Origin of the sequence: Lacrimispora indolis DSM 755, from assembly GCF_000526995.1 — a bacterium.
In the GTDB taxonomy this organism is placed as follows: Bacteria; Bacillota; Clostridia; order Lachnospirales; family Lachnospiraceae; genus Lacrimispora; species Lacrimispora indolis.
The window spans coordinates 4,118,087-4,175,757 of sequence record NZ_AZUI01000001.1 but is presented as its reverse complement, the minus strand read 5'-3'; the positions used below and the strand labels follow the sequence as shown (position 1 = coordinate 4,175,757).

Here is a 57,671-nt window from a genome sequence, read left to right as displayed (position 1 = left end):
GTCTTTATGAGAACCCCGGCAATTTCCATAAATGTCTTTTTAAATTCATCGCTCAGCTCTTTTTCATAAACATTGAACATCCATTGCAGCTCATTTACCGGCACAATGGAACGGACATAATTTCCCGTATGATCATAAAAAAAGGCCGCAGAATCGGTATCCACATTTTCCTCCAGCCATTTGCAGTGCCGGTAAGCATTGTAATACTGGGTAAAGTTCTCCTGAAAGGAACCGATGTAAAATTTACAATTCTTCTCCTGTTCCCGAAGCCATTTTAAAGCTGTGCTTAAATATTCCGCAATAATGTATTTGTAATCTGCAAATACCTTACGTGTCTGCTCCGGCATGGTTTTAAATACAAGGATATGACTGCTGTCCAGGATAATGCTGATATCCTCCGTCCCGTGCCTTGGACTCTTTTTGATCATGTCAAGAAACGGCTCCGGCCTGATGTCATTAAGCCGGCACAGGATGGGGATCCTGATGATGTTTTCCGAATAATTGAGCTGCTTTGCAACGTTCCGAAGCTCTCCCGGATCCGGATATTCCACATGGATCAGAAGGTTTGTAAAATGCTCCTTCCGGTTTCTCCTTCGCCTCAGCTCTTCCTGCTGCTTCTCGTATTTCAGCATGGCTTCAATGGCCATTTTGGTGATCAGGGCAACGGGTTTTATCTCTCCCGGATCACCGGTGATCCCTACCACTCCCTCCCTTCTGCCGTCAATATTAATGACCATATTGATCCCAGGCTTTACACCGGGATAATCCTCCTCCGTAGAGGTGACCACCATGTCTTCGCTTCCGGTCACAATATAATAGGCTACTTCATGAAAGGAGCCCACCCGTTTCGGATCCCTGCTGGCAATAATGACCCCCTGCTCATTCATGATGTTGATATTGTATTCTGTATATTGTGTAACCTGTTCAATGAATTTTTTTGCCAGTTCTGTTTCTATCATCTGCAGCCTCCCAAAGCTTATACTTTATCTTATGTTTTTTCAGCATTTTAAGAAACAGCTTACCATATTTTGACTTTTGCTTCAATAGCAGCGGTTCTTACCCTGACGGCTGCAGCCCCTAAATAACTGTTTTACTTTTTTTAAGATTTATGGTAAATTATCTTTTAATAAAATGTATTCAGGTTTTTTATTACTATGGTTGAAAAAGGAGATTTTTATGCTGGAAGAAGATTATATCATGCGGGTGATTCATGAAATGGTAATGACTTTGCTAAAACTGGTTTTTCACATTGATTTAGGAAAAAACGATGAATTGAATTTTAGGAATCAGGAAACAGGATCAGCATACGGTGAACTTTTGGATCTCATTGAGGATGGGAAGATCAATGAAGCAGAAAATCAATTATTGGATGATCTGGATTCACAGGATATGGAGCATTACAAAATGGCACTCATGTTTTATGAGCACTTAAATCAAAAAAATTCCAAATTTCTTGAAGAATGCGGTTTTTCCAAGATTGAAATCGTTGATGGATTAAAATACGTATCATCAATTTATGGCTATGATGCCATGGCGGAGGCGCTTCTTGGAAGAGGTTCTGAATGAGAAATCATAATTGCATCAAAAAAGGGAAGGCATCTTCATCTGAAGACACCTTCCCTTTGACAATCGGATATTCCCAATCCGCTTTGCTGCCTGCTCACAGCGTGCCCCGCTTCACCGGGCATAACCTCATAGCTGCAGGCATTACTCTGACATATGGGCGTTTAACTTATCAAGCAGCGTCTCTACCGGAACGCCATGTACCATGCAGGCCTCTTCCAGGGTTTCTCCCGCAGATGCCGGGCAGCCCAGGCAATGCATTCCCATTTCAAAGAAGAAGGGAGCAGTGGTTTGATCCGCTTGTAAAACCTCACCAATTAAAGTATCCTTTGTTACTGAAAGTTTCATTTAAATTACCTCTTTTCTTTCCATATTTTTGTGTGGTGTGATGGATCCTTCGGAAAATAAGCCGTTCCCTCCCTTTTGGAGAAATACGTGTTCAATTCTTGGAAGGAAAATCCCCAAAGACTCTTTTAACACATCCTCTACAGTTTCTACCGGTATAATGGTAAGCTGATTCTTCACTTCTTCCGGTACATCCTTTAAATCACTTACATTATCTTTTGGAATCAAAACCCTGGTTATTCCCGCCCTTTGGGCACCCAGAAGCTTTTCTTTTAAACCTCCGATGGGAAGAACCGCTCCCCGCAGGGTGATTTCTCCTGTCATGGCAAGCCTGGAGTCCACCTTATTGCCCGTTACCAGAGAGGCCAGGGCAGTAAATAATGCTATACCGGCTGACGGGCCATCCTTTGGAACCGCTCCTGAGGGAACGTGAATATGAAGGTCTCTCTCTTTAAAATTAAAAGCATTTAAAGGCAGTCTGGACTTTAACAGACTTAAAGAAATCTTAGCTGATTCCTTCATCACATCTCCCAGCTTTCCGGTCAATGTCACCGCTCCGCTTCCCGGCATATCGGTTGCTTCTATGAAGAGGATCTCTCCTCCTACCGGAGTCCAGGCCAGCCCTGTGACAACTCCCGGAGGATTGTCCGGCTGAGCCTTGTCATGGCGGGAAACCTGCCTTCCAAGGAATTCCTCCAAATCTTCTGCCTTGATTTCAAAAGGCAGCTCCACTTTCTTTGATACGATCTTTTCTGTTGTGATTCTGGCCAGGCCGGACAACTGCTTTTTCAGCCCCCGGACTCCGGCTTCCAGCGTATAGTCGCTGATGATCTTCTGCAATACCTCATCTTCCATCACCAGCTGCTCCGGATTTAACCCGTGCTCTTTTAAAACTGCCGGAATCAGATGATTCTTTCCAATATGGAATTTTTCATCCATGGTATAGCTGGATATCTGGATGACCTCCATTCTGTCTAACAGCGGGCCTGGGATGCTTTCTAAGGAATTGGCTGTTGCCACAAAGAAGACATCAGATAAATCATAAGGAAGATCCAGATAATGATCCGTAAAGCTGTTGTTCTGTTCCGGATCCAGAACTTCCAAAAGAGCGCTGGCAGGATCTCCGCTGAAGCCGCCGGACATAATCTTATCCACTTCATCAAGCACCATAACAGGATTGGTCTTTCCCGCCTTCCGGATGTTTTGAATGATCCTTCCCGGCATGGCTCCCACATAGGTCCTCCTGTGGCCTCTGATCTCTGATTCATCCCGGATACCGCCCAGACTTAAACGGATATACTTTCTGCCAAGGGCTTCTGCAATGCTTTTTCCAAGGCTTGTTTTGCCGGTTCCAGGCGGGCCCACAAGGAGCAGAATGGAACCTTTTTTATCTTTGTTTAACTGCATGACCGCCAGATGCTGAATGATCCTGTCCTTTACCTTCTTAAGCCCGTAATGCTGTTCATCCAGAATCCTTCTTGCCTCATCAAGATCAATGTCCTTTTCTTCCTCCTTTTTCCAGGGGAGCTGAACCAGGAGATCCAGATAATTGCGGATCACATTGTAATCCAGTTTGTTAGGCCCCTGATCTTCCAGTTTTTCCAGTTCTTCAAGAGCAGCTTCTTTTATCTCAGGCGGCATTCCTGCCTCTTCGATCCTGCTTAAATAATCCGTTTCCTTTTTCCCGGTTTCCTCTTTGCCTTCATTCAGCTCTTCCTGAATGGCCTTTAACTGTTCCCTGAGCACGGACTCCCTGTAATACTTATTGGCTTTCTCAGAGAATTTCTCGGAAATCTGCATCTGCAATTCTATCATTTCCTTTTGCTTCAGCAAATAATCCAGAAAACGGAGGCTTCTGTCTTTTAAGGACTGCATTTCCAGCAATTCGTATTTTTCCTCATTTGGTATCTGAAGAAACTGAGACAAATATACAATAATGGAATTTAAGTCCGTAAACTCATTGACAACTCTCTGGTACTGCTCTCCCCCTGAAAATTTGGCGCTTATCTCGCTGGTAACGTTCTTGATGTAACCGAGCATTTCTTCCCGGCTCTTTTCATTTAGATCCTCATGATCAGGACTGAGCTCATATTGGGCATATATGATGCCGTTCTCTATCTGCAGCTCTTTTATATTGACCCGGTCTTTAAACTTGACGGAAAGCAGAATTCCCTTTTCCGACTGATCCAGCCCCGTGACCTCAAAGATCACACCTGTTCTGTAAAAATCCTCTTCCTTCTTCGGGTTTTTACCAAAATTCTGTTTCTGGGGCAAAGCTATTTTTACAGCATCTTCGTCTTCTAAATATTTCATCTGTGCTTCGCCAAGCGCTTCCAAACGAACCGTGGTCAGGACGTCCGGCAATAAAACCTTATTGGATATTGGGAAAACGATTCCTATGTGATCATTATAATTATTTATCATAGTTTTATCCTTTCTGTGCGTAGTCCTTAAGTGAATGTTCATTTAATATAGTATCTTTTTTTGCGAGATTCTTTTGTAGAATGGTTTCACAAAATAATCCCGCTTATAAATTTACCGCAGTATCGCATTCTGTATGATCTGGATCATCTCCTGCAGCAAATCCTCTTTTTGTGCTTCGTTCTTGCGATTATCAACGGCAATCGCTTTTACCGGCTGAAAAATAATAGCCAGCAGATTATCTTCTTTGTAATTCTTTATGAGGTTGCTCCTCTTCATCTCCGACATCAGGCTGTAAATATTACAAATGCCCTTTTTCCCGGAGCAGTTATTGGCTAATGAAGGGCAATTGGAAAATTGCTCCACAAAGCTGAAGATTTCCTGGTTCTCCAATATATAGTTATAGTAGCTTCGGATGAGCACCTCGATCTGCTGCCGTCCCTCCATATCCCGTCTTACGCTGTCTAATATATAATCATAGATTTCTTCCGAGTATTCCAGGTAAATATCGTGCAGCATATCTTCTTTGTTCTCAAAGTAGATATAAACCGTAGCCGGCGAAACCCCTGCCATCTTTGCGATTTTAGAGACAGAAGTGCCATGGAAGCCCTCCTGCAGGATCAGCTTGATTACTGCTTCTTTAATGCTTCTCACCTTTTCGTCGTCTTTTTTTCTCATGCCATCACCTCTATGTCTCTATAATAAATGATCATTCACTTATTGTCAACTATTTTTTGACCTGATCCGTTTTTCTTTTAAAATTCTTCTGGCTGAACCCATACATAAATTTATAATAGCTTTTCCTTGGGATCAGACCTAAAAAGCGGGTGAGCATCCTAGTATGTAATCCCGGAATGCTGATGACTCTCCCCTTCTCTAAATCCTTTAACGAAAGATTCACCACTTCTTCCGGTGACATCCATTTGACCGGACCTCTGTCCACCTGCCGCCCTTTTTCCATTCCCATCTTCTCATGAAAATCCGTATGCGTTAATCCTGGGCAGACAGCCATCACCTTTACCCCTGTTCCCATAAGATCCATATGCAGTCCTTCTGTGAAAGTCTTTAAAAAAGCCTTAACTCCGGAATAAATGGCATTACCAGGTACGATCATAAAAACACCTTCAGAGGATATATTGATGATGGTTCCGCTGCCTCGTTCCACCATTCCCGGCAATACTGTATGGATCAGTTTCATCGGAGCCGCCACATTTACGTTTGCAAGAGCCTCCATCACTGCCGGATCAGACCGCTGATAAAGTCCGGTTGCTCCAAATCCGGCATTATTGACAAGAATCTCTATCTTCTTTCCTTTTATGGATTCCATGACCTTGCTAACGCCTTCCGCCTCAGAAAGCTCCGACAGGATCACCTCTACTCTTACATAGTATTTTTCCCTGATCCCGGCCGCAACGCTCTCGATTGTTTCCTTCCGTCTCCCCGTTATGACAAGATCATATCCCAGTTCCCCGAACTTATGGGCATAAGCCGCTCCGATACCGCTGGTTGCACCTGTTATCACCGTTGTTTTATTCTCCATCCTTGTTGACCTCCCTTCCAGTCCTGTTTACATTCTTTGCTAAAATCTCCAGAAGGCGGACCAGATCCCTGCGCTCAGCAGAGGTTTCATAAGATCCCAATACTTTTTCCCATAAGACCTTCTCTCTCCCCCGGTGTTCCCGCTGGACCTCTCTGCCCTCTTCCGTCAGTTCCAGTCCAAATGACCGCCGGTCCCTTTTGCTGATTATCCGTATCAGCAGGCCCCGCTTTTCCAATCGGTCAACAGCGCTGGTGAGCGTACTTCCCGGTATGCCCAATATTTCTGCAATCTCCTTCAGGATGACATCAGGATTCCGTTCAATGATGCTGAGTATGCTGATCTCAATGGTTGACACGCCCTCCAGTTGATCCTTCCATAGCTCTTCATTTGTCTTTTGCATGGAAAAGATAAGCTCATGCCAAACCTTGTCTATGCCCTTTATTTCTTCCTCGGTTATCTGGTCCTTCATGCGGCCGCTCCTTTTATTACGATTTTCGTACTATACTATATCAATAATATATTTCTCTTCGTAATAAATGTCAATCAAAAGTCAGGAGAAATATAGAAAGCCGCTGTTCTCCTGAATAATGGTCAGGAAAACAGCGGCCTTGTTCAAATTTTTTCTCTGCTTCTATTATAACACTCCCCTTGTCATGGAAGCAGACCGGGAAACCAGCTTATGCAGCCACTTTCTTTAGCTCTTCCAGATAAGCATTTAAAGCCTTCATGCCTCCATGCTGGTATTGCCTTATAAATTCAGTGCCTATTATGGCGCCGTCAGCACCATGTTTCATCACTTCACTTACATCCCCGGCAGTTTTTATGCCAAAGCCTACGTAAGCCGGTATTTTTGAAACTGATTTCACTATCTTTACAACTTCCACATATTCCTCAGGAAGTTTCTGAAAGGAACCTGTCTTTCCTTCCCCTGAAACAACATAGGCAAACAGTTCATTATGCTTCAAAGCCCTTGCTATGCCCTCACGGTCAAGAGACTGACCTAAAACAGCGATCTGATTGTGGAAGGACCCTGGTTGATATTCCTCATCAACACATATGAAACCATCGTATAGATTCTTCGGTACATGGGAAAGGCAAAAATGCTCAACGCCTTCCTTATAAGTCATTAATACCACTTTAAAGGCAAAACGCCTGCGGATCTCCTCCAGGGTATGTATCATCTCCCCTTTTGTTAAGCCCTTCTCCAAAACCTCCTCGTGGGTCTGCCGGATCACCCCTCCATCTACGTAAGGATCGGAGACAGGGATACCGATTTCAACGTAACCGGCTTTTTCCTTATCCAATAACTCCAGAATCCGGAAAAAGGTTTCCTTATCCGGATAATGCAGCGTAAGGTAAAACACCAGATTCTTCATCAGACGCCTCCAAACAGCTTGAGGATCCAGCCTAAAATGGGACCGTAGAAGGAATAATCCGTCTCGCTTAAAATACGCATAATAGGCGCATAGGTCCCGATCATTGGAAGAAGCAGGGCCTGTCCGAAAATCAGGATGAGTCCGTTTACAAAGGAGCCGATGATGGCGCCCCTGCGCCCGCCGTGAGCATTTCCGAAAATAGCTGTTACTGCTCCGGTGAAAAAGGTGGGGATCAGGGCCGGAAATACTACAACCGGATAATTCACAAATCCCAGGATCATCATACCAATCAGTCCGGCAATCAAGCTGCTTAAAAAGCCCAGTATCACGGAATTGGGATAATTTGGGAAAAGCAGAGGGATATCCAGCCCAGGTACGGAGTTGGGTATGATCTTATTGGCAATGCCATGGAATGCGGAAATGATCTCAGAAAGCATCATTCTTACACCTGTTATAATAACCGTGATCCACATACCAAAGGACAATCCCCTTAAAAAGCTGAACACAACGATATCCTGTCCGCCTGTTATGTTTTCACGCACCCAGGCCGGTCCGGAAATAATGCTTAAGATCAAAAAGAGAATCGTCATTACAATGGTCAGAGAAATGGTCATCTCCCTTAAGAAATTAAGCTTCTTTGGAACATTTATATTTTCAAGATCATTTTCCTTATTTCCGAAGGTTTTCGCAAGCAAAGAGGAAACCAGTATTCCAAAGGAACTGGAATGGGCAAGGGTGAATCCCTCTCCTCCTTTTACTTCTTTCATAAACACCGCCACATAGGCGCAGGAAAAGGTCATATAAAAGCCTAATAAAAGAGAACCAGTTATCACCAATGGCATGAAAGCCAGGTTTGTTCCGAATTTTAACAATGCCGCAATTAATCCTGCATAAAAGAAGGATACGTGAGCCGACAAATGTACATATTTAAAACGCGTAAATCTTGCAAGCAAAAGATTTACAAGAAAGCCCAGTGCAAAGATCAGCGCCATTTCCGTGCCGATCCCGGAAAGACTTTCGCTTTGGGCTGCTCCGATATCCACAGATACAGCCGGCATACGGAATATTTTGGAGATCATTCCCTGCAAAGGCAGCAGGGACATACCAAGAGTCTGCCCTCCTACGTTGATCATGGTAAAGCCGATCATGGTCTTGATCACACTGGGAAGGATCTGGTCCCAGGTTTTCTTCTGAGCCACCATACCGGCGATCACAACGATTCCTATAATGAAAACAGCCTGGCTGAAAACATTATTAATCAAATACATTACTACTCCCATTTTTCTCTCCCTTCTGAGGCTGCCGTCAGCCTGCCCCTTATCTCTTGTTTATTGCTTCAAGAAGCTGCTCTTTTAAATACTGCTTATCCATCATATTGTCGATCCGGATTATGTGGGCCTTGGAATCTCTTAAAACATCGGCAAAATCCGAAGTCGTGATCAGAATATCATAAAAATCAGGGCTTACAGAACCGATATCCGAAGCATCTACTGTTGCTTCAATCTTTTCGGATTCAAGGATCTGCTGGGTAAATAAACGAAGCATCATGGAGCTTCCTACGCCTGCCCCGCATACTGTTACAATTTTTATCATAATGAATCCCCCTTTATAATTTGTAATATTTGCTCTGCAGATTCTGCATTTGTTATTTCTTCTACCTTTTTAGCATCCATTAAAATATCCGCAAGCTCGGTAAGTGCTTTCAAATGAGATTGATGATCAATGGCACAAAGGCCTACGACAATCTTAACCGGATCGTTTTTCGGATGTCCGAATACAACGGGCTCTTTTAAAGTCACAATGCTGAGGCCAATATCCAGGGCACCTTCCTCTGGTCTGGCGTGGGGCATGGCGATTCCGGGTGAAATCACGATATAGGTTCCGTTCACCTCAACATTTTTAAGCATTGCCTGGATGTAAGCCTCATCTGCAAGTCCCTTATCCACAAGGAGCCTTCCGCTTTCCTTAACAGCTTCATCCCGGTTTGCGGCTACAAATTTTGCTTTGATTAAATCCGCGGTCAGAATTTCTTTTAACATCGGTTGATAAATTCCTTTCTTTTGTTCCGAATTTTCTGTAATTCCTAAATATACACTCAATTCGTTTTTTAAAGGTTCCAGCTTATGATCTTCGATCTCCACGTATTTGCCGATGATGTTCATCACCTCAGGCAAATGGATCCGGGCAGTGAGAAACGACAACTGGCCCTGGATTTCCTTTATGTCATAATCCGATAAATACGGGCTGACCTTCAGCACCTTTGTATCCTGCCATTGAAAGGGCACTGTGGATATTATTAAGTCCGGAACATGCTCCATCAGCCACAGCGCAGCATTTCTCACGCTGAACGTCCCCAGTATATTTACATGAAAGATGGCCTGCAGCCTGCTTTTCAATATCTCAGAGGTGCTGATCCCCGCATTGCATACAATGATGACATTAGGGGTCCTGCGGATCTGTTTTTCATTTCTTTCTATAACAGAAGCAAAAAACAACGTGAAATATGATATCTCATGTTCATGAAAGTGCACCTTGAGCTTTTCCTCCAGCACCTTTACGCCTTTTGCCACCGCCTTATTAAGCTGGGCAAAATTTTCAAGAACATAGCTTAATAAAGGATTTTCTGCCCACTCTCCTGCTAATGCCCGTTTATAGGCAGGGCGCAGATGATTCAGCAGTCCTTCATAAAGCTTGGAATCCGTTCGAAAAGCTTCAAAGGGGTATTCCTTTGCCACGACGTCGATAAACTGGTTGGTCACCAGGTTAAAGGGCAGCCATTTTTCAGACAGCAGCTCTTCGGATTTGACAACGGAAGCTTCTGCCAGCTTATTGGCCAGATAAAAACAATCATCAAGAGACACTTCCCTGCCAAAAATTGCCTCGATCTCCCTGTGGTGCTCTACAAAAGCCTTTTCTTCTCTTGTCAAAATATCCTTGGAGCCCTGGGTAAAGGCTTTTCCTATGGATATCCTTGCATATGTGACGTAAAAGGCAATCAGCATGCGGTTAAAGGATACGTCGCTCAGCTCTATATTAAGCTGCCTGGCTACATCGTCGAGAAAATCTTCACAGGAATACAAAATCTGCAAGTTTCTTTTGCCCGTCCTGTCTTCAAAAAACAGGAGATCCTCGCTGATGGAAAGGATCAGAAGATTCCTGATGTTCCGTTCCTTTCCTGAAATCCGGTATCCCTTAAAGGGTGTTGCCTCTACTGCAATGGAATGAAAGCTGAGCATTTCCTTAACTTCTTTTAAATCACCGATAAGGGTATTTCTAGAAATATCAAGCTCCTTCAGTAAGTCATCCACCGTAAACTGATCGCCGGACAAAAGGATAGATTCAATGATCCGCAGACGCCGGATTCTCGGATTCCATAAAACATAGTCCGAATTGGAATGGATCAGGCTCTCAAATTCAATCATCAGCGGTGATTTATAAAACATCTTCCCCTTATCCGCATTGATTTCAGCATGGCCGGAAGCCTCCAGCAATTCATTTAATTTTTTAATATCACTGTAAACAGTCCTGGTGCTTACAGAAAACTGCTGCGCCAGCTCCCTGACAGTAAACTCATGTTTGCTCTGGCAGACAAGGCGGAAAATTTCCGAAAGTCGGTTATCCATGGTTCCCTCCTTTATGTGTTAAGTATAGCATTCCAATGAAACCGCCCACAAATCCAATTTACTTCACTTTTTTTGAATGGATGAGGATATGGCAGTTTACCGTGCATTGGAAACTTCATATTGCCCGTTAATAACTTTTTTGTTAATATGATAATACAATAAGAAATTTATTTTAACATTAAAAATAATTTACGGATATCATGGAGGGATGCTATGAGAATAGAAGAAATCACGTATGTATCTAAAAACGGCAAAAAAGTTGTTTTAAGAAGTTCTGAGATATCCGACTCCGATGCATTGCTTGAAAATCTGGTGAGATGCGCCGGTGAAACGGATTATTTGGGAAGATATCCGGAAGAAATCAACAGAACCATTGATGAGGAGAACTCTTATATTTGCAAGCTGCTGGAAGATGAAAAAGGCTTTGATATTTCAGCCTTTATAGATAATAAGCTGGTAGCTAACGGAACTATCGCCTGTATCAGAGGAAATATAAAAACAAGACACAGGGCCGGATATGGGATTTGCGTTTCAAAAGATTACTGGAATATGGGAATCGGTGATATGCTGACAAAATGCTGCCTTGAGCATGCAAAAAAATTGGGCTACGAACAGGTGGAGCTTGAGGTGGTTGCCGATAATAAAAGAGCTGTCCACGTATATGAACAAAATGGATTTAAGATATGCGGGACTATTGAAAATGGGGATAAATTAAAGGATGGTACATCTCGGGATTTGCTGCTGATGATTTGCAGATTATAGGTTGATATAGGGCAATGGAGGTTCCGGCCTTAGACAGAGGATTGCTGGCTTTGGTATTAAGTCAGCGTTTTTTTGTAGGGTAATTGAATCTCCCCGTTATTAAAGGAAGACGGGACGTCTGTGAGCAGACGCCCCGTCCCTATCAGACGTTTCATTAAAACAGCATTACCTTTTTGAAATGATACGATTGTAAGGGTCTCTTTAGCTCCTCTTAGGAAATACCAAGACCTGCACTGGCATAGCCTGCGATAGCGGCGGCCAGATCAAGACCAGCCGTAACATCGGCAGAGAATATCAAAAGCAATCTGGTTCCTGCAGTGACCGGAATGTTCAGCCCTGTGGTGATCCCACTGCTGATTTGACCGACAGAAATTATTCCATTAAGAGGAGGTGCTAGTGTGACTACTGCACCCGGTACTGCAACGAAGGTGTTATTAGGTGCGGTGGATTGAAACAGCTGGGCGGACACCGTTACGGTGGAGCCAATCAAGCTTAGACCGGTACTAATGCTCAGGTAGCCAGCCAGGGATGTGATAACCCCATCTCTGGGCATGGAAAACGCGAGGTTGGTCAAACCAAGCAAATTGACTGTTCCGCTGGCAGCGGCAATACCAGAAAGGTTAAGTCCGAATCCTACCGCACTTGAGGTGTTAAGTACTCCTCCGAGTACAGTGCTTAGGGCAACAGGTGTGCCGGATGCAAACGGAATTATTGCTCCATCACCCGCTGTTCCAGTTGGACCTGTGGGACCTGTGTCTCCTGTTAAACCGATTGGACCTGTGGGACCCGCGTCTCCTGCCAAACCGATGGGGCCGGTTGGACCTGTCGGGCCTGTGGGGCCTGTGTCTCCTGTCAAACCAATTGGGCCTGTCGGACCTGTGGGACCGGTGTCTCCTGCCAAGCCGATTGGGCCTGTCGGGCCCGTGTCTCCTGTCAAACCAATTGGACCGGTCGGACCCGTATCGCCTGTCAAGCCGATTGGGCCCGTCGGGCCTGTGTCTCCTGTCAATCCGATGGGACCTGTCGGGCCTGTGTCTCCTGTCAAACCAATTGGGCCTGTCGGACCCGTAGGACCTGTGGGGCCTGTCGGGCCCGTGTCTCCTGTTAAACCGATTGGACCTGTGGGACCCGTATCGCCTGCCAAGCCGATGGGGCCTGTCGGACCCGTAGGACCTGTGGGTCCTGTGTCTCCTGTCAAGCCGATGGGGCCTGTGGGGCCCGTATCACCCGTCAAGCCGATTGGACCTGTAGGACCAGCGGGGCCTGTGGGGCCCGTGTCTCCTGTCAAGCCGATTGGGCCTGTCGGACCTACGGGGCCGGTGGAGCCTGTCGGGCCCGTTGCTCCTGTCAGGCCAATAGGTCCTGTTGGGCCCGTTGCTCCAGTCGTTCCGATAGGTCCTGTGGGGCCAATTGGGCCTGTGGGGCCCGTTGCTCCGATTGGCCCTGTTGGACCAGTTGCGCCTGTTGAACCGATTGGGCCTGTTGCTCCGATTGGGCCTGTTGGCCCCGTTGCGCCGATTGGTCCGGTTGCTCCGGTTGCTCCAATTGGTCCGGTAGGTCCTGTTGCTCCGATTGGGCCTGTAGGCCCCGTTGCACCGATCGGACCGGTAGGTCCCGTTGCGCCGATTGCTCCAATTGGTCCGGTAGGGCCTGTTGTTCCGATTGGGCCTGTTGGGCCGGTTGGCCCTGTTTCGCCGATTGGTCCTGTTGGACCTGTTGGACCGAGACAGCCTCTAGGCCCTGTCGGGCCTGTCGCTCCGGGGCACCCTCTAGGTCCTTGACACCCCCTAGGTCCTGTTGGGCCGGTAGAGCTACAACGACGACAACGGCAACTAGAATAATAATTATCATCTGAATCAATACAATTATTCATATGGATTTCCCTCCATAATTAATTACTTATATATCGAAACATTATAAAGAATCTCAATTCTTTATAGTGTAGAATATGTCTTGTTGTACACGTCTGTTAATTATAGACTAAATCATACATCATAAGGAATTTACTAATAAAGAAAGAATCAAAGAAACTCATTATACCAAGTCAGTATTACGGATGGATAAGTTATTAGTAAGAAGTATAAAAACAGTCTCTAATTGATAGATGACGGAAATCAAATTTACCTCCTGTTCCCATAAATTAGAATTCGCCCACCCATCAGCACCAGATTTGAAAATGTTAACCAGCATTTTTCTTTTAGAACTCGCTGTAACACCATTCAGTTAATTGTTCGGAATTTACTTCGTCGGCCTCAAACACATATTGTTTACAATATAAACTGACTTCAATATCATGCTTAATTTGCTTTCATCAGCATCAAAACTAAATTGCTGTTTTCAAAATAAAAGAATTAGTTCTTTTAAAACAATATCAGTAACGGAACTGCTGGGAAATATAGAATTATGTTTTATATTCTTACATACAAAAGGCAGAATTTATAAATTGTAGGAGGAATATTATGAAATAAAGATACGTAAAAGCTGGGAAGAAAGATGCAGATTTATTAATTAATATTTATAACAATGCATTCCTTGGGGATTATGTAAGATACGGTGAGTGCCCTGCTTATGGCAAAACAATTGACGAAATGGAAGCTTCTATTGAAAAATTTCCGAAACTGATTATTTTTTGTGAAGACAATCCCGTTGGAGCGATTTCAGTTGATGACAGAGGAAATGGAATATATTATCTGGGCTGCCTATGTGTAATGCCTGAATACCAGGGCAGGGGAATTGGTACACAGGCATTTCATTATATATTGGACCTTTATAATAACTGGAAAGAATTATTGCTGGTAACCCCTGCGGATAAAGAGGAAAATATAAAATTCTATACGGAAAAATGTGGTTTTATCATTGACCGCATTGAGATGGATGGAAGTGTTCAGGTGGCGCACTTTTTACTAGAGCGGTGAATTTCAGCTTTTTCCATGAATTTTTAGTAAGAAAAACTTTGAAATTCACTTAAAACTCAGAAACTTTATATCGCATATATCTTCTATCACATATTCGTAAACCTTCATTCATACAAGATGATTGAATTTCGTATATACGAAACGATCTCAGAAGGTGCTACTTTACCAAATCATTATATTCTGGGTGTTTTTCGAACCACTTTATAGCATAGGAACACGTCAGAATGGCTTTTTTGCCTTGGGAACGCAACTGTTCTGCCACAGCCTCCATAAGCTGCCCTGCCACCCCCTGACCTCGGAGGGATTCATCTACAAAGGTATGGTTGATATCTACGGTATTTTGGTCAACCTCCGGAAAAGTAACTTCGGCAAGCAGGTTGTTGTCAGAATGAAAAAGCGCGATCTGGTTTGGATTGTAAGTGAAATTCATAAGTATTACCTCCTATTTCATAATAAAGAAATTATATCACTTACTAAATATGGTATCAAGGAGTGATCAAAGAATTGTTTTAGGAGCGGATGGATAAAAAATATACGCTTAAGCGGAAATTAGATTTTTCCAGAGTATTTGCCGTAAAAAAGATAGTAGCCGACAAGGCTGGAGAACCATGTCGGCTAAGTGAAAGGTTATAAAGACTTTGTCTCTACTGTCATAGTATACCATCACATCCTGAAATAAGTCTGAAATAAAAGTGATTTGCCATAAAAAGTGTGTAACCGGTAAAATCGCGGTGATCATGCCAAAAGCTTGAGGGATTCGTGATGAGTTTGTAAAAGATAATGATATATTGAGAACTAAATATTTGATGCGGGGAATATGCGTGCTTTGTACAGCTGGAAGCATATGTATATGACAATACCTGTTCTGGTACGGTAACACGTTATATGATTCACAACCGATTATGATTTAGGGTTACTTGAACACTAGTATTAATTGTAATAAGTTAGATGACAGCGTATTTATGAGAATTATTTATATCTGGTTATAAGGAGGAATCTGTAATGAAACTCGAAAAAATGGGAGCCTTTTTTGATAGCCGTTTGGACGACTATGAGAACCACCAGCTTAATTTTATTGATTCAGCAAAAATATTTTATCCCTTTACAGCATCGCAGCTACCTATGACCGCTGGATGTAAAGTACTTGATTTAGGCTGTGGAACAGGGCTGGAATTGAATGAATATTTCAAAGTCAATCCTCTTGCTATAATAACAGGGATTGATTTGGCAAGCGGCATGTTGAAAGCACTGCAGGCCAAATTTCCAGGCAAACAGCTTACGCTTATCAATGGTTCATATTTTGAGGTCCCCTTTGGAGAAAATATATACGATGCTGCCGTTTCTGTGGAATCGTTACATCATTTCAGTCTGGAACATAAAATTCTCCTTTATAAAAAATTACATGGTTCTTTAAAAAAAGGAGGATATTTTATTTTAACGGACTATATAGCAGAAAACGATGATGAAGAAAAAAAGAACTTTATAGCACTCTCCCGCCTGAAAAATGAATTGGGAATATGTGACGGTGAATTCTATCACTATGATACGCCGCTTACAAGAGCACATGAAACAGAAGCCCTGCTCTCCGGAGGATTTTCAAAAGTTGAACTTTTGAATAAATGGCAAGGTACCAACATACTGAAAGCATATAAATGAGTTTTTCCTTGGATTACGGATATTAAGAAAAGCTACTATAAAAAACCTGTGAAGAAAGTTATCGGGTATCAGCATATAGTTGGTAATAAAAAAAATATTGTATTAGTATAACTCATTATTAAAGGAGCAAAAGATATGAACATAGTGACCTCCCGTTTACAATTGCGTCCATTTACAGAACAGGATATTGACGATGTATTTGAATATTGCAGCCAGGAAGGAGTGGGGGAAATGGCAGGCTGGTCTATTCATAAATCAATAGTACAAACTAAGAAAATCCTTTCAGACTGGATACTACAAGGAAGGAAACTTGCAATAGTTTGGTATGAGAGCGGAAAAGTAATTGGACACATCTCCATTGATGAGGATTCAGAGGAGGGACGTAAAGATACCAGAGAACTTGGCTGTGCGTTAAATCGTACTTATCATCGGCAAGGTATTATGTCAGAAGCCATATTTGCAGTTTTGGATTATCTGTTTAATAATGATGTCTCATATGTTTGGGCATGTTGCTTTCAAGAAAACTCAGCTTCAAGGGGCATGATTGAAAAATGTGGTTTTGCGTTCCAACAGGAAGGAACTTATCATTCTAAAGAACTCGAAAGAACATTTTCTTCTTATGAATATCGCCTTTCAAAAATGGAATGGGAGGAACGAGGTACAAGATTTGAAAATTATAAATAAATACGCTCTTAAGCAAATTGAATACAAAAGAGCTGCAAACTATCAGAATTAAGCCAGCGGTTTTCTTATTGTAATAAAACCGGAAAACTGATATTGGCCGAAGCTCCCAGCTCCGGCCAAATAATTAAGATTCAATTCATCATATAAATTTTAAAATTCAGATAAGCAGCCACTATGCACCATAAAAGATATGGAATTTGCAAGTATGCTGCAATAGGATTAATTTTATAAAACAATTGGATCATTATAATTATTAATATGATTAATATAATTAACCATAAAAAGGCAAGTAAATATTGAGAAAATCCAAAGAAAATAATACTCCAACAAAAATTGAAGAATAGTTGAAGTCCATAAATTTTTAAGGCTTTGGTTGAATTCGCATCTCCGGACACAAAAATTATGTATGATGATATTCCCATTAAAATATACAGAAATGTCCATACAATAGGAAAAATATATGTTGGAGGGCTAAAGGCCGGTTTGTTTAGCGAAGCGTACATTGACATATTTCCACTAAAAAAAGCGGATAAAGACCCGACAGCTAAGGGAATAAGAATAGAAATTATTAGAGTACTTTTATTAAGAGGCTTCATATCATCCACCCCAAGAATATTTATAACAATATATGAATTCACATTTAAAGATATGCGGATTATAAATCGAATTACAATTTAGTTAACTTATTGTACTTTGAAAACTTTATATTGATAGTTAGCAGTCATTGTTTTATCTTTATTTTATTAAATCAGAACTTGTTTGGCAGTTTTGAACTGCCCATTATATAATAGTTAGGAGATATGCAAAAATGAAAAAGATCATTAATAAAAGAGCCTTTCAAATTATAGGCTCAATAATATTGTTTAGTATTTCATTTGTACTATGTCATTACACTCAGTTAGCTGCCTTACATGGAAAGTCAGATGCCCCGATAATTGTAGGAGCTCTCGGTATTGCAGCACTTTTGGTTTCTTATATCTTCAATCTAAAAGCACTGACAATCACAGCTACTTTCGGTTACGTAATTGCCTTTTTTATAGGCGTGCGTTTGGAGACAGATGGTATTGTACATGGAAATGGAGCAATACATGAATTATGGGTAGTTTGGCTTGTTAGTTATTGTGTTTTTATTGGTATTGGAATCATTTATGATTTTGTAAAAAGATTAAAAGATAATTATTTAATAGGTGCTGCCAAGTCAAAAAACGTAGTGCTGTATATAGGTTTGCTTGCAGGTATATTTATCGTTTTAGGATCCATTTTTGCTTATATGACAAAACCGCTCACAAGGAACGATGTAATTCAGCATAAGCCTAAGTTTAGTGGTACAGTAATTGAAATAAATGACGATACTTCCATTTTAGTTCATGTTAATGAGAACGATCCTATAATTAAAAGCAGCGATAAAATTTTTGTTTCACTTAATGTCAAAATGGCAAATATCAGTGTAAGCGGACGGGATCTTGATATAGGAGATGAAATAATTGTTTATTATGATGGGATTATCGCAGAGAGTTACCCCGCACAAATAAATGGAGTATATGCGATTTTTCATAAAAATTCTTCTGAATGAACTATCGAATCCATAATTTACTTTCAACCCGTGGTTACATCCATGCAGTCTGAAGGATTAATGCTTATAGTTAGAAAAAACACAGTATTCTATAAATAGAACAATAATTTGAAGGGGCGATTTTAATGAAGATTGAAAAATGCATAAAAGAATCGTTTATAGTGATTGGAAAAGAAGGCGCTACCACTGACGGAAAGGGATTTATTCAAAAGCTTTGGGAGGATGCCAATTCACATTTCAATGAAATAGCGCATTTAGCGAAAAAAGATGACAAAGGGAATCTTTTAGGAATTTGGGGTGCCATGTCGGACTTTTCTCGCTCGTTTAACCCATGGGATAACTTTTCGCAAGGATTATATCTTGCCGGAGTTGAGTGCTTAGATGGTGCCGAAGCACCGTATGGATGGACTAAATGGGTGGTTCCTGGATACGAATATATTTATGTTGAGAATGAAGATAACGATACTTTTTCTGGCGTTATTAAATATTTAGGAGAAAACAATCTCTTTCTTGCAGGTGCAGTAAATGATTTTAGCTGCCCTGAAACAGGTAAACTTTATATGTTTTTTCCTATTCGCAGATTGCAGGCAGAACATGCTTGATAAATCGGGATCTAAACGAATTGTTGTACACTGCAAACTTCATATTGATAGTTAGTAAATTTGATGGTATTCTACTCATGTGTTTATTTAATCTTGAGTTTTAAAGACGGGAGAATGGTGATGAGTATAAATAAAAGCAAAGCGGCAGCTCTGTTCGATGGTTGGGAAGAAGCGTTAATATGGTCCTGTTTGCAAGGTCATATGGGGAATATGTTTTTGGATAACGATGAAAATCCCTCCTCTGCTGTTATTGATATTGGGGATTTTTGCTTTTTTGCCGGCATTCCCAATAGTGCGTTATTGACTGCTGTCGGTGGTGAAAAGCTACTGATACCTAAAGACCAATCCTGGGAGATGTTGATAGAAGATTTTTATGGTAATAGGGTAAGTAAGATTTTTCGATATGCAATAAAAAAAGAGCCGGATATATTTGATGCTGAAAAACTGAATACTTATATAGAAACACTTGATTCTCGTTTTGAACTAAGATTATTTGATCAGGAAATTTTTGAAATGGCACAAAATGAAGCGTGGTCTGTTGATTTATGTTCGCAGTTTAAAGATTATGCGGATTATCATAACAGAGCAATCGGTGCGGCAATTTTACATAATGGGAAACTTGTGGCAGGCGCTTCTCCTTATGCAGTATACGATGGTGGTATTGAAATTGAAATAGATACAAAACCCGAATATAGGTGTAAGGGTCTTGCAACTGTATGTGGGGCAAAACTGATTTTAGAGTGTTTAAAGAGTAATATCTATCCAAGTTGGGATGCTCATGATTTACGCTCTGTCGCTTTAGCAGAAAAACTCGGATATCACCTTGACAGTCCATATGTAACATACGAGCTGGCAGACAGGTAAAATTACAAGTATCACTCATGATCAACAAAATGAATATACAAAGAAAACTACTGGCTGTTAATACTTAAGTTAGTAGTTTTTTTATGAAATAATTTATTGATAGAAGCTGAGCTTTTTATGACATTATTATCACTGCAAATTGATATAAAAAAGAAGAATGGAACCTTGATAAACCATGATAGACTGAGATATATGCCTACCGGAATAAAGTCAGTAAAAGAGTTATGGGAAAAATTATAGATTTCAGATTAATAATTTGAATATGTAAAGAAAATTTGCAGTCTAAAAACTTATGAGGAGATATGTTTATGAATGTATTCTTGAAAAAAGCCAATATTAATGAGTATAAAGAAATTCATGCTATGCAAATTGTATCATTTAGTGATCTTCTTGAGAAATATAAAGACTATGAAACAAGTCCTGGTACCGAATCTGTTGAGTCTATAGCGAAAAAAATCAAACAAGAGCATACTGATTATTATTTTATAGTACTTAAAGATAAAAACATAGGAGCCATTAGAGTTGTAAAGCTTTCAGCTAAAGAATGCCGAATTGCACCTATGTTTATTCTTCCGGAAAATCAGGGGAATGGCTATGCTAAGCAAATATTGAGACAAGTAGAATGCTTATATCCGGAAGTGAAAATTTGGAAGTTAGATACAATTAAACAAGAGAATAAACTATGCCATTTATATGAATCTATGGGTTATAAACTTACCGGAAATGAGGAAAAAATTACGGAATATATGACAATTGTCTATTACCAAAAAGAACTAAATAAATAAAAGTTTAAATCGAACCATATAAGAGCAGGGAAATAGTCCTCTGCTCTTATATGGTATGATCTTGTATTTAATTTAATTCATTTTTTCAGGTATAATAAAATATACTATACTCATAAAAGTCAGAAAAAATGTAGCCAGAGGAAACCATATAAAAAGAAAAGACTTTAACGTTCTTGAAGGTGTATTTATATTATTGACATCATAGTAAAGTTTGTCCTTATATAAGTAAACTTCGATTTTGGATTGTGTTTCCTTGAGAAATTTTAGTTTATAATGTTCAGAGTGTGGAATGGAATCAGTAATAAACCTTTTTTCACCATTATAATCGACAGAAACTTTTAATCCACTGTACCCTAATGAATTTCTGATTTTGATTGTCGTTATACCTGTATTTTCCATAAAAAAAAGGATAATGTAATGAGTTTCACTTTACATGTACGTAAAAATGAAATTGAGAAGAGAAAACCTAAATGTAGAAAGTGGCTATAGAAAATGTAAAAATCATATCATAGTGAAAATGACATAATTATAAAACCGAACAGGCTGGCCTAGTCCAATTTTTGTTTCCCTTGAGGATTATTGACAAAAGTCTGCTGCCGGTCCCAGTGGAAACGCAGCAGAAAAACTTTGCCGTTACTATAAATGCCTTATCATGAAGGATACCCCATCATATAACAGGTATCTGTAAATCCGACTTATATAATCTGAGTTAGATTTGAAAATATTGTTTTATCCCTGCTGAGTTTAGCAGTCGCAGCCATTTTCGCTAACAATGGCACTGAGTGTTACATTACTGATATATGATTCAAGTACAATGGGAACAGCAACAGTTACCACGACAAAATAAGTGCAGCAGCCCTCCATGCAGGAGTCACAGTCACAATCACATACAGTAAAATTAAAGGAATCAGTTTCCGTTGTGGCAACCAGCCTGGAATAACCATAAATTCCACTGACCGGAGTAGCAGCCGCCTGGTCTGAACACAGCCTGAAAATTTGAAAATTATAGCCACCTAATGCACCTATATAAATATTAGCAGTAACTGAAAGCTGGATACAGGGATTCTCAAATTCCGAAGTATTAATCTGTAATGCAGTAAGAGTCCGTGTTGTACCTGCTACGGTAGTATCATCAAATGCAACAAATCCGGGACTTCCACATTTTAACACGGTTCCGGTTAGTCTTTCATGTTTCTTCTCACTGCAGCAATCATCACAGCAGCATTCACATTCACATGTTTCACTCATATTAAAACCTCCTTTAGCCAGGAATTGAATGTTATAAGAAATCAGTAATATTTATAGAAATCTTTACCGGCATTATATACAATAATATACTGTAATCTTAATTAAAGTGTGAGTATTTATGAAAAAGATTTTTTACGTAATAGTCTCGTTAATTTATCAGTATTAAAAATACAGGAACACTAAAGAAATATGATGTATTGTATAATGAAATTTATTTATAGAACAGGAGGCAAAAAATGCGGGAATATTTTATGAAAACAAAAAGGACCGGCTTCTCAAAATGGAATGCCGCCGATCTGGATCTGGCTGTTCAATTATGGGGAGAAAAAGAAGTCACCCGGTTTATTTGTGCTGCCGGAACATTTACAAATCAGGATATAAGGAACCGTCTGGAAACAGAGATTCATAATGATGAGGAATTTCATATACAATACTGGCCTGTTTTTGAGCTTGCTGCAGATGAGCTGATCGGCTGCTGTGGTATCCGGCCTTTTAAATCTGAATCACATTCTTATGAGATCGGTTTCCATCTGAGAAAAAAATACTGGGGGATGGGATATGCTTCCGAGGCAGCAAAAGCCGTCATAGATTACAGTTTTGCTGTTTTAAGGGCAGATAAGCTCTATGCAGGGCATCACCCTCAGAACATGGCATCGGAAAAGCTCCTGAAGAAGCTGGGATTTCAATACATCGGAAAAAACTATTATACACCTACAGGACTGTATCATCCGTCCTATGAATTAATAAACCGTAGACCAAACCCATAAATGAAAACAGAACACATACATAAAAGCTGCTGACGGTCAAAATCAGGCTGATATCTTTTATACTCAAAGCAGAGATGATTGGTCTGCAAAACGGAATTTCACAAAGAGCTTTCAGAAAGGCCATTTATATCAAATGCAAACAAAAGTAGCAAAAAGGCAACTGGCAGGTGATACAAAAGAACTGTTCCCTATGTTAAGATAGTAAAAAACACGGAGGTGAATTTCCATGATTTTTCCGGAAAAGTTACAGGTCCTTAGAAAAAGCAAAGGTTTAACACAAGAAGAATTGGCTGAAAAAATATCCGTATCCCGTCAGGCGGTCGCAAAATGGGAAAGCGGTCAGGCATATCCTGATATCTCCAATCTCATAGGAATATCAGAATTTTTCAAAATTACAATCGACCATTTAGTAAAAGACAATGATTCCTGCATCACTTCCATCGTCGCTCAGGAACCCAGCAACAGCAAAGAACTCATTGATTTCCTAGTTATTGCAAAACGCAAAACTTATGCTGCAAAGGGTACAGAATGCCCGCCTTCCAGACCCAATTCCCATGATTTACAATACGAAGAAGGCAGCCTTTTGTATTTAGATACCTATATCGGCGGCGAATGTTTTTCCGGTGAAGAGGCTGTGTGGAAAAACAGCATTCCTATATATGCCATGAACTATTCCGGGCGTGTAACAAGCAGTAATTTTAACAGTGATTTCCTAAAGGCAGCATTATTGGCCGTACCCAGGGAAAAGCCCTTTCGTGGTCCGGCCTTATATCAGGAAAACGATTACGTTTATAACGGCAAGGTGTGTGGGGATTTGAAATGGTATCAGGGATACGAAGAAATATATTATAAAGATTTACAGGTTTACGAGTGTTATTTCCACGGTGGAATCGTAAAATAAGATAATGAACAGAATAAACCGCCCTCTCAATCCATAAATGATCGATTAAGAAAAAACAGTCCATGATCACACCAGGATTGACACAGTCTAATTTTCGCCCGATTCATGTCAACTACTTTCCGTATGACTCATATAATATTAATATCAACAAACGGAAAGGAAGTAACACTATGCCCCCATTCCCTCCTAACAATACATCCCGGGGCGGCCCGACGCCCATGGGACCTCCGCCGTCAGCCGTTCCCCAAAAACCTGCACAGATGCGCGCCGGAACCAGAATGGTAAGTCCCGGATCCATGAGAAACTGCATTGGACGATTTACTTATGTCTGGTTAAGCAATGGGCAGGAATTTTGGTTTTTCCCTGTCCAGATCTGGGCTAACACCGTCGCAGGGTTCCGATGGGATCGAAGATTTGGCTGGTCATATACCGGAATTTCACTGAACCGGATCGATATGTTTACCTGCACTTAGTGACTATCTTTCAATTCAAAAAGCGATCCTCAAGGGATCGTTTTTTTGTATGTAACTATTCTTTTCTCTTAGGGTTTTTAGGAAACCACCCCTTCTCTACCCTCTTTTTCTGTTCTGCAAGCTCCTTAATGCTCCATAAAAGCGAAACACCCAATACTGCAAGAAGAGCCGGCAAAACCCCTCCAGCGGAAACAAGAGATAGACCAATGCAAACAGCTCCTGCTATCAGAAAAACCGGCCAGATTCTGCTGGTAAAATAATATTCCGCTTTAATAACAACAGGGTGCAGGAATCCGATAATGAGAAACGTTCCGATACCAATAAGAATTCCTTCATAATTCATACTTATCACCAGCCACTTCTTTTTTTATTGTCTCCGGCCCATCCGGTTGCCGCGTTTTAATAATAAAAATAAAAACATAATTATGCAGAATAAAGGCACTGATAAGAAACAGGCGTATGATCAGATTTTCAGTCAATACAAAAGAAATCAGCATCATAAATCCTGCAGAAGCCTGAATAATAAGCTTCTGTTTTCTTGTAAGTGACCGGTCGCATTCATATTGCTTTACGTATTTTGCATACAGGTTTGTACCTCTGAACCAGCAATTAAGTCTTTCAGAGCCTTTTGTAAAACAGAGTAAGGCCAGCAGCAAAAACGGCGTAGTCGGCAATCCCGGCAGAACCGTCCCAGCAGTTCCCAGGGCCATAGCCATGATTCCAATACAAATATATATGACTTTTTTCAATAAATAAGACCTCCTGTTCAGCCCCTGCTGCTCAACACCATATGGTTGTATCAATAATCATTAATATAATTGTATTGGAATCACGGTATGATTATTCACATACCTTCCCTCAGGCCATTTCTATCATTATGATTGTAAAAGACCCTCATCTGTAAGAAATGTCCTTGCCACCTCTTCAGGAGTTTTTCCGTTCACATCCACCTCATAGGTTAAATCAGTCATAATTTCATTGGTAAACAGGCCGCCCAGCATATTAAGAACCTCCTCCAGATTAGGAGCGACATCCTGAAAACGCTCAAACAGATCATTGCGCACTAGCAGGGCGTCATTATATTCCGGAAAGAATTTCAAATCATCCTCCAACACCTTGAGCCCTACTTTTTTATTCATACCGTCGGTGGAATACACCTCTGTCACATCAATGTTTCCATTTTCGATCGCGGAGTATTTCAGCGCCATATCAATTGCTTTTCCCTCCTTAAAATTAAGGCCGTAAAATTTTGTAAAGGGGCCGTATTTCATACTTCCCTCTTCACTGAAAAATTCATGCTCAGCGCCAAACACCAGATCAGGTGCAAGATCAATTAAATCGCTGATGGTTTCAAGTCCGTGCTCATCGGCCAGCGCCTGGGTCACAGCAACTGCATATGTATTTTCATGCCCCAGCGGATCAAGCAGATGCACTTTATCTTTTTCGCTGGCAAGCTCATTGGCATATTCATAAAGTGTCTTATCCTCCGGCACCTGGGATACATCCACCTTTAAATAAGTGGTGAGCAAAGTGCCGTCATAGCTGTTCATAAGATCGCTCCCGCCCCCCGAAATCAGATCGCGGTAGTTGTTGACAGGAGACATTTCATCACGGATTTCCACTGTGGCGTCCGTGTGCTCTTCCACCAGCATTTTTACCATCTGGTGAATAATCTTCATTTCTGAAAATTGACCGTCGTAAATTACAATGGAACTTTTAGCATTTTGATTTCTGCCGCATCCCACTAACATTCCAATCATAAATAGTGCACTTAATATTAATGTTATTCCTTTTTTCATCTTTTCCTCCTGTTCGTCAATTAAATGGTACGATTACTTTCAAAATTCAGACGGAGCGCCTATTCAGCAGCCTCCTTTCGACCAGTGCCATACCGCCGTCAAACAGTACTGCCAGTGCCATCAGCGTACCGGTGCCAAAAAGAATCAGCCGCATGTTCTGAGTGCGGATCCCCTGATTGATGACAGACCCCAGTCCTCCTCCTCCCACCGAGGTAGCAAATACCGCCACCCCCACCGAGGTAACCGTGGCAATTCGGATACCTGTAAACACCATGGGAAACGCAAGGGGAAGCTCTATACTGAACAAACGGTCCCATTTGGAAAGGCCCATGCCCCGTGCTGCTTCCTTTATTCCATGGCCGATACTTTCAAGACCTAAAAAGGTGTTGTGTACAATGGGCAGAAGGGAATACAGTACAAGACCAATAATAACGGTCGTCTTCCCTGCACCGAACAGCAGCATGACCAGGCCCAGCATAGCCAGTGCCGGCACTGTCTGCAGCAGCTCACTTGCCCACAATACCGTCTTGCGGACAGGCGTATAAAGATAAGCAATGATCCCCAGAGGCAAACCAACTGCCGTTGAAAATAAAACCGAGAGAAATACCAGATACAGGTGCTCCAATACAATCTTAGCCGTCATTTTAAGCTCACTTCCCTTCCCTGTCTATGAGTAATACGGCGTTTCACGAAATCAATAATAAGGCTCAGCGAAATTGCCATAATACCCGCCGGAATTGCTCCCGCTACGATCAAGGCATTATTATTGGTGGCAATGCCGATATAAATAAATTCGCCCAGTCCTCCCAGACCGATCATGGAGGCCAGCACTGCCCAGCTCACGGTATAAACCGCGGACATCCGCAGACCGCCGATAATGGACGGCATAGCCAATGGCAGCTCCACCTCAAAAAGACTTTGAATTTTTGACATTCCACATCCCCGGGCAGCCTCCAGCAAACTGGAATCCACTGAAAGCAGACCTACATATGTATTTTTCAGAATAGGAAATACCGCATAAATCGCCAGCGCGATAATGGCAGTAGCAGGCACCATACCCATGTATAAAAACAAAATACCGATAAATACCACACCGGGAATGGTCTGGAACACGGAAATCAGCGGAAGCGCAACCTTGGCAATCCCAGGCACCCGGGAAAGCAGGATTCCCAACGTAAGAGCAACCACGAATCCGCTTGCAACTGAGGCAAAAACATATAAAAAGTGAACTCCCACGGCAATCAGAAGCTTATTTCCATACAATTCCCAAAAATTCATTGTCCATCCCCCCACAAAGCATCGGCCATGGCTTTCGCCATGCTGGTTTTGGTCACAATTCCCGCTATGGTATCGTCCTCATGAAGCACTACCACATAGCTGCTGTCCGTGTTAAGCAGCTTATCAAAGCTTTCCATCGCGCTCTCGGACACATAGGATACCGCATTCTCCGAAACCGGAACCTCTCCGATGGTTCCTGTGCTTTTGTTGGCCTTTTTAATATCACCCACAGTCACGACCCCGGCATAAGAATCATCGTCATTTTTAATCAGCAGGGAATCGATCTGCCTCCGGGCCATGATTTCGGTACATTCGCGAATCCCGCGGCTTTTATATACGCTGACGGGATCAGGCCGCATAAAATCGGCTGCTGTCAGCGCCAAAGCCGGACTGCCTGCAGCACGTTTTCCCATAAAGGTGCGGATTAAGTCGCTGGCCGGGCTTTCCAGCATCTTCTCCGGGGTTGCCATCTGCACAATTCTTCCGTGTTCCATAAAAATGATCTTATCGGCCAGCTTAAGTGCTTCATCCATATCATGGGTGACAAAAACAAAAGTTTTATTCAGCTTTTTATGCAGCCGGCTGATTTCATCCTGCAGAGAATTTCGGGTCATGGGATCCAGCGCACCGAAGGGCTCATCCATCAATACAAGGGGAGGCGATGCTGCCAGAGCCCGCAGAACCCCGATCCGCTGCTGCTGACCGCCGGAAAGCTCGAACGGATATTTATGCCCATATTCCTCATAGGACATTCCCACCATGTCCATTAAGTTCCGGGTAATATCCAAAATCTTTTCCTTGGGGTATTTCAGGCGCTTTGGTACCACACCGATATTCTGTGCCACCGTCATGTTGGGAAAAAGTCCGATCTGTTGAATCACATAGCCTGTCTGCCTGCGCAGCTGCACCGGATCTGTCTGAGAAACGTCATTTCCGTTCACATAAATATGCCCGGTATCCGGCTCGATCAGACGGTTAATAGATTTGAGGGTCGTGGTTTTTCCACAGCCTGAAGGGCCGATTAAAACAGCAAATTCCCCTTCCTTGATTTCGAAGCTCAGGTTATCAAGAATAACCGAACCTCCATACCTTTTTGTTACTTGTTCAAATCGAATCATAAATCTCCTTTCTAGAAGAAACAGCAAGACGACCTTTGATTCTTATGAAATTTTTCTTTTCAGGTAACAAAAAAAGCAGCCACCCAATGTTTGGCCATCAGATATTCTGACAGCCATAATTTGGATAAAGCTCCTTCCATACTAATTAAAATAAGATTTATTTATTTGCATATGCGAGATATTGCCTGTTAAACACAAAGCAAAAGTACAGAACTTTTTTTAAATTCACCTCTTAAAATCCTAAGAAAGGATTCATCCAAATCAAACTAAATTGCTATTCAGTTGTCGCTCACTATTTACTTTACAGCTATCCTGATAAAGCTCTTCTATGTAAAAGCATACAGTAAAATCCCCAGCATGTCAAATCTGACAGGCATTTTTTAATATTTTATTGTTATTATTACAAATATTTTTCACTTGTCCTACGGTTGTCATGTTTAAAATCAGCATCAATACATTATAAAATAAACCATCCCCAAGTAATTATTACTTTCATATTGACCACGGCCGAAAAAATCAAATTAAATGTCAAAGCAAGCCTCCCTAATTCATGGGGTTATTTATGCAGGGAACAAGATCCCATTCTATTCTGTATATTCCAGTTTAAGATTTTTATAAAACAAATAAAACAAGCTTAATACCGTTATGGATAAAGGTATTAAGCTCGAAATTATCAAGTCACATCCACAGCATGGGCTGACGTGTGGCAATGTTGCGTCTGGCTTCTTCATCCGTAGATTCGGCCGGAAGCCGGTCATACAGCTCCAGAAGCTCTTTTCTGCCCAGCGAACACCCTGCCAGCATCATAAAGCCTGCCCTGGCAGGAAATGCATCAAAATGCATCACATCCGGCGGATAAGGCCAGGATTCCTTATCCAGTATATAAGGAGTAATAAAATCCAGGGCATTTTTTATGCTCTTTCCGTCCTCTGATACATATTCCCACAAATCATCATCCGGCTTAGACAGCAGATGGCATAAGGACACCATATTGTCCACAACAAAGATGGAGTAATTATAGGGCTTTGTACGCCCCAGCTCTCTCGGAAAAGAACCATCCTCCGCCTCCTGCCTTAAAAGCTGCCTCTTATAGTAATCCCTGCAAAAATCTGCTATCCGCTCATTATCAGTAAATAAGGCAAATGCTGCGGCCTGAACAAAGAAGCAGACACCATGGTTATTATCCTTGTTCATTTCCTGGATCCCGTTGCTGTCGGTCAGCATCCACCCCAGATATTTAGCAAACCATTTCTTTAAGCCAATATATATCTCAATCTTCATGGAATGGGACCCTTTTAACTTCTCCACCGCAAATACCACATCTACCAGATGAAGAGTATCAATGATACCGATCCCCCTTCCGGAGCAGATGCCAAGGATCGCCTGGGCATAAGATAAATGGGGCGCCATATATGTTTCTTCATCCAGGAAAAATTCCTTTAAGTGCTGTACCGCCTTTTCTGCATAGGCCTCTTTTCCCGTAAGGCAGTAAGCCGAGGCAAGGAACACCACATTGGTCCTCATCTGACGCATAATGATCCTGTGGCTGTTAAAATTACCGGGGTTTGTCTGTCCGTCTTTCTGAATATAAGGCAGCCCGTCCGGGGAATCGGGATCCGGCCACCAGTAATCCCCATTGGAATAATAATCATGAGGACCCCCTTCGCTTCTGGGGCTCTGTACGTCAGTGATATGGAGCGCAGGAGCCTTCATGGCCGCCTGCGCTTTTTCCATTAACCATTCCTTATTGGGCCAGTCAGGAACAATCTTGTATTTCTTCTCATATTGTATCATTTATATTTACCTGCACGATTTATTTAATTCTGCCGACGCACACCTTAAAAGAGCTTTCATGTATCCGGTGCTGTAGGCCCAGGAAGAGTTTTCTCCGCCTACGCCCTCTCCCCATACCGGCACATGGTCCACGTGAATGGAACCGTCATAATCATAACGCACCAGCTGCTTCATCACTTCATACATATCCATGTATCCGTCTTCCAGAAGGGTCTCCTCAAAATAAGGCATAGTAGCACTGACATTTCTAAAGTGTACCAAAAGCACCTTTTGGTTTTCTACAAAATACTTGATATCTTCCATGACATTTCCAAAGGCTTCCCCGCCTTCCAGCCAGCATCCCAGACACATCTTCATGCCCAGATAGGGGCTGTTTCCTGCCAGTTCAAAGGCATGTTTGTAATCCTCGGCAGAAGTGATTAAGTTGGAGATTCCAAGGAGGCAATCTACGGGAGGATCATTTGGATGAAGAGCGATCTTTATATTGGCTTCTTCACATACCGGCAGGACCCTGTCCAGGAAATATTTAAAATTTTCCCACATTTCTTCTTTGGAATAAAGTCTGCCATGGGAATAAGGCCGGGTCTTCAGTTCCTCAAGATCCACGATACGTCCGATGCTTCCTCTTGTATGCTCGCCCACCCCAAACCTGGTAGTCAATACCTGGTTCGGTTCCCACGTCATGTATCCCACCGGAATCCCTGCTTTTCCTAAAACGCGGTTGAAATCATTATACGCCTTAATGGCCTCATCCCGTCCCGGCAATCCCAAATGGATCGCATCGCTCTTATACAAATGTACATTTCCTGCATCCGTTGCCGTTAAGCCGAATTTGTGAAGCCGTTCCATAAATGACATGACCGAATCATAATTGGTATGTTCATCCGTAAAAATAACGTATACATAGTTTATGCCCATCTGTTTAATGAACCGTAACTGTTCATCCGTATAATCTGATACAACCTTGGACTGCACCTTTATCTTATCTCCCAGCATGTTGGGTCCTCCTTAAAGTCAAATAATCAGCTATTTGGTCCAGTGAACGGCTTCCGGTGTCCACTGTTCCAGACTTACATCATAAATCCCACTGTCTTTCACTCCCGGAACGGCAAATGATTCATAATAAATAACCGCCATTGGAGTAATCATCACATAATCCGCTACAAGCGCTTTAGCCGCCTTCTGAAGATTTTCTTTCTTTTCTTCGATCGTTACAGCTGCCCGTGCTGCAAACAGAGGTTCTTCAAATTCTGCCGGACGAAGCATAATGCCATGATTTTTAATTCCTTCTGAGGAATACAGACGGATATAGTTGTTGGTGAAATCCATCTTGCTGGCTCCGCGGTTTGCAATAAATCCATCGATGTCATCTTCCTTCTGAATCGCTGCCAGAGCAGAGCTGTCCAGCGTTTCTATTGCTGCCTTGATTCCGATCTGAGCCAATATGGCCTGAAATGCAGTCGCTGTGTCATTGTCCTGGGACTTAGTATAAATGGTTGTCTCAAATCCGTTTGGATATCCGGCTTCTGAAAGCATCTGCTTTGCTAAATCAAGGTTATACTCATAAAAATCCACCGGTGAATAAGCCCAGGAATCAGAGGTACAAAACAGCGGTGTCGCCTCTCCTAAACCGCCGGATAAGGCTTTGGCTACCTGCTCCCACTCAATGGCATGCATAATTGCCTGCCGGACCTTTAAATCTCCCATTGGATGCTTGTCGCTTTTGCTGTTCCAGATAATGTGCTTGATATCCGCACAGTTTGCATTTTTCCTTCCAATGCTTTCAAATCCGGCCTGTTTCACGGCATTGATAATTGCATCATTTTCAAACTTCATTGCCACGCTGACTTCTTTATTCAGAAGAGCCGACATTAAAGTATTGGTATCCATAACCATATCGATCTCCAGCTCATCGATATGGGGAAGCCCTGCAATTCTATAGTTATCGTTTTTGGTGTATGTAATCTTATTGTCAACAATAAAAGATTCCAGAATGAAGGGTCCCGTTCCAACCGTATGAGTCTTGCACCACTCTTCTCCATTCTTCTCATACGCCTCTTTTGAGATAATAAACACATCTCCTATGACATTGTCCCAGTCATTTGCCCATTTCTCATACTGAATTTCAATACGCCTGTCATCAACTACCGTGATTTCCTTTGGGGATCCCAATTCACTGGCCTTGCCATTATCAATATACTTCTGAAGGTTCCAGGCCACCGCTTCCGCATCACAATCCGATCCGTCGTGGAATTTCACGCCTTCTCTCAGCTTAATGCTGAATGTGAGATTATCAGGGTCCGCATAAAACTCTTCTGCCAGCCATGGATAATAATTGCCTTCCTCATCAGCCCGCCCCAGTGATTCAATGACTGGCTGTGCGCCGAAACGGTCACTTGTGGTTGTTGACTGAGGCATAAAGAAGGTATTATGGACCTGGGGAATAGCGATCACCAGTTTTCCTCCTTCCTCAATATCCGCGGAGACAGAAGCTTCGGTTTCTTTGGATTCTGCTGCCGTGGTCTCACCGCTCTGGGTGGTGGTTTCAGCAGGAACTTCGGTTTTCTTACTTCCTCCGCATCCGGCGGTCATACCTGCCGTCATGACCGCTGCCAGTGTCAGCGCCACAATTCTCTTTGTTAATTTCATAATGTAATCCTCCTTCAATTAAGTCATCAGCTTATATTTAAATGAATCATATAGCTTTTAATCGTATAAGAAACATGCCACCTCATGATGATCTCCAACATCACGAAGTGCCGGAATTTCCTTGCGGCACCGCTCCCGTGCATGATCACATCTGTCATGAAAAGGACAGCCTGAAGGCCTGTTTGTCAGGCTTGGCACCTCACCCCTGATGGGTACCCGTTCTCTGGATTCCTCAACAGAAGGATCCGCCACAGGAACAGCGCTTAACAGTGTCTTTGTGTAAGGATGGAGCGTATTGCCATATAGCTCTTCACAATCCGCGATCTCCACAACTCTTCCCAGATACATGACCAGAATCCGATTGCTGATGTGTTTCACAACGGCCAGGTCATGAGCAATGAATAAATAGGTGAGCCCCAGCTTGGACTGCAGCTCCTCCAGCAGGTTAATGATCTGTGCCTGAATGGAAACATCCAGCGCTGAGATAGGCTCATCGCACAGGATCAGATCCGGCTCGGAAGAAAGTGCTCTTGCAATTCCGATCCTCTGCCTCTGCCCGCCGGAAAACTCATGGGGTACCCGGTACTTTAACGCAGGATCCAGTCCTACGATCCGGAACAGTTCATCCACCCTGGCATTGTATTCCTCCTTGTTCTTCACCAGCTTATGGAGGAGGAGGGATTCTCCCACAATGGACTCGGCCGTCTGCCTTGGATCCAGGGATGAGAACGGATCCTGAAAGATCATGGATATCTTTCTTCTGAACGGATACATCTGCTTATCGTTAAAGCCCGCAATATCCGTACCGTTAAAAACGATCTGTCCCTCCTCGGGCTTGTACACCCTCATGATGCATCGGGCCAGAGTTGTTTTGCCGCAGCCTGATTCCCCTACGATACCAAGAGTTTCTCCCTTTCTGACCGAAAATTCGATTTCCTCTATGGCTTTTACATCTCCTACCTTTTTCCGGATCATGCCTTTGTAAATGGGGAAATACTTCCGGACGTTTTTGACTTCCAGACAGATATCCTCTCCTATTTCTATCCTTGGTGCCTTTTTTATTTCCTTAGCAGCAATTTCCTCTGCTTTTGCCAGCTTTTCTTCTTCTGACAAATGACATGCGGCAAAGTGCCCTTTTCCGATTTCCTTGAGTTCTGGCTTGGAACTTTCCCTGCACTTATCCATACGGTATTCACAACGCTCATAAAAGGGACAGAATTCCGGTCTGGCGGCAGGATTGGGCGGAAGGCCGTCAATGGGGATCAGGATACGGTCTTTGGGATCATCAAGCCTTGGGATGGCTCTGAGCAGTGCCCTGGTATAGGGATGCTCCGGATCCGCAAACAGTCGTTTCGCATCTGTCATTTCCACAACACTGCCTGAATACATGACATAAATGCGCTCAGCAAACCTGGCCACGATCCCCAGATTATGGGTAACAATAATGACTGCAGTATTAGTTTTCTTGGCAATATCCCTGATCATTTCCAGCAGCTGTGCCTGAGTCGTCACATCCAGAGCAGTGGTCGCTTCATCGGCCACAAGTATGGTGGGTTCCGATGACATTGCCATGGCAATCATGATACGCTGACGCATGCCGCCTGAAAACTGCTGGGGATAATAGCTGAAACGTTCCTCCGCATCCGGTATATTAACCAGCTTCAGCATCTCAATGGTGCGTTTTCTTGCCTCATCCTTATTCAGCTTAAGATGCTCCATAATGTTTTCCTGGATCTGATAACCTATGGTCAGAACAGGATTTAAGGAAGTCATGGGCTCCTGGAAGATCATGCTCACTTTTCCGCCCCGCATTTGACGCATTTCCTCGCTGTTTTGACCATACTCCAGCATATTTCGTTCATTTCCCCGGATGTAGACCTCTCCCCCGGTGACCTTTCCGGGAGAGCTGATCAGCTGCAGCATGCTCATCATGGTCACTGATTTCCCGCTTCCGGATTCGCCTACAATGCCGATGATTTCTCCCGGATTCAAATACATGGATACTTCATCCACAGCCTTTACAAGCTGGCCATCGGTTTTAAAACAGGTTTCAATATTTTTTATTTCCAACAAGTGTTCCATTTTTGTCTCCTCCTATCAAACCTCGCCCCTGAGTCTTGGATCCAAGGCATCCCGTACCCCATCTCCGAACATATTAAGGCAGATAACCAGCACCGCCACACAGACGCCCGGAGTAAGTGCAAACACAGGGTTTTGAAGAAGAAACAGCCGGCCGTCACTGACCATACCGCCCCAGGAAGCAGTTGGCGCACTGATTCCAAGCCCGAGAAAACTAAGTCCCGCTTCCGCCAGAATGGTCTGTCCTACCTGCTGGGTCATCATGACAATAATAGGTGAAATGCTGTTGGGCAGAATGTGTTTCAGCATGAGCCTGAAACTTTTGTTGCCCTGCAGCTTTCCTGCCATAATATAATCCGCCTGTTTGATTGTAAGAACCTGTCCTCTCATCATTCGGACGTAACCTGCCATAGAGGATATTCCCAGGATGATCGCTAAGTTGCGGATTCCGCTTCCAAATACGGCTGTCAGGGCCATTGCCAGGATGATCTGAGGAATAGCGCGGATAGCTTCCATGATTCTTGTGATCACATCATCCACAAACCCGCCGAAATACCCTGCGACCATTCCGAAAAAGGTTCCGGCAATGCAGGCAATCATCACTGCAAATACACCGATGATCAGGCTGACTCTGGTTCCATATATGATCCTGCTCAGAACATCCCGCCCGTAATTATCTGTACCCAGAATATGATCTTTGCCCGGTCCCTGCAAAAAGGAGGCAAAATCCGCATAATTGGGATCATAAGGTGCGATCAAAGGTGCAAATATTGCCATGAGAACAAAGAGGGCAACCACAATGGCGCTGAAAGCGGCGACCTTTCTCGCAAACAATGTCCTAACTGTTTTTTTCCATCTTCCGTTATTTTTCATGATTCTGCCTCCTTATTCATAGCGGACTCTTGGGTCAACCACTGCATATAAAATATCTGTCATAAGGTTGATGATACAGGATACAAGAGCCGTGACCAGAACACATGCCTGAACAACCGGAATATCCCTTGACTGAATGGCCTTTACAAATAAAGAGCCCATTCCGGGAATGTTAAAAACGGATTCTACAAACATAGAGCCTGCCAGCATGGAACCGAGACGCATTCCCAGGATGGTGATAACAGGGATCAGGGCATTTTTAAGCGCATGGAGATAAATAACCCTTCTCTGTGAAATCCCCTTGCTCCTGGCTGTCCTGACATAATCCTGGCGGATGACCTCCAGCATGCTGGAACGTGTCTGTCTGGTTACCGTTGCAATTCCTCCAAGGGCAAGGCAGAACAGAGGCATAATGGTCTGTCTTATGCCTGTCACCAGATCCACATGAAACCATGTAAACCCATAAGAAGGAAGCCAGCCAAGCTTCATGGCAAATACATACATGACTAACAGAGCGATCCAGAACTGGGGCAGGCAGGCCGTTATATTGGCGATCAGGGTCACCGCCGTATCCGCAGGCCTGCCCCTGTATACTGCACTGATAACCCCAAAAAGTATTCCAAGAGGAATGCTTATTATGAATGCACTGATTGAAAAAAACAATGTAATAGGTATTCGTTCATTAATGATTTCCAACGTACTTTTATGAAACTGTGTTGATTGTCCCCAGTCACCCTGGAGCGCTCCTCCCAGCCAGCTGAAGTACCTGTGAAGGACAGGCTGGTCCAATTTTAATTCATGATATACCCTGTCATATTCTTCCTGTGATACTTCCGATCCCAGCATTGCATAAACCGGGTCTCCGGGAATCAAGGATACCAGCATGAATGTAAAAATGGATATGAGAAAAATGATCAATATCATCTGTCCCGTGCGTTTCGCTATGTATGCCTTCATTTCATCTTTATAGCAGGAGCTTATATCCTGCCATATTCCTCCCTCCCTGCATAACTCCTTTTTTTATTTCCACTGTTATTGCTATTTTCATTATTGTTTTTCTCTGATATAATAAGAAAATAGCTGATTTTTAATTGATAATGCTTCATCTCCTTTTTTTAATATAATTTTTTTACTACTTTCAGGTTATAATTATATCTTTACTTATGCAATTTTTCCAATAACCCTTTCCTATTTTTATTATAGCCTTTACTTATAATGGGAATTATACTTTTTAAGAAAGCAGGAGCTTCCATGGACATCAGATATCTGGAATACATACTCGCCCTGGCCGAGACCGGCAATATGACCAGGGCTGCCAAAAAACTTTACGTATCGCAGCCTACCCTCAGTCAATTTCTTACCAAACAGGAGACAGAACTGGGGGCTCCCCTGTTTCAAAGGTCCAGCGGTACCTATACACTTACACCGGTAGGCAGCCTCTATGCGGAATATGCCAGAAACGTTCTCTCCTTAACGGAATCCCTGGAAAAAGACATCAAACGTGTTTCCAACACCAGCCGCATCCGCATAGGTACCTCCGCTTCCAGTGCCCTGCAGATGCTTTCTTGCATCCTGGCTGATTTCCGCAAATATTACCCCAAAGTGGAGCTGGTTCTGTCGGACGATAATCTGCGTTCCACCAGCAATCTCATTTTCAGAGGTGAACTGGATCTTGCCTTTGTAACAGCCAATTCCCTGGAACAATACAAAGGACAGAGCATTGAATTGATAAAAGAAGAAGTTGTATTTGCAGCCCCCAGCATCCATCCCTATTGCCAGAAGCTGAGCGGAAGCCGTAACCGGTCCTTAAACAGCCAGCAGCTTTTGGAACACTTTTACAAATATCCGTTTATTTTACAGCATAAAGGGTCCTGCATCAGGTACCTGATCGAAGAATTTTTCGATAAACAGGATTTTAACCCGACCATAGCCTGCAGCACTTCCCATGCCCAATCCATTTGTGATATGGTGTCCAGCAATATTGGTGTAGGCTTTATCCCTGCCGGGAATGAAATTTCCACGAAACAGATCACCTTTTTTTCACTGGAACCCAGGATATACCGGATTCATTCCATTCTTTACCGGAAAGATCTGATCATGAAACCTCCCCATAAATACTTAATCGAGCTGGCAAAAAAATATATGGATACAAACTGGAACAATTTATCCAGATAATTATTAAAAGCTTTTAACCAACAAAAAAGAAGGTATCCCAAAAGTCATAAAGCAACTTTTTAGGATACCTTCTCTTTGCATTTTTTATCTTCCTGTCTTCCTCCCTGCCGCCTTTTCCGGCACCCGTTTAAACTTATCCCCTTTGCCTGTTCATGTAATATCTCTTTTTATACATCACCCCTGCAAATTTGCTTATTTTACGGATAATATTATAATTTACAAAACCTCCCACTGCACCTACAACCGGAATGCCCTGTATAAACTTTGCGGTTAATAATGACTCTGACAGAATCCCTGCTGTGGTTTTTATCTGCTCCTCTAAATTTATTTCCGTCATAATCTTACAATCCATGCTGTCCCCCAATGCCTCAAGCTTTTGATAAAACTCTTTCTGCCGTTTCTGTTTCGTCATGGCAGTGCAGATCAAAAGCAGAATATATGCTTTTTCTTCCTCTGTTTCATAATCATACCCATAGCTTAACGCAATTTCATAAACAGATTTCATGACTAAGGATAAAAAAAGAGGAATATCCGGCAGTCCGATACCAAATGCACCCAGGACACCTCCTTCTATTACGGAAATGGAAGAATTAATCATCTGGGAATGCTTGGAATACTTATCCAAACGTTTTCTGTATTTTCTTTCGGCGCTTTTGCCCAGGGCATAATCATTTAAATCATATTCCAATTGTATCTTATCCTTATCATAGGTCTTCTCGATATAAATATTTCCCTTTTCAAAAACCAGCAAAAATCCTTTATGGAATGCCGCCTCCAGAGCTGCTTTCAGTTTTCCCGGAATATAACTTTGTATTTTATCCGCAACAGGCTCTACAGAAGCTTTCAGGATTGAATTTTCTTTCCTGTTAAGCAATTTTTGCTCTTCTTTTTTAATCTGCTTCACTTGCTTGTCAAATTGACGGTTCATATATGGTGCCCTCTCCTTTCTAAAAGTGACTGGATGCATGGTGAAAATCATGTATGTTATTTATTAAGAATTTTCCCTTCTCTTGACCATTGTAACCCGGAACAATATAATAATCATAAAACAGACCGCTAACCTGGTATGGGGAAACCCATAACCGCATCAGATGAACAGAAAGGGATTTTTTATGAAATTATACAAATACATGGTTTTCCATACATTTTTCCTCCTGCCGCTCCTTCTGACGGGCTGCGGGAAGTATGTTCCCTATATCAGCAGCCCCAATACCGAAAGCACCGGGATTTCCCAACAGGCTTCAAGCGGAACAGAGGTCTCTCCTGCTCCCCAATCCACGGAAGCCACAGCAGAAACCGAGCCTGAAAAGACTCCTGACAGCGGAGCGGCCGGACAGACGGAGTCCCCTTTAAGCCAAGATCTCTATGAGACCAGAGCCAGGGAACTGTTATCTTCCATGACCCTGGAGGAAAAGGTGGGCCAGATGTTTTTTGTCCGCCTGCGTAAAGACAGTGCCATTGAGGATATCAAAACATACCACCTGGGCGGCTTTATTCTGTTCGGAGATGATTTTAAGGATGAGACGAAAGACAGCATCAAGGAGCTTATTAAAAGCTACCAGAGTACCTCTTCCATCCCACTGCTCATCGGGGCAGATGAGGAAGGGGGTACGGTGTGCCGCGTCAGCAAACATACAGCCTTCCGGTCTGAGCCTTTTCAGTCTCCCCAGGATTTGTATAAACAGGGCGGCATGGACGCCATCCGGACAGATACCAGGGAAAAGGCCGCCCTTTTGCTCGGACTTGGCATCAATGTGAATCTGGCTCCTGTGTGTGATGTTTCTTCTGATCCCAATGATTTTATTTACCGCCGGTCCTTTGGCCAGGAAGCCGGAGCAACCGCCGATTACGTCAAAACGGTCATTGAGGAAATGAAAAAGGAGAGGATCGGCAGCACGCTGAAGCATTTTCCAGGCTATGGCAGCAATGGGGATACCCATACAGGATCGGCCACGGATACCAGAAATTATGATCAGTTTGTCCGGAGCGATTTTCTGCCCTTCCAGACCGGTATCCAAGCCGGAGCTGACAGCGTGCTGGTATCTCATAATATTGTGACTTCCATAGATGAACAATCTCCGGCCTCCCTTTCCCCTGCGGTTCATGACATCCTAAGGGAAGCTCTGGACTTTCAAGGCGTTATTATGACCGATGATCTGAGTATGGAAGCCATTAAGGATCATACCTCAGATGCCGATGCCGCTGTCCTTGCCATTACTGCCGGAAATGACCTGCTGGTTGCAACAGACTTTGACACACAGATTCCGGCCGTCTTAAATTCCGTAAATAACGGAATATTAACAGAAGAGCGGATCAACGCCTCCGTAGTCCGGGTCCTTGTATGGAAACTGAAGCTGGGAATTCTATAACCGGCCCGCAGCTTCAGCCTCCCCATGACATTCATTTCTGCCTTCAGTATAACATAAATTCAAAAATCCGGGACAATTTTTCATCATCACATATGTTAAAACTGCTGACGGCAATTGTAAGGAACATGTAAGAGGCTGCTTTGGGTCTAATTTATGATTTCGTATTATGATTAGCAAATGATTAGGAAAAAGACGTGGCAGGCAGAGTTAAGAATCGGATTAGGCCGTATCATCTTATGAAGCTGTTCTGTATACTCTCCAGATTACTCCTGTACTGGGTATAAAGGCATCTGGATTTCCCATGGAATTAAATCCGGTATCCACAATATACATTGCTCCGTCAGGTCCGAATATAAGATGGGATAGTCTTTCCAGCCCTCCTGCATTTGACAAGGATGCCGGAAATCCTGTTTTATTAATTGCAAATGTGCTGATCGTTCTGGATCTCATATCAATTTTAGATATTCTGTGTCCTGCGCTGGCATAGGATACCGAATCACCCATCTGTGTATGTATGGTACTGCCATATTCCGCTATATAAACATCCCCATAAGGACCGAAGTCCTCATTATAATTAAACTCAAACCCTCTTATGGAGGAATTCGGAGGAAATGTAACATAAGGTCTTGGAGGAATGTTAGGCTGATTTTTAAGCAGAAGCGTTGGCTGGATTCCTCCTCTTGGTGTGAACCGCGGTGAGTTTACTGCCTCTCCTCCGGAGTAGTCCGGCCAGCCATACCATAAATTAGGTGTAATATAATAAAAATCATCCGTCGCATTTTCAATCGGTCTGCTCCCGATAGGATTATAGCCATTGTTGGCTGCAAATAACTGACCGTTTATATCAAATTTTAAGTATGTTGGATTCCTGAATCCCCAGGCAACTTGTTCCAGATTTGAACCATCCAGATTTGACCTTAAGATGCTGCCCGAAGCTTTAATATATTTTTTTCTGATTTCATATTCTATATTCGGTATTCCATAAGGAGAAAATGCCCCTGTTGCAGCAGTATCATTGGGCAGTGCTTCTGTCAGAATATTTCTGGTTCCAAAATTCTGGCCATAAAGCATAACATAATCCCCAGAATAATCACATAGAAACGGAGAAACTGTCACCCATTTGTTATCGTTGCCCACAATACCGCTGTTGGTAACAGTTCCTTGGCCGAAATACAATTTATTATCAGATGAAAAAGCGACCGGACTATTGTAATTATCGCCATTACTGGGTAAACCCATAATGATATTCTGCCTTGTACCGTCTCCGAATATTTTAGTTACATAACCTCTATGAGACACATATATGACACCGTTTAAATAATTAATGCCCGATATTGGGACAACAAACCCTTGTGCAATCGTCTCAAAATGACCGTTGATCAATTGCAGTACTCTGGGATTACCGGTCGCTAATCCGGAATCAGCTATAAAAACATTTCCAGCCTCATCAAATACCATTCCAATTGGGGAATCCAAATTTTTCATAAATGCCTCAATCTGATAACCTTCGACAATATAAATATCCTCCGGATTCAAATATCGTTCCGTTGAGGGATCGATTTGGTTACAAGAGAGCACTCCTCTGCTATTTTTACCTCGAAACATTAACTTCACCAGGAAATTTTTTACTAAATTATATTCGGGTTTATTTAAATTATACGATGAAACCTGTCACCCTTCCTTGGGAATGGTCACAGTAAAGCAGCTTCCCTGTTCCTGCACGCTTTCTGCTGTCACCGTTCCCTCATGGGCGGCAACGATGGATCTGACAATGGCAAGGCCGATGCCGGCGCCCCCTGATTTCCTGTTCCGGGATTTGTCTGTTCTGTAAAACCGTTCAAAGATGAAAGGAAGTTCCTTTTCAGGAATTCCCATTCCCGTATCCTTTACTTTAACGATTGCCAGCCGGTCTGTTTCAGATACATGGATTTCTATTGCTCCGCCTTCAGGCGTGTATTTGATTGCATTGGAAAGCAGATTGGCAATGACCTGGCTGAATCTGTTTTTATCCGCCTCAGCAAAGACCGGATTTCCTTCTATGGAAAGGGACAGGTTCTTCTTGACCATCTCCCCTTTCATGGTATCTGACACCGTGCATACGGTTTCCAGCAGATCGGTCCGGGATTTATTTAAAACCAGATTTTCACTCTCGATCTTCGCCAGCTGCCCCAGATCCTCAACCAGCGTCCCAAGGCGCTTTACCTCTTCATGACAGCTTTTCAGCCGTTCCGGTGTCGGATCCCACAGGCCTTCTATCATTGCCTCCAGATGGGAGCCCAGGGCGGTCAAAGGCGTTCTCAGTTCATGAGCTACATCAGCAGTCATCTGCTTTCGCAATTTCTCCTGGTCTCCGAGAGCATCGGAAAGATGGTTGATGGCATCTGCAAGATCATCAAGCTCCCGGATCTTTGTTCCGGGCTCAAACCGGATGTTATAATTGCCCTTTGATATCTGTTTGGCAATATAAGCGGTTTTCGTAACAGGACGGGATATTCTCCGGGCAAGAAGGCAGCCCACCACCACGGAACAGGCGCTGGATAAGATTCCAATGACCAGAAGGACCGTGTTCATGACATTAATGAAATTAAAATCAGCCTCGTTCATAAAAAACGGGCCGTAATATTTAATAGACACAGCCCCGATTTGTTTTCCATTCTGATGAATCTCATAAGTATGGTCTACAAAGCCGCCGACAGTGCCTCTCTCTTCCATTCTCAACGAAATTTCGCTCATGATCTGCCCGCAAAGACTCATGTCATGATTTTCCGCATCCCATACCATGTTTCCCCCTGCATCAAACAGCTTTACGATGTATCCGTCATACAGAGAGTTCATACCGATGGCATGAACGTAGTCAAGCTTCCAGCTCCGTTTAAAGCTATCGTATTGCCTGCTTAAATCATCGACGATATTTTCCCTTCGTTCCTGTCCCAGCCGGGTGATGTATTTCTCAAATTCCCGGTTCATGATCCAGTTGGAAAGAATGCCAATGAGACCAATGGTAATCAAAAGCGTCAGCAGAATGGAAAGGGATAACTGTTTTCTTAAACTCTTCACTCTCCATCCCCTCCGAATTTATACCCCAGCCCTGGGATTGTCCGCACATACACTGGATTTTTAGGGTCGTCCTCCACCTTTTTTCTGATGTTTTTAATGTGGCTGTCAATGGCCCTGTCATATCCGGCAAAGCCCTTGTCCAAAGCCGTCTCAATCAGTTCTTCTCTGGTAAAGACCTTTCCCGGATACTTGATGAGCACAGACAGGATTTTTAATTCGCTTGGTGTAAGAGTCAGGCTCACCCCTTTTTTACGGACCTCATTCTTCTCAAAATCGATCACCAGATCCCCGTTTCTCCAGGAATTCCTCTTGACAAGGGGCACCAGGTCGCTTTCCGTCCGGCGGAGAACGGCCTCCACCCTGGCATACAGCTCTTTTAAGCCAAAGGGCTTCACCACATAGTCATCCGCCCCAATACCCAGGCCCTCCACCACATCGGTTTCATCCACCTTGGCAGTCAGCATGATGATGGGAACACGGGATTTTTTGCGTATGGTCATACAGACCTCTTCTCCTGAGATATCCGGCATCATCAGGTCCAGAATAATAAGGGAAATATTTTCAGAATCAAATATTTCCAGGGCCTTTCTGCCGTTTTCTGCGGGGAATGTGCGAAATCCCTTACTCTCCAAAAGCAGGCAGACTACTTCCAGAATTTTTGGTTCATCATCCACAACCAGCACATTTTTGCTGCTCTTAAGCATCCTAACACCTCTATCCTTCTTTCGCTGCACTCACCATAAAATAAAATACAGAAAGGCGGGAACCGCCTTGTTGTGCGGTCCCCGTCCCCTTTATTTCTTATTCAACGACATCATAGCCCTGATCTTCAATCTCAGATTTGATCGTTTGGACGGAAGCCTGGTCCGGATCATGATCCACGGTTACTGTTTTTCCTTCCAGATCCACTGATACACCGGATACGCCGGATATGGCGCCTACCGCATTTGTGATTGCCTTAACACAGTGTTCACATGACATTCCATCTACCTTTATTACTGTTTTTGCCATTTGAGTTACCTCCGTATGATATTTTATTTTAAATTAAAAGGTTTTAAAAACTTATAGACCTCCAGTGTCTTTCCCTTTTCCATTACAGAAACCGGCGCATATACCCAGCCTTCCACTTTCTCCGGATCAACACCGGCTGCAATGAGGGGTTCGGGATTCAATACAAAAACAATATCCTTATCCTGATCTTGATTTTTTACGGTATTGGTTTCCATATTTTTTGCCCATTCAAACATATTGCCGTCTCCCAGCTTTACCCCATAGTGGTCAAGGTCCATATGGTAATTGATGGAGTCCCGGTGGTTATTTACGATCTGCTCATAAGCGGTGAGAGGAGTGATATCTCCCTCATAAACCGATTGATCGGTTCCCAGCTTGGTTCCTACCATCAGCATTCCTTCATAGGCTGCATAATTTTCCGGCAGCTTTTCGGAATCAAGTCCCGCACCGACAAACGGGGCCGCATCAAGCTCCAGCATGACGTCATGAAGAGCGCTCCTGCTGTAATCTTCACTCCAGATGAAGCGTACGCTGTCATCGGGTGCACTTAAGGACCAGCCCGCATTGGTTTCATCGGCCTTTACATTGTCCGGAATCGTATTTAAAACCGCTTCAAACGATGTGACGGACTCTTTTCCCACTACATCTAAGCTTCCTCCGGCTGTCTTTACAACCGCTGCCACGATCACCGCTACCAAAACAACGGCTGTTCCCACTGCTGCAATTATTTTTCCATTCCTGTTCATATCCGGTCACCTCGTTCCTGTGGTTGGTTTAAATCTTTTCAGCCGCAATGCATTGGTCAGCACAGAAACAGAGCTTAAGCTCATGGCTGCCGCCGCAAAAATGGGGTTAAGAAGGGGCCCGTTAAAGAGCAGATGCAAAAGCCCTGCAGCGATGGGGATCCCGATTACATTATAACCAAATGCCCAGAAAAGGTTTTGTTTGATATTGCGGATGGTCTGCTTGCTTAAATTAATTGCTGTAGGCACATCCATTAAATCAGAACGCATGAGAACGATGTCAGCGGATTCCATGGCTACGTCTGTACCGGAACCGATTGCAATGCCGATATCAGCCTGGGCCAGAGCAGGAGCATCATTGATCCCGTCACCGACCATAGCCACCTTGCGGCCCTCGGCCTGCAGTTTTCTCACCTCATCGGATTTATCCTGAGGAAGAACCTCGGACAGCACCCGGTCGATTCCCACCTCTTTTGCAATGGCCTCTGCGGTCCTCTTATTGTCTCCGGTGATCATAGCTACTTCTATGCCCATCTTATGGAGCTGTTCAATCGCTGCCCGGCTGGATTCCTTCACAACGTCAGCAACAGCTACAATACCGGCCAGATTGCCGTTAATGGCCACATACATAGGCGTTTTTCCTTCTCCTGCCAGCTGGTCAGACGCTTCTTCCATTCCTGTTAAGGAGATGTCCCGTTCAACCATCAGCTTCCGGTTTCCCGCAAGGATATCTTCCCCGTTGATTTTCGCTTCAATACCCCGTCCGGTGAGAGACTCAAAATTCTCCGCCGCCAATAAGGTAAGTCCTGCATCTTCCGCACCGTGGACAATTGCCTGGCCAAGGGGGTGCTCAGAGCCTTTTTCAGCAGAAGCCGTAAGCTGCAGCAGCAGCTCTTTAGAAAGCCCTTCTGCGGTCACAACATCGGTCACTGTTGGTTTTCCTTCGGTAATGGTTCCTGTTTTATCAAATACAATGGTGCTGATCTTATGGGCCGTTTCAAGAGCTTCTCCGCCCTTGATCAAAATGCCGTTTTCCGCACCCTTTCCTGTTCCCACCATGATGGCAGTGGGTGTTGCAAGACCCAGGGCACAGGGGCAGGCGATGACCAGAACTGAGATAAATATGGTAAGGGCAAACTTCAAGTCTCCGGCTGTGCCGATATACCAGGCAATACCGGAAAGAAGAGCGATCACACAAACTACGGGAACGAAATAGCCGGAAACAATATCAGCCATCTGTGCGATGGGTGCCTTTGACCCTTGCGCATCCTCCACCAGTTTGATGATCTGAGCCAGGGCGGTGTCACTGCCGATCTTCTCCGCTCTGAACCGGATGGTTCCTGTTGTATTTAAAGATGCGGCATAAACCTGATCTCCTTCTTTTTTATCCACCGGCATGCTTTCACCGGTAAGCATGGATTCATCAATGGCAGTGTGGCCGCCTAACACGGTCCCGTCTACGGGAATTTTTTCACCAGGCTTTACTAAAATCATATCACCGATTTCTACTTCGTCAATAGGAATTTCCTTTTCCACACCGTCTTCCACAATAATTGCAGTCTTAGGCGCAAGACCCATGAGCTTTTTAATAGCCTCACTGGTTCTGCCCTTTGAAACAGCCTCTAAGGATTTTCCCAGCAGGATCAGGGTGATGATGACTCCCGCCGTTTCAAAATACAGAGAATCCACTGCCATGAAATGACCTTCTGCAATCTGGAACATGTTGTAGATGCTGTAAAGAACAGCAGCCGTGGTTCCTACAGCGATCAGGGAATCCATGTTCGGACTTCTCTGGAACAGGGCTTTAAAACCAATGGTATAAAATTTATAACCAACGCCTATGACCGGAGCCACCAGCAAAAGCTCTACCATAGCATAGATTAAGGGGTACTCCATGGGAGCGATCCCTGCCGGGAAGGGCAGCTGAATGAACTTGATCATGGGTGCCATGGCAACGTAGAGAAGTGGCACGGAAAACACTGCTGACACAATGAACTTCGTCCAAAGAGTCTTGATCTCCCGCTGCTTGCGGGCCCGGTCCTCATCCGCTGCATCTGCCTTATTTGCCTCCAGGGCCTTATATCCTGCCTTTTCAATAGCTGCCCGTATGGCTGACATCCGGATCTTCTGGGGATCATAAGTAACCGTAGCTTTTTCCGTTGCAAAATTCACCGATGCGCTTACCACACCTTCCAGCTTTCCTACAGCCTTTTCCACACGCTGGGCACAGGCCGCGCAAGTCATTCCGCCGATGGGTATGGTTACATTGGCATTTTCTGATTTTTCAACCACCTCATACCCGATCTTTGACACGGCTGCCTTAATGGCGGAAAGCTCAAGAGCACTGCTGTCATATTCCACAAAAAGCTTTTCACTTGCCAGGTTTACAGTGGCCTGACTGATGCCGGAAAGCTTCCGTACTGTCTTTTCAATCCTCTGTGCACAGGCTGCACAGGTCATGCCTCTTATATTTAAAATTTGACTTTCCATTTGATTCACCTCACTATTTTTTTGCTGCCACTTCCTTAAGGCGTCCCCTCCGTCGTCGGCAATCACTGCTACTTTACTAATTTTTCCATGGTCTCCAAAAATATGCCATTCTGTTATCTTGAATTTTTCGAGCACTCATGTTATTATTATGGCAGTAATTGCGAAAATTGCAAGTATGCACTTTTTTGTTATATAGTACCCAAAATGATACTAAAGGAGGAACCTATCAATGAACCGAGACTGTACAAATTATCATTGCCCGGTGGATGCCACATTAGATATGATCGGAGGAAAGTACAAGGCCCTCATCTTATGGCACTTGATCAGCAATACCCTCCGGTTTGGAGAGTTGCGAAAGCTCATCCCCCAGGCCACGCCCAAAATGCTCACCCAGCAGCTGCGGGAACTGGAAGAAGATCATCTGATCACCCGTACCGTGTATCCGGTGGTGCCGCCAAAAGTGGAGTATGCCCTGTCTGATTTAGGAAACAGCATCCGCCCTATTCTGGAGGCCATGTATAACTGGGGAGCAGACTACTTAAGCCAGAATGGCATTACAGTATGCTGCTCCATGAAGTTTCCTTCTTAAGATTTTTAATAAGTAGACTTCCAGTTTGCAAATATCTCCTTGGATTCCTTGAGGAAATCATTAGAGATCGTGATGGACTCGTCTGTCACGGTCTTATCCTCGTCAAATATGGGCCAGGGATTGCAGCCTCCTGCTTCCACTTCCACCCGGCTCATAGGAAAGCGGTTCCCGCAGTTCTGGCAAACCAGAACATCTTTCTCCTGCTTATAGTATCCTCTTCCTGAGTCATAACATACCTGACAGGTGTTAAACGCCGTCCGGATGGTTCCATCCGGGGCCTTGACCGCAATGACCTCCATCTTGGTGCCGTCTACATCAACAGGATAAAATTGAGCCGTACTTGAAATATCTTTTACAGGAATCACAAGGGCTTCTCCGGTCCCTTCCTTTTGGCTGCTTTCTGCCGATGCCGGTGCCGGTTCTGTCTTCTCCACCTTTTCCTTTGGCCCGCAGGCGGTCAGAGCTGCGGCAGCTATCACAAACAACGCCAGCCTCATTGGAAACGGACTGGGTTTCCCTCCGTTTTTCTTATCATATCCATTCTGAAATTTCCGTAACATAAAATACCTCCTGAATTTAAACTCTGTTAATCCTTTTTATTTTTGTCTCCCATAAAGAACATTGCTATAATAATACCTAAAGCCGGAAGGATACAATGCCAGTGACTTAACAATAAACTCATGAATCAGATCTCCTTTCCTTTTTACCCGCAGCAGGAACCGCCTGCTCCCTGGAAGGTATCCTCGGGCCAGATCATGGTTTTAAAGCTGCTTATTTCTTTTTTAATCCCATCCATATCTATGTTATTTAAATCATCCACAACCTTGATATACCCATAAAAGGCATTGTCTCCTGTGGAAAAATCAAAGCTTCCCGCCGGTGTAAAATACAGGTTGTTTTCTCCCTTTTCAAGTGGAAGCTGGGTTGCAAAATCCGGAACAAGAAGCTCCGTTCCGTAGGTGGAATCAGAAGTACTGTCAATGATATTCCATTCCACATCCACCCCGGATTTCACCACTGCCGCTGCCGGCTTAAAGCCTTCATCCGTAAGCTCCATGGTGATCCTCTGAATGGTGTTTCCATACTCATCCGCAGCGTCTTCCGCTACAGCAATTTCATCTGTTGGAATCGTATAGCCGGCTGCCACCGGCTCTTCCGGTGCATATTGTTTTAATACGCCCTCTTCATCAGAGCCTGCACTGTTTCCTGTATCTCCTTCTTCCGTCACATAGATGGATCCGCGTATCATCCCCATCCAGCAGCTGTATGAGATCTTTCCTGTTTTTTCAGGGGTAAATTCAATAACATTCTCCCCGGTTTTAAAAGAATATTCAATGCCAAGATCCCGGATGATGATCCGGTTGTTGCATCCGTTTATGCTTCCCTTGGGTGCATCAATGATCCATTTTACCGGAATCCCTTTCTGGACACTGATATTTGGATATCTTCCCGGAGAAAGGGTGCTGTTTATGATCTGCACTCCGTCTTCTATTTTTGTATCAGCCTTTTTCTCCTGCTCTCCTGCAGCATAGGCGCTGCCTCCGCCGCTGGAGAATATATCCGGCGCCTGAAAGCCCGATAGGTTTAACCCCTGGGAAAACATGGACATGCCAAGCACCACCACCAGCACAGCCCCCACTGTCATGACCTTGCCTGTAAACTTTTTTCCAAGGGCAGAGGAAAGGGCACCAAGTCCGAACATAAGGGGTACGGTACCCAGGCTGAATAAGAACATGGACAGCGCGCCGGAAAAAGGATTTCCTGTAGACAGTGCATAAATCTGCATCGCCTGTAATGGTCCGCAGGGCATAAGGCCGTTTAACAGGCCTACGATCAGAGGGCTGTTGTTTTTTGATTTTTCCTTATCAATTTTTCTTGCAAAAATTTGGGGCATTCTTGGATTCAGCCTGCGAAGCCATGGGAAAATTCCCAGCATGTTTATGCCCATAATGACCATAAAGATACCGGCAAGCAGCTTTAAAACTCCCTGAAGGGTATTGGAGAACGTAACCACAGAGCCTAAGGCTCCTACCAGAAAGCCTACTGCAGTATAAGAAATCACCCGTCCCAGGTTATAAAGAAAAGTCGGCCTGAAGGTGGAAAAACGGCTTTTTTCCGGACCCCCTTCTCCGCTGTGGGGAATACACTGGGACAGGTTGATGCCGCCGCACATGGCCACACAATGAACAGATGTAACAAGGCCGATGACAAACAGCATTCCATAGCCCATCTTTTCATCTGCAAGCTGGCTGGGGACAAGCAGATTTAGAAGTCCGAACTGCTGGATCAGCATGTACAGGGAGACAATGATGAGCAGAATCCCTATGGCCCGGCTGGTATCCGGCCCCTTTTGTTCATGCTCTGTTAATACCTGGTAATCCAGACCTTCAATGATCCCTACAATACTTTTATACGAAATAATATCTGTATCAAAAGTAATGGCAGCAGTTCCGGTACTGTAGCTCACTTCCGCTTTTTCGATTCCAGCCGTGTTTCTCAGTTTTTTTTCAATTTTATTTTGACAGCTTATGCAGGTCATCCCGCCGATTCGTATCTTTTTGGTTCTTACAGCAGATCCCATCGTCTGTCCTCCTTTTTAATTTCTGAAACCAAGAATAACAGGGCAATTTGTAGAAGTTGTGTAGATAAGGTTTTTTTCACACAAAATCCACATATAATCCTCATGCATCTATTCACCGTTGAATGGAATGGCTAAAAAAGAAAAACACACATGCAAATACGAAAAAACACGTGTATATCGTTCTTTCAAATGATATACACGTGTTATTTATGTATTAAAATCACTGCGCCTGATTAAGCCTTATATCAAGACAGACATCTCCGATGGAAGTCGTCACGCAGCAGGCCGTATGGAATGCATATTCTCCGTTTTCATCAGGATCCCGAAGAACCGGAGGAAGGATATCACAGGTCAAATCCTCGCCTGCAAGCATGGTAAGGACATTTCCGCTGATAATGTTGGCTATTTCAGATACGGCAGAAGTAACAAAATCATCCACTGAATCAAATTCCATTCCGCTCATAATATTTACAATGCCAAGAGATGTCTCATGAGGGAGCCGGTAAACCACTTCCCCCTTAAGGTCTCCGATAAAGCCGATGGAAACATCCAATTCCTCTTCACATGCAAAGGAGTCCGCCGGGTGGTCGGAAACATCATTAAGCTCAAGCATCAGCTTAAATACATTCCTGGTTGCTTCTAAAAAAGGGCCGTAAAGGTCAGTCATTCTCAGCTACCCCCTTTGAAATTGCATAGGAGGCAATGCGCTGATCTTCCGCCGCCACATGGTTGATGAGCCAGGCCACAAGCCTGCCTGCAAACTTCTGCATCAGCTGCTCATCATAACCGCTGCGCTCATACTCTTCCGTTACCGCAAGAACATAATTCACCATATCCCTATGGATCTTCTTATGCTCTTCTCTGCCCGGATAACCGATTTTCTCCTGGTATGCTTCCTCATCACGGAAATGCTCTACAACATATGCATTCATAAATTCCAGGGTTTCATTCACCTTTCCTACTTTCTCATCCCAGGTAGCAGATGAGCGCAGCACTTTCATAAAAACCTCCACCCGCTGAAACAGTTCCATATGCTGTACATCAATCGATGGAACTCCCAGCTCATACTTGTCCTTCCAAAGCATTGGTTATCCTGCCTTTCTATAAGTATATACCGGCTTCATGAAGCCGGTATACCTTTTATCATTTGTATTTAGAATACAAAACCGGGATGTTCTCAGGCTTTGCTCCTGCCTGTATTATATAGCAATATTTGTATACCTGTCAAGAAAACCGCTGCTCAAATTGCACCAGGGATGTGATGAGTTCTTCGCATATCCGGTCCACACTTTTATGATCCGTTTCTATGATGATATCAGCCGCCTTTTCATAAAAATCCTTACGTTTTGCCATAAGCTCTTTTATGAATTCCACATTCATATTTCCATTTAAAATCGGACGCCCGCCATCACCCTTTACCCGTTCCAATATGGACTCAGGACTGGCGGTCAGAAGCACGATGCGGCTTCCTTTTTTGAGATTTTTCACATTTTCTTCCCGCATTACCGCACCGCCTCCGCAGGAAATAATGGTCTGGCGGCAGTTTTGCAGACTGAGGATCGCACTGCTTTCGCAGTTCCTGAAGTATTCCTCTCCGTATTGTGCAAAGATATCCTTAATAGGCATCTTCTGGTCTTCCACGATCATGGCATCCACATCCACCTCATTCATGGCCAGCACATCCTTTAAATATTTGGATACCGTACTTTTTCCTGTTCCCATAAACCCGATCAATGCGATGTTATGATCAATCAGGCTTTTGCTTTGTACACACTTGCTTTCCTCGCGGATCTGTTTAAATATCCTCAATAGTTCGGCACAGTAAGGATGTTCTCCGATCTCTGCAAGCAGACTGTCATGCCGGACAGCTTCCTCTTCCGGCAAAAAGATGGGCAGCCCGTGTTCCTTTTTGTATTCCATGATCTCCGCCGCGCAGCCAAGGCGCTGCATCAGAAGCTTTAAAAGCTCCGTATCACAGCGGTCCAAATCTTTTCTTACTTCATTCAGCTCTCTCATATTGTCTCTCCATATTTTGGCTCTTAATAAATCAAGGGGATATCTTTTGTTCCCTGCATTTTTTACATTATACAAAACATGGAGGCAGGCTGTAAAGCAATTCTTTCCGTTTCTTTTTATCAGCCCAAACGGGAGCCGGTAAAATTATAATCTTCCTTTAAAAGCCGGAACCTGCTCACTTCCTGTTGAAGCATCTGCGCCTGGGCAGCCAGTTCTTCGCTGGAAGAGGAGCTTTCTTCTGCGGTGGCAGCGTTATTCTGGACAACGGAAGACACCTGGGATAAACCCTGGTTGATCTGCTCTATTGCCTGCACCTGATAGAAAGAGGATTCTTCTATTTCCTTGATAGCCTTTTCTACAAGCACTGCCTTTTCTGCTACCTCCTGAAGTACTTTTGCGGTTTCATCTGCCAGCCGTTCCCCTTCTGCAACGCTTGTAACAGAACGTGTGATTAAATCAGCGGTCTGCTTTGCCGCTTCCGCAGATTTACCGGCAAGGCTCCTGACCTCATCAGCTACAACCGCAAAGCCTTTGCCGGCTTCTCCTGCGCGGGCGGATTCAACAGCAGCATTTAGGGCAAGAATGTTTGTCTGGAAGGCAATGTCTTCAATTACCTTTGTAATGCTTGATATCTTATCAGAAGCTGATCCGATTTCCTTCATTGCCATATTAAGCTTCCGCATGTATTCGTTGCTCTCATTCACTCCTGCTCCGGCCTGCCCAACATATTCTGCAGCCTTTTGCACATTTTCTGCATTTTGTTCCGTCTGCCCTGCCACACTGGAGACAGAGGCATTCAGTTCCTCAATCGTAGCCGCCTGCTCGGCTGTGCCGGAGGCTAAAGCCTGTGCTGCAGCGGAAACCTGTTCTGCTCCCGCATTGACCTGTTCAGAGGAAGAGCTTATCAATAAGAGGGTCTGGTTCAAATCCCTTCTGATCTTCTGCAGTGCAAGCCCAAGGATATCCTGCTCAGAACGTAGGGGCACTTCCCTGGTAAAATCGCCGTTGCTGATCCTGTCCGCAGCATCAACCTGCTTTCCAATGCTTTCGATCATTTTGGTGAAGGCATTTGCAAGCTGACCGATTTCATCCTTTGAATCAATATCACTAAGCGCTACATCCACATGGCCTAATGCAATCCGGTCGGCAGCATCCACTACCTGGCCGATCGGCCGGCTGATCATCTTTGAAATTTTTGACCCTAAAATTATGGCTACACCGGCTCCCAACACAATAAAAAGAACCAGAACAACAGTCAGCCACAATGCAGTCGCGTTATTGACTTCATTTGTCTCTCCGGCTTCAGCCATCCGAGTGTCTATGAGCATGTTGAAATTATCAAACATTTTCTGTATATTATTTGTTTCCTCATAGAGCGCGTCCCATGCGGCAGTTCCATCCCCGGCATTTGCCACTTCCAGGCACTTTTCTACTGCCGGTTTAAAAGCATTGTTAAACAGGGAAATTGTCTCGTCCAACAAGGCAAGAGAATCAGGGCTGGTAATGGTCTCCCGGTAAGACGCCGTGCTGGCAAGAAACCTCTCTGATCCAAGATCAAAGCTTTGCTCCAGCTCATCAAGCTTCTGGGCATCTCCGGCATAGATCACCATGGCTCTGGAATCCACCCGGAACTGATACAGGCTTTCAACCGCAGCCATCAGATCTTTCATTGGTGCTGTCTGTTCTTTATACAAGTAAGTATCCATTTGGCTGATCCTGGCCAGTCCGGCAATCCCTGCGCCTCCTACCAACAGCATAATAAGGGTCAGGCTCAAAAACCCTGTCAGCAATTTCCGTGAAATACTGAAATCTTTAAAGCTTTTCATTTTACTTCCTCCCAGTTCTCTTTTGTATTATTAAAAATCGGACAATCTGCTTCCCCTTCCCGGAGTGCGGCTCTATCCTTATTACATATAAAACCATCTTTAAACCAATTAAGCCATAATAACAATCTGTAAAAAGCAAAACTATATGTCTTTTTTTTCACAATAATCTCGTACACGTTTGTCCTCCTCGGCAATGCCATCTTCATTTCAGGGCCTAATAACCCTGTATAGGATAATGTATTGATCCTGAATAAAAAAAGTGCATGGAGAGGGCCGTTGATACCGTGGAGTGCAGAACAGATTCGCAGTATATTTGGTACTGCGGAAAAGGAGAAATAATGGGATATTTACGTGGTATTATAAGTCATTGACGGGAAGACTGACGGCTTTAAATTCCGACACAGTGATTTACAGCAATGCAGTCCCCTGCCCTTGGATTATAATCTTATTCCTGAAAAAGCTAAGAGGCGATTCATTTCTTTATTCCTCCAAGCCAATGAGAACACATATAGCTCCGTCAAATGACGATTTTGTTGACGGCTGATATATGAATTTTCAGAAAAATGTTTCTGATCTAGTAGGATAATTCATGAAAAACCGCTTTTTAATGTTGCAATTATTAGTTTACTTGATATTTGACAAATAATATTTTCTTGTTGTATAATGAATATTGTCGAAATATACATATAATTGTAAACGCAGTACCAAATATACTGCGTCATTTTATCTAATTTATTATACAAATAGAACAAATTTCTTATACTATACTTTACTATTTTAGTATAGTTTTTATGTATTCCAGAATCTGTCTGCCGTATCTGACCAAAGAACACACTCAAAAAACCGGCCAGGACTTTACAAGCCCCTGGCCGGACGGCTTTATATTCAGGTGATTTCTATTCCGATATCAGTCTCTTTTCTCCGGTGATCTCCTGGATCGGCTTGATATCCTGGGTCACCTCCAGAACGCCAAGATATTCTCCTTCATGGCTTCTTACCGCATAATAACGGATCAAAATATATTTTCCGGCCATTTGAATCCAAAAGTCTTCCTGGTCCTTACTGCCGGTTTTAAAATCTTCAACAATCTGTTCAACGATGTGGACACTTGCCGGCGGATGGCAGTTGGAGACATTTCTGCCGATAATGGCTTTTGTTCTTGGGAAGGTTCTCTCTTTTCCCTCTGAAAAATACTTTACCACGTCATCCTTATTTACAAAGGTAATGTCAAAGGGGAGCGCATTTAACATGGCCGTCAGCTCCTCCACCTCAAATTCTCCTGAAGGGAGTTTAATAAGGCCGGCCTCTTCTTTCTTCTCCGTCTTTTCTTTGTTCTTGTCCTCTGCGGCAGGATTCCACTGGGGCACACGGTCAATGATAAAGCCTATTTCCTTGCTTTCATCAGCAATTGTCTTCCATTCTTCCTGGGTCAGCTGCTCTAGAAGCATGGGGACCATGATATTTTCTTCTTTAAATATCATCTCAATGATCTTATCCAGCAATTTTTCTATTTTCTGCACCAGGGTTTCGTTAAGCTCCCCAGCCCTATGAAGCATCTCCGCGGTTTCTTTCACTTGCCCCCTGATTTCATCGTCCACTCCCCACATGACCTTTGGGGGTGCGGTGATTCCGTATTTTTCCATATACGGGAACAGCAGATTTTCCTTTTTTCCGTAATGAACGGATAAATCCTTTAACTGATTTACACCTTCTTTAACCTTTGAAAACGCCTCCTTGCCGCTCATCCTTGTCAGGGGCAAATAAGGACGGATTTCGTCTTCAACGATTTGAGCAATTTTTTCATTTTCTTTGACCAATACATTCAAGGGGTGTCCGGGAATCAAGGTTGGATCAGACGGGTGGTGGATTTCCTCAATGGAACCTTTAAAAACCGCAGCGTGAACATCACAAAGCTTCTGCACCTCTTCCACCGGCAGGCCTTCCGAAATAAGGGCGGTTTCAGCCGCAGAAATTTCAGAGGCAGACACGCCATGGAACGCCTCTTCAAACAGCTTCTTGACTTCTTCCACCGACTTTCCTTCATGTAGTTTTTTAATGATTTCCTTTATTGCATTTTGCCGCATTTCACGATTGTTAATATATTCACTCATAAAATTCCTCCTTATCAAACAGAAAACCTATTTGTCTTCTTCCTGCGGACTTTATCCTCTCCCATTTGAACAAAAAACGCCCCCGTCTGATTGTCATTTCCCTCAGAAGGAGGCGCTCTTCCTGATTATTCTACTGTTATAACCGAAACAGGACAGCCTTCCTGAGCTTCCACTGCTGTTTGCTCCGAAGATTCCGGCACTTCATCAACATATGCTTCTGCAGGTCCGTCATCCCCCATTCGGAACACCTCCGGACAGATTGATGCACACAATCCACATTCAATACAACCCTCTCTATCTACCGTTGCTTTCATATCAACAACTCCTTTCCCAAAGATATCTTTATTGTTGGTAATTTCTTCACAAATTATCCATTTCCAAAGATATGTTTTATTTTTTTCAGAATACCATTGCCATGGTTTTATGTCAGTTGTAATTACAACATTTTCCAATTTTTTGATAAAAGTTTACAAAATACATGATATGCTATTATAATTGTGGAAGTATAGAAAGAAATGTAACTCATTTTTTGATAACAGTAAAATCCAAAACAAAACGATTTTATATTAAATAAGGGGGTAAAAATGAATGAACATATGGAATGAGATGTATAACAGGGCTAAACAGGTTCAAAATCCAAGAACCATTTCTCCGTTTATTGATGCGGGCGGAGTTGCCGCTGCTATATTAACAGCAAATAACAATATTTTTGTCGGAGTTTGCATTGATACCAGTTCTTCCCTTGGAATGTGCGCGGAACGCAATGCAATTGCAAATATGATAACCCATGGGGAAAGTAAAATAACCAAAGTTCTTGCAATTATGCCTGACGGAAAAATCGGGCCCCCGTGCGGGGCCTGCAGAGAATTTATGATGCAGCTGGATAAGGACAGCAAAGACATTGACGTCCTGATGGATAAGGATACGTTAGAGACAGTGAAGCTTGGCGATTTATGTCCCAATTGGTGGACAGACAGCCGTTTCAGCCAGCTTTAATTCAATATGAATTATGCCC

The 57,671-nt window shown here is 43.4% G+C and carries 58 protein-coding genes (1 of these 58 cut by a window edge); 16 read left to right on the top strand and 42 right to left on the bottom strand.

The window, feature by feature from the left end; translation table 11 throughout:
• On the bottom strand, positions 1-959 hold the 5' portion of the coding sequence (locus K401_RS0120040; protein ID WP_024294631.1) for a CdaR family transcriptional regulator. It extends 166 nt beyond the left edge of the window; 959 of the gene's 1,125 nt are visible here — the first part of the coding sequence; its start codon is at positions 957-959; its stop codon lies beyond the left edge, outside the window.
• 217 nt (positions 960-1,176) lie between these two features.
• Between K401_RS0120040 and K401_RS0120035 the strand changes: the two genes are divergently transcribed.
• Positions 1,177-1,566 (top strand): DUF6483 family protein, encoded by a 390-nt coding sequence (locus K401_RS0120035; RefSeq protein ID WP_024294630.1) that lies wholly within the window; start codon positions 1,177-1,179, stop codon positions 1,564-1,566.
• 141 nt (positions 1,567-1,707) lie between these two features.
• Here K401_RS0120035 and K401_RS0120030 read toward each other — a convergent pair whose 3' ends face one another.
• The 9 genes from K401_RS0120030 to K401_RS0119985 form a co-directional block, all read right to left on the bottom strand.
• Positions 1,708-1,911, bottom strand: coding sequence for a DUF1858 domain-containing protein (locus tag K401_RS0120030; RefSeq protein WP_024294629.1), 204 nt, complete (start codon positions 1,909-1,911; stop codon positions 1,708-1,710).
• Entirely contained in the window at positions 1,912-4,332 is a 2,421-nt protein-coding gene (lon, locus tag K401_RS0120025) for an endopeptidase La (RefSeq protein ID WP_024294628.1), read from the bottom strand. It lies immediately after the preceding gene.
• Positions 4,333-4,443: 111 nt separating this feature from the next.
• Positions 4,444-5,007, bottom strand: coding sequence for a TetR/AcrR family transcriptional regulator (locus K401_RS0120020; protein ID WP_024294627.1), 564 nt, complete (start codon positions 5,005-5,007; stop codon positions 4,444-4,446).
• Positions 5,008-5,056: 49 nt separating this feature from the next.
• Positions 5,057-5,869 (bottom strand): SDR family NAD(P)-dependent oxidoreductase, encoded by an 813-nt coding sequence (locus K401_RS0120015; protein WP_024294626.1) that lies wholly within the window; start codon positions 5,867-5,869, stop codon positions 5,057-5,059.
• Positions 5,859-6,338 (bottom strand): MarR family winged helix-turn-helix transcriptional regulator, encoded by a 480-nt coding sequence (locus K401_RS0120010; protein WP_024294625.1) that lies wholly within the window; start codon positions 6,336-6,338, stop codon positions 5,859-5,861. The genes K401_RS0120015 and K401_RS0120010 overlap by 11 nt, the downstream gene beginning before the upstream one ends.
• A 208-nt stretch (positions 6,339-6,546) precedes the next feature.
• Complete coding sequence (trpA, locus tag K401_RS0120000) at positions 6,547-7,245, bottom strand: tryptophan synthase subunit alpha (protein WP_024294624.1); 699 nt, start codon at positions 7,243-7,245, stop codon at positions 6,547-6,549.
• Positions 7,245-8,525: a PTS ascorbate transporter subunit IIC gene (ulaA, locus tag K401_RS0119995; protein WP_024294623.1), complete on the bottom strand. Its 1,281-nt coding sequence runs from the start codon at positions 8,523-8,525 to the stop codon at positions 7,245-7,247. The genes trpA and ulaA overlap by 1 nt, the downstream gene beginning before the upstream one ends.
• A 37-nt stretch (positions 8,526-8,562) precedes the next feature.
• Positions 8,563-8,838, bottom strand: coding sequence for a PTS sugar transporter subunit IIB (locus K401_RS0119990; RefSeq protein WP_024294622.1), 276 nt, complete (start codon positions 8,836-8,838; stop codon positions 8,563-8,565).
• On the bottom strand, positions 8,835-10,868 hold the full coding sequence (locus K401_RS0119985; protein WP_024294621.1) for a BglG family transcription antiterminator: 2,034 nt from the start codon (positions 10,866-10,868) through the stop codon (positions 8,835-8,837). The genes K401_RS0119990 and K401_RS0119985 overlap by 4 nt, the downstream gene beginning before the upstream one ends.
• Before the next feature lie 213 nt (positions 10,869-11,081).
• Between K401_RS0119985 and K401_RS0119980 the strand changes: the two genes are divergently transcribed.
• On the top strand, positions 11,082-11,630 hold the full coding sequence (locus K401_RS0119980; protein WP_024294620.1) for a GNAT family N-acetyltransferase: 549 nt from the start codon (positions 11,082-11,084) through the stop codon (positions 11,628-11,630).
• Between the two features lie 211 nt (positions 11,631-11,841).
• Here K401_RS0119980 and K401_RS0119975 read toward each other — a convergent pair whose 3' ends face one another.
• Positions 11,842-13,503, bottom strand: a complete 1,662-nt coding sequence (locus tag K401_RS0119975) for an exosporium glycoprotein BclB-related protein (protein ID WP_024294619.1) — start codon at positions 13,501-13,503, stop codon at positions 11,842-11,844.
• Between the two features lie 715 nt (positions 13,504-14,218).
• On the opposite strand from K401_RS0119975, the gene K401_RS31370 reads away from it, so the two are divergent.
• The gene (locus tag K401_RS31370) at positions 14,219-14,545 is read left to right on the top strand and encodes a GNAT family N-acetyltransferase (protein WP_330363162.1); all 327 of its coding nucleotides are present in this window, start codon (positions 14,219-14,221) and stop codon (positions 14,543-14,545) included.
• A gap of 157 nt (positions 14,546-14,702) precedes the next feature.
• Here K401_RS31370 and K401_RS0119965 read toward each other — a convergent pair whose 3' ends face one another.
• Positions 14,703-14,975, bottom strand: coding sequence for a GNAT family N-acetyltransferase (locus K401_RS0119965; protein ID WP_024294618.1), 273 nt, complete (start codon positions 14,973-14,975; stop codon positions 14,703-14,705).
• A gap of 572 nt (positions 14,976-15,547) precedes the next feature.
• On the opposite strand from K401_RS0119965, the gene K401_RS0119960 reads away from it, so the two are divergent.
• Together K401_RS0119960 and K401_RS0119955 are read left to right on the top strand one after the other, a co-directional pair.
• Positions 15,548-16,201, top strand: a complete 654-nt coding sequence (locus K401_RS0119960; RefSeq protein ID WP_024294617.1) for a class I SAM-dependent methyltransferase — start codon at positions 15,548-15,550, stop codon at positions 16,199-16,201.
• 135 nt (positions 16,202-16,336) lie between these two features.
• Entirely contained in the window at positions 16,337-16,885 is a 549-nt protein-coding gene (locus tag K401_RS0119955; protein ID WP_024294616.1) for a GNAT family N-acetyltransferase, read from the top strand.
• A 131-nt stretch (positions 16,886-17,016) separates the two neighbouring features.
• Here the strand turns inward: K401_RS0119955 and K401_RS34085 are convergent, their stop codons facing one another.
• On the bottom strand, positions 17,017-17,481 hold the full coding sequence (locus tag K401_RS34085) for a TspO/MBR family protein (RefSeq protein WP_024294615.1): 465 nt from the start codon (positions 17,479-17,481) through the stop codon (positions 17,017-17,019).
• Positions 17,482-17,693: 212 nt separating this feature from the next.
• Here K401_RS34085 and K401_RS0119945 point away from each other — a divergent pair, with 212 nt between their 5' ends.
• The 4 genes from K401_RS0119945 (at position 17,694) to K401_RS0119930 (ending at position 20,709) form a co-directional block, all read left to right on the top strand.
• Positions 17,694-18,458: a DUF3221 domain-containing protein gene (locus K401_RS0119945; RefSeq protein WP_024294614.1), complete on the top strand. Its 765-nt coding sequence runs from the start codon at positions 17,694-17,696 to the stop codon at positions 18,456-18,458.
• A gap of 125 nt (positions 18,459-18,583) precedes the next feature.
• Positions 18,584-19,060, top strand: a complete 477-nt coding sequence (locus K401_RS0119940; RefSeq protein ID WP_024294613.1) for a GyrI-like domain-containing protein — start codon at positions 18,584-18,586, stop codon at positions 19,058-19,060.
• A 120-nt stretch (positions 19,061-19,180) separates the two neighbouring features.
• Positions 19,181-19,924 carry a GNAT family N-acetyltransferase gene (locus K401_RS0119935; RefSeq protein WP_027352377.1) on the top strand — a complete coding sequence of 248 codons (744 nt, stop codon included), beginning with the start codon at positions 19,181-19,183 and terminating at the stop codon, positions 19,922-19,924.
• A gap of 308 nt (positions 19,925-20,232) precedes the next feature.
• Positions 20,233-20,709 carry a GNAT family N-acetyltransferase gene (locus tag K401_RS0119930; RefSeq protein ID WP_024294611.1) on the top strand — a complete coding sequence of 159 codons (477 nt, stop codon included), beginning with the start codon at positions 20,233-20,235 and terminating at the stop codon, positions 20,707-20,709.
• A gap of 744 nt (positions 20,710-21,453) precedes the next feature.
• Here the strand turns inward: K401_RS0119930 and K401_RS0119920 are convergent.
• Positions 21,454-21,957, bottom strand: a complete 504-nt coding sequence (locus K401_RS0119920; RefSeq protein WP_024294609.1) for a DUF4489 domain-containing protein — start codon at positions 21,955-21,957, stop codon at positions 21,454-21,456.
• A gap of 236 nt (positions 21,958-22,193) precedes the next feature.
• Between K401_RS0119920 and K401_RS0119915 the strand changes: the two genes are divergently transcribed.
• The 3 genes from K401_RS0119915 (at position 22,194) to K401_RS32530 (ending at position 24,098) form a co-directional block, all read left to right on the top strand.
• Positions 22,194-22,724 carry a GNAT family N-acetyltransferase gene (locus tag K401_RS0119915; protein ID WP_024294608.1) on the top strand — a complete coding sequence of 177 codons (531 nt, stop codon included), beginning with the start codon at positions 22,194-22,196 and terminating at the stop codon, positions 22,722-22,724.
• Positions 22,725-22,950: 226 nt separating this feature from the next.
• Complete coding sequence (locus K401_RS0119910; protein WP_024294607.1) at positions 22,951-23,625, top strand: DUF5680 domain-containing protein; 675 nt, start codon at positions 22,951-22,953, stop codon at positions 23,623-23,625.
• Between the two features lie 170 nt (positions 23,626-23,795).
• The gene (locus K401_RS32530; RefSeq protein ID WP_084492933.1) at positions 23,796-24,098 is read left to right on the top strand and encodes a hypothetical protein; all 303 of its coding nucleotides are present in this window, start codon (positions 23,796-23,798) and stop codon (positions 24,096-24,098) included.
• A gap of 55 nt (positions 24,099-24,153) precedes the next feature.
• Here K401_RS32530 and K401_RS0119900 read toward each other — a convergent pair whose 3' ends face one another.
• The 12 genes from K401_RS0119900 to K401_RS0119845 all read right to left on the bottom strand — a co-directional run bounded on the left by K401_RS0119900 (position 24,154) and on the right by K401_RS0119845 (position 36,645).
• Positions 24,154-24,441, bottom strand: a complete 288-nt coding sequence (locus K401_RS0119900) for a DUF4491 family protein (RefSeq protein ID WP_024294605.1) — start codon at positions 24,439-24,441, stop codon at positions 24,154-24,156.
• The gene (locus tag K401_RS0119895; RefSeq protein ID WP_051464063.1) at positions 24,431-24,847 is read right to left on the bottom strand and encodes a YbaN family protein; all 417 of its coding nucleotides are present in this window, start codon (positions 24,845-24,847) and stop codon (positions 24,431-24,433) included. Before K401_RS0119895 ends, K401_RS0119900 begins: the two co-directional genes overlap by 11 nt.
• Positions 24,848-24,973: 126 nt before the next feature.
• Entirely contained in the window at positions 24,974-25,897 is a 924-nt protein-coding gene (locus K401_RS0119890) for a glycine betaine ABC transporter substrate-binding protein (RefSeq protein WP_024294603.1), read from the bottom strand.
• 46 nt (positions 25,898-25,943) lie between these two features.
• Positions 25,944-26,540: an ABC transporter permease gene (locus K401_RS0119885; protein ID WP_024294602.1), complete on the bottom strand. Its 597-nt coding sequence runs from the start codon at positions 26,538-26,540 to the stop codon at positions 25,944-25,946.
• On the bottom strand, positions 26,537-27,175 hold the full coding sequence (locus K401_RS0119880; protein WP_024294601.1) for an ABC transporter permease: 639 nt from the start codon (positions 27,173-27,175) through the stop codon (positions 26,537-26,539). Before K401_RS0119880 ends, K401_RS0119885 begins: the two co-directional genes overlap by 4 nt.
• Entirely contained in the window at positions 27,172-28,293 is a 1,122-nt protein-coding gene (locus K401_RS0119875) for an ABC transporter ATP-binding protein (RefSeq protein WP_024294600.1), read from the bottom strand. The genes K401_RS0119880 and K401_RS0119875 overlap by 4 nt, the downstream gene beginning before the upstream one ends.
• A 678-nt stretch (positions 28,294-28,971) precedes the next feature.
• Complete coding sequence (locus K401_RS0119870; RefSeq protein WP_024294599.1) at positions 28,972-30,087, bottom strand: alginate lyase family protein; 1,116 nt, start codon at positions 30,085-30,087, stop codon at positions 28,972-28,974.
• 6 nt (positions 30,088-30,093) lie between these two features.
• Positions 30,094-31,083 carry a mannonate dehydratase gene (locus K401_RS0119865; RefSeq protein ID WP_024294598.1) on the bottom strand — a complete coding sequence of 330 codons (990 nt, stop codon included), beginning with the start codon at positions 31,081-31,083 and terminating at the stop codon, positions 30,094-30,096.
• A 30-nt stretch (positions 31,084-31,113) separates the two neighbouring features.
• Positions 31,114-32,736, bottom strand: coding sequence for an ABC transporter substrate-binding protein (locus K401_RS0119860; RefSeq protein ID WP_024294597.1), 1,623 nt, complete (start codon positions 32,734-32,736; stop codon positions 31,114-31,116).
• A 57-nt stretch (positions 32,737-32,793) separates the two neighbouring features.
• Positions 32,794-34,818, bottom strand: a complete 2,025-nt coding sequence (locus tag K401_RS0119855; protein ID WP_024294596.1) for an ABC transporter ATP-binding protein — start codon at positions 34,816-34,818, stop codon at positions 32,794-32,796.
• A gap of 15 nt (positions 34,819-34,833) precedes the next feature.
• A complete protein-coding gene (locus K401_RS0119850; RefSeq protein ID WP_024294595.1) occupies positions 34,834-35,688 on the bottom strand; it encodes an ABC transporter permease in 855 nt (284 codons plus the stop codon).
• A gap of 12 nt (positions 35,689-35,700) precedes the next feature.
• Positions 35,701-36,645: an ABC transporter permease gene (locus K401_RS0119845; protein WP_024294594.1), complete on the bottom strand. Its 945-nt coding sequence runs from the start codon at positions 36,643-36,645 to the stop codon at positions 35,701-35,703.
• Between the two features lie 294 nt (positions 36,646-36,939).
• Between K401_RS0119845 and K401_RS0119840 the strand changes: the two genes are divergently transcribed.
• Positions 36,940-37,863 carry a LysR family transcriptional regulator gene (locus K401_RS0119840; RefSeq protein ID WP_024294593.1) on the top strand — a complete coding sequence of 308 codons (924 nt, stop codon included), beginning with the start codon at positions 36,940-36,942 and terminating at the stop codon, positions 37,861-37,863.
• 133 nt (positions 37,864-37,996) lie between these two features.
• On the opposite strand, the gene K401_RS0119835 is transcribed toward K401_RS0119840, so the two are convergent.
• Complete coding sequence (locus K401_RS0119835; protein WP_027352380.1) at positions 37,997-38,791, bottom strand: EcsC family protein; 795 nt, start codon at positions 38,789-38,791, stop codon at positions 37,997-37,999.
• Between the two features lie 184 nt (positions 38,792-38,975).
• Between K401_RS0119835 and K401_RS0119830 the strand changes: the two genes are divergently transcribed.
• Complete coding sequence (locus K401_RS0119830; protein ID WP_027352381.1) at positions 38,976-40,232, top strand: glycoside hydrolase family 3 protein; 1,257 nt, start codon at positions 38,976-38,978, stop codon at positions 40,230-40,232.
• Positions 40,233-40,466: 234 nt separating this feature from the next.
• Here K401_RS0119830 and K401_RS0119820 read toward each other — a convergent pair whose 3' ends face one another.
• The 6 genes from K401_RS0119820 to K401_RS0119795 all read right to left on the bottom strand — a co-directional run bounded on the left by K401_RS0119820 (position 40,467) and on the right by K401_RS0119795 (position 47,533).
• Complete coding sequence (locus tag K401_RS0119820) at positions 40,467-41,717, bottom strand: PQQ-dependent sugar dehydrogenase (RefSeq protein ID WP_242842326.1); 1,251 nt, start codon at positions 41,715-41,717, stop codon at positions 40,467-40,469.
• A 186-nt stretch (positions 41,718-41,903) separates the two neighbouring features.
• Positions 41,904-43,289 (bottom strand): HAMP domain-containing sensor histidine kinase, encoded by a 1,386-nt coding sequence (locus K401_RS0119815; protein WP_024294589.1) that lies wholly within the window; start codon positions 43,287-43,289, stop codon positions 41,904-41,906.
• On the bottom strand, positions 43,286-43,993 hold the full coding sequence (locus K401_RS0119810; RefSeq protein ID WP_024294588.1) for a response regulator: 708 nt from the start codon (positions 43,991-43,993) through the stop codon (positions 43,286-43,288). Before K401_RS0119810 ends, K401_RS0119815 begins: the two co-directional genes overlap by 4 nt.
• Positions 43,994-44,090: 97 nt before the next feature.
• Positions 44,091-44,300 (bottom strand): copper chaperone CopZ, encoded by a 210-nt coding sequence (gene copZ / locus K401_RS0119805; protein WP_024294587.1) that lies wholly within the window; start codon positions 44,298-44,300, stop codon positions 44,091-44,093.
• A gap of 23 nt (positions 44,301-44,323) precedes the next feature.
• On the bottom strand, positions 44,324-45,046 hold the full coding sequence (locus K401_RS0119800) for a hypothetical protein (protein WP_024294586.1): 723 nt from the start codon (positions 45,044-45,046) through the stop codon (positions 44,324-44,326).
• Positions 45,047-45,052: 6 nt separating this feature from the next.
• Positions 45,053-47,533 carry a heavy metal translocating P-type ATPase gene (locus tag K401_RS0119795; protein WP_024294585.1) on the bottom strand — a complete coding sequence of 827 codons (2,481 nt, stop codon included), beginning with the start codon at positions 47,531-47,533 and terminating at the stop codon, positions 45,053-45,055.
• Between the two features lie 229 nt (positions 47,534-47,762).
• Here K401_RS0119795 and K401_RS0119790 point away from each other — a divergent pair, with 229 nt between their 5' ends.
• Positions 47,763-48,122 (top strand): winged helix-turn-helix transcriptional regulator, encoded by a 360-nt coding sequence (locus K401_RS0119790; RefSeq protein WP_024294584.1) that lies wholly within the window; start codon positions 47,763-47,765, stop codon positions 48,120-48,122.
• A gap of 5 nt (positions 48,123-48,127) precedes the next feature.
• On the opposite strand, the gene K401_RS0119785 is transcribed toward K401_RS0119790, so the two are convergent.
• From K401_RS0119785 to K401_RS0119735, 9 genes are all read right to left on the bottom strand, one after another.
• Entirely contained in the window at positions 48,128-48,682 is a 555-nt protein-coding gene (locus tag K401_RS0119785) for a DUF2318 domain-containing protein (protein WP_024294583.1), read from the bottom strand.
• A 143-nt stretch (positions 48,683-48,825) separates the two neighbouring features.
• A complete protein-coding gene (locus K401_RS0119775) occupies positions 48,826-50,703 on the bottom strand; it encodes an urease accessory protein UreH domain-containing protein (protein WP_024294582.1) in 1,878 nt (625 codons plus the stop codon).
• Between the two features lie 220 nt (positions 50,704-50,923).
• A complete protein-coding gene (locus K401_RS0119770) occupies positions 50,924-51,370 on the bottom strand; it encodes a chemotaxis protein CheX (RefSeq protein ID WP_024294581.1) in 447 nt (148 codons plus the stop codon).
• Entirely contained in the window at positions 51,363-51,788 is a 426-nt protein-coding gene (locus tag K401_RS0119765) for a bacteriohemerythrin (protein ID WP_024294580.1), read from the bottom strand. The genes K401_RS0119770 and K401_RS0119765 overlap by 8 nt, the downstream gene beginning before the upstream one ends.
• A gap of 139 nt (positions 51,789-51,927) precedes the next feature.
• Positions 51,928-52,719, bottom strand: coding sequence for a shikimate kinase (locus tag K401_RS0119760; protein ID WP_024294579.1), 792 nt, complete (start codon positions 52,717-52,719; stop codon positions 51,928-51,930).
• A gap of 119 nt (positions 52,720-52,838) precedes the next feature.
• Positions 52,839-54,545 (bottom strand): methyl-accepting chemotaxis protein, encoded by a 1,707-nt coding sequence (locus K401_RS0119755; protein ID WP_024294578.1) that lies wholly within the window; start codon positions 54,543-54,545, stop codon positions 52,839-52,841.
• Positions 54,542-54,721: a hypothetical protein gene (locus K401_RS0119750; protein ID WP_024294577.1), complete on the bottom strand. Its 180-nt coding sequence runs from the start codon at positions 54,719-54,721 to the stop codon at positions 54,542-54,544. The genes K401_RS0119755 and K401_RS0119750 overlap by 4 nt, the downstream gene beginning before the upstream one ends.
• A gap of 720 nt (positions 54,722-55,441) precedes the next feature.
• Positions 55,442-56,656, bottom strand: coding sequence for a DUF438 domain-containing protein (locus tag K401_RS0119745; protein WP_024294576.1), 1,215 nt, complete (start codon positions 56,654-56,656; stop codon positions 55,442-55,444).
• A 125-nt stretch (positions 56,657-56,781) separates the two neighbouring features.
• The gene (locus K401_RS0119735) at positions 56,782-56,970 is read right to left on the bottom strand and encodes a ferredoxin (RefSeq protein WP_024294575.1); all 189 of its coding nucleotides are present in this window, start codon (positions 56,968-56,970) and stop codon (positions 56,782-56,784) included.
• 274 nt (positions 56,971-57,244) lie between these two features.
• Here K401_RS0119735 and K401_RS0119730 point away from each other — a divergent pair, with 274 nt between their 5' ends.
• On the top strand, positions 57,245-57,652 hold the full coding sequence (locus K401_RS0119730; protein ID WP_024294574.1) for a cytidine deaminase family protein: 408 nt from the start codon (positions 57,245-57,247) through the stop codon (positions 57,650-57,652).
• The last annotated feature ends 19 nt before the right edge of the window (positions 57,653-57,671 follow it).

Bases quoted from the DNA above. Each gene is read 5' to 3' on its own strand.
- K401_RS0120035 (WP_024294630.1), top strand. From the start codon at position 1,177: ATGCTGGAAGAAGATTATATCATGCGGGTGATTCATGAAATGGTAATG.
- K401_RS0120030 (WP_024294629.1), bottom strand. From the start codon at position 1,911: ATGAAACTTTCAGTAACAAAGGATACTTTAATTGGTGAGGTTTTACAA.
- lon (WP_024294628.1), bottom strand. From the start codon at position 4,332: ATGATAAATAATTATAATGATCACATAGGAATCGTTTTCCCAATATCC.
- K401_RS0120020 (WP_024294627.1), bottom strand. From the start codon at position 5,007: ATGAGAAAAAAAGACGACGAAAAGGTGAGAAGCATTAAAGAAGCAGTA.
- K401_RS0120015 (WP_024294626.1), bottom strand. From the start codon at position 5,869: ATGGAGAATAAAACAACGGTGATAACAGGTGCAACCAGCGGTATCGGA.
- K401_RS0120010 (WP_024294625.1), bottom strand. From the start codon at position 6,338: ATGAAGGACCAGATAACCGAGGAAGAAATAAAGGGCATAGACAAGGTT.
- trpA (WP_024294624.1), bottom strand. From the start codon at position 7,245: ATGAAGAATCTGGTGTTTTACCTTACGCTGCATTATCCGGATAAGGAA.
- ulaA (WP_024294623.1), bottom strand. From the start codon at position 8,525: ATGGGAGTAGTAATGTATTTGATTAATAATGTTTTCAGCCAGGCTGTT.
- K401_RS0119990 (WP_024294622.1), bottom strand. From the start codon at position 8,838: ATGATAAAAATTGTAACAGTATGCGGGGCAGGCGTAGGAAGCTCCATG.
- K401_RS0119985 (WP_024294621.1), bottom strand. From the start codon at position 10,868: ATGGATAACCGACTTTCGGAAATTTTCCGCCTTGTCTGCCAGAGCAAA.
- K401_RS0119980 (WP_024294620.1), top strand. From the start codon at position 11,082: ATGAGAATAGAAGAAATCACGTATGTATCTAAAAACGGCAAAAAAGTT.
- K401_RS0119975 (WP_024294619.1), bottom strand. From the start codon at position 13,503: ATGAATAATTGTATTGATTCAGATGATAATTATTATTCTAGTTGCCGT.
- K401_RS31370 (WP_330363162.1), top strand. From the start codon at position 14,219: ATGGAAGCTTCTATTGAAAAATTTCCGAAACTGATTATTTTTTGTGAA.
- K401_RS0119965 (WP_024294618.1), bottom strand. From the start codon at position 14,975: ATGAATTTCACTTACAATCCAAACCAGATCGCGCTTTTTCATTCTGAC.
- K401_RS0119960 (WP_024294617.1), top strand. From the start codon at position 15,548: ATGAAACTCGAAAAAATGGGAGCCTTTTTTGATAGCCGTTTGGACGAC.
- K401_RS0119955 (WP_024294616.1), top strand. From the start codon at position 16,337: ATGAACATAGTGACCTCCCGTTTACAATTGCGTCCATTTACAGAACAG.
- K401_RS34085 (WP_024294615.1), bottom strand. From the start codon at position 17,481: ATGAAGCCTCTTAATAAAAGTACTCTAATAATTTCTATTCTTATTCCC.
- K401_RS0119945 (WP_024294614.1), top strand. From the start codon at position 17,694: ATGAAAAAGATCATTAATAAAAGAGCCTTTCAAATTATAGGCTCAATA.
- K401_RS0119940 (WP_024294613.1), top strand. From the start codon at position 18,584: ATGAAGATTGAAAAATGCATAAAAGAATCGTTTATAGTGATTGGAAAA.
- K401_RS0119935 (WP_027352377.1), top strand. From the start codon at position 19,181: ATGAGTATAAATAAAAGCAAAGCGGCAGCTCTGTTCGATGGTTGGGAA.
- K401_RS0119930 (WP_024294611.1), top strand. From the start codon at position 20,233: ATGAATGTATTCTTGAAAAAAGCCAATATTAATGAGTATAAAGAAATT.
- K401_RS0119920 (WP_024294609.1), bottom strand. From the start codon at position 21,957: ATGAGTGAAACATGTGAATGTGAATGCTGCTGTGATGATTGCTGCAGT.
- K401_RS0119915 (WP_024294608.1), top strand. From the start codon at position 22,194: ATGCGGGAATATTTTATGAAAACAAAAAGGACCGGCTTCTCAAAATGG.
- K401_RS0119910 (WP_024294607.1), top strand. From the start codon at position 22,951: ATGATTTTTCCGGAAAAGTTACAGGTCCTTAGAAAAAGCAAAGGTTTA.
- K401_RS32530 (WP_084492933.1), top strand. From the start codon at position 23,796: ATGCCCCCATTCCCTCCTAACAATACATCCCGGGGCGGCCCGACGCCC.
- K401_RS0119900 (WP_024294605.1), bottom strand. From the start codon at position 24,441: ATGAATTATGAAGGAATTCTTATTGGTATCGGAACGTTTCTCATTATC.
- K401_RS0119890 (WP_024294603.1), bottom strand. From the start codon at position 25,897: ATGAAAAAAGGAATAACATTAATATTAAGTGCACTATTTATGATTGGA.
- K401_RS0119885 (WP_024294602.1), bottom strand. From the start codon at position 26,540: ATGACGGCTAAGATTGTATTGGAGCACCTGTATCTGGTATTTCTCTCG.
- K401_RS0119880 (WP_024294601.1), bottom strand. From the start codon at position 27,175: ATGAATTTTTGGGAATTGTATGGAAATAAGCTTCTGATTGCCGTGGGA.
- K401_RS0119875 (WP_024294600.1), bottom strand. From the start codon at position 28,293: ATGATTCGATTTGAACAAGTAACAAAAAGGTATGGAGGTTCGGTTATT.
- K401_RS0119870 (WP_024294599.1), bottom strand. From the start codon at position 30,087: ATGATACAATATGAGAAGAAATACAAGATTGTTCCTGACTGGCCCAAT.
- K401_RS0119865 (WP_024294598.1), bottom strand. From the start codon at position 31,083: ATGCTGGGAGATAAGATAAAGGTGCAGTCCAAGGTTGTATCAGATTAT.
- K401_RS0119860 (WP_024294597.1), bottom strand. From the start codon at position 32,736: ATGAAATTAACAAAGAGAATTGTGGCGCTGACACTGGCAGCGGTCATG.
- K401_RS0119855 (WP_024294596.1), bottom strand. From the start codon at position 34,818: ATGGAACACTTGTTGGAAATAAAAAATATTGAAACCTGTTTTAAAACC.
- K401_RS0119850 (WP_024294595.1), bottom strand. From the start codon at position 35,688: ATGAAAAATAACGGAAGATGGAAAAAAACAGTTAGGACATTGTTTGCG.
- K401_RS0119845 (WP_024294594.1), bottom strand. From the start codon at position 36,645: ATGAAGGCATACATAGCGAAACGCACGGGACAGATGATATTGATCATT.
- K401_RS0119840 (WP_024294593.1), top strand. From the start codon at position 36,940: ATGGACATCAGATATCTGGAATACATACTCGCCCTGGCCGAGACCGGC.
- K401_RS0119835 (WP_027352380.1), bottom strand. From the start codon at position 38,791: ATGAACCGTCAATTTGACAAGCAAGTGAAGCAGATTAAAAAAGAAGAG.
- K401_RS0119830 (WP_027352381.1), top strand. From the start codon at position 38,976: ATGAAATTATACAAATACATGGTTTTCCATACATTTTTCCTCCTGCCG.
- K401_RS0119820 (WP_242842326.1), bottom strand. From the start codon at position 41,717: ATGAAAAATTTGGATTCCCCAATTGGAATGGTATTTGATGAGGCTGGA.
- K401_RS0119810 (WP_024294588.1), bottom strand. From the start codon at position 43,993: ATGCTTAAGAGCAGCAAAAATGTGCTGGTTGTGGATGATGAACCAAAA.
- copZ (WP_024294587.1), bottom strand. From the start codon at position 44,300: ATGGCAAAAACAGTAATAAAGGTAGATGGAATGTCATGTGAACACTGT.
- K401_RS0119800 (WP_024294586.1), bottom strand. From the start codon at position 45,046: ATGAACAGGAATGGAAAAATAATTGCAGCAGTGGGAACAGCCGTTGTT.
- K401_RS0119795 (WP_024294585.1), bottom strand. From the start codon at position 47,533: ATGGAAAGTCAAATTTTAAATATAAGAGGCATGACCTGTGCAGCCTGT.
- K401_RS0119790 (WP_024294584.1), top strand. From the start codon at position 47,763: ATGAACCGAGACTGTACAAATTATCATTGCCCGGTGGATGCCACATTA.
- K401_RS0119785 (WP_024294583.1), bottom strand. From the start codon at position 48,682: ATGTTACGGAAATTTCAGAATGGATATGATAAGAAAAACGGAGGGAAA.
- K401_RS0119775 (WP_024294582.1), bottom strand. From the start codon at position 50,703: ATGGGATCTGCTGTAAGAACCAAAAAGATACGAATCGGCGGGATGACC.
- K401_RS0119770 (WP_024294581.1), bottom strand. From the start codon at position 51,370: ATGACTGACCTTTACGGCCCTTTTTTAGAAGCAACCAGGAATGTATTT.
- K401_RS0119765 (WP_024294580.1), bottom strand. From the start codon at position 51,788: ATGCTTTGGAAGGACAAGTATGAGCTGGGAGTTCCATCGATTGATGTA.
- K401_RS0119760 (WP_024294579.1), bottom strand. From the start codon at position 52,719: ATGAGAGAGCTGAATGAAGTAAGAAAAGATTTGGACCGCTGTGATACG.
- K401_RS0119755 (WP_024294578.1), bottom strand. From the start codon at position 54,545: ATGAAAAGCTTTAAAGATTTCAGTATTTCACGGAAATTGCTGACAGGG.
- K401_RS0119745 (WP_024294576.1), bottom strand. From the start codon at position 56,656: ATGAGTGAATATATTAACAATCGTGAAATGCGGCAAAATGCAATAAAG.
- K401_RS0119735 (WP_024294575.1), bottom strand. From the start codon at position 56,970: ATGAAAGCAACGGTAGATAGAGAGGGTTGTATTGAATGTGGATTGTGT.
- K401_RS0119730 (WP_024294574.1), top strand. From the start codon at position 57,245: ATGAACATATGGAATGAGATGTATAACAGGGCTAAACAGGTTCAAAAT.